The organism is Desulfitispora alkaliphila (assembly GCF_050433185.1).
Classification (GTDB): Bacteria; Bacillota; Desulfitisporia; order Desulfitisporales; family Desulfitisporaceae; genus Desulfitispora; species Desulfitispora alkaliphila.
Window position 1 is genome coordinate 1 of sequence record NZ_JBNPXS010000012.1, and the last position, 57,548, is coordinate 57,548.

Consider the following 57,548-nt stretch of genomic DNA (forward strand, 5'->3'; position numbering starts at 1 on the left):
ATGCAATTAACTTAATGAACCGCCAAGTACCGAACGGTATGCTTGGTGGTGTGAGAGGACGGTAGATAAAATAATTATCTACCTCCTACTCGATAATATATTAACGTGTACATAAAAGAAAGTAGAAGCCACAATACATGACTTCTACTTTCTTTTAAATATTATTTTGGGAGAGGAGAAACCGGAGGAAGAGCTTATGGGGGAGGGTTATTAAAAAAAATAACCTAAGCTCTTCAAACAACTGAATGTTACTTCAGTTGTCATTAGATAGTATTGACTTTTTAAAGGAAACTATACATAGATGGAGTAAAAAACTTTAAAATTATCAGCCATAAATATTCTCTTCATTACCTAAAATGGCAATAATATGTTATAATTCACATATAAGGAGTGGAAAAATGCGAATAATAAGCGGACAAGCCAGGGGCTTTAGGCTGAAGGCCCCTAAAGGGACAAAGACTAGACCTACATCTGATAGAGTAAAAGAAGCTTTATTTAATATAATGATGGATGATATTAAGGGGAGTAATTGGTTGGATTTATATGCTGGATCAGGTGGTATTGGTATTGAGGCTCTGAGTAGAGGTGCTCAATCTGTTCTTTTTATAGAACAGGCCAATGAAGCAATAAAAATAATTAATGAAAATTTAAAGGGTTCTAAATTAATTGGTGGAAAAGTAGTAAAGCAAGATGTTCTAAATTTTCTTGCAAAAGATAATCCAAGTTCAATGTTTGATGTAATCTTTTTAGACCCACCATACAACTCTGTGACTACAGAGAAGACCCTACAGCTTATCCAGCATAACAAATGGTTAAAAAACAATGGGACAACTGTCTTTGAAGCCAGTAAGGGGGAGGCGTTACCTGAAAGGGTAGACAACCTTTTCTTATATAGGATCAAAAATTATGGTGATACAACATTAAATTTTTTTAAGTATAGTGGCTAAACGGAAAGGAGTATCAAGATGGAGCTGATTAAGCTATTAGAAGAATTTGAGCATCAAATAGAAAGTGGAACTAAGATACCTATAACCGGAAAAGTTTTAATAGATGAGGAAGTCATTCTAGACTACCTTGATCAACTTAGGGCAATTTTACCCGAAGAAGTAAAACAAGCCCAGTGGATTAGAAAAGAACGAGAAAGAATATTCCAAGATGCACAAGCTGAAGCAGAAAAGATATTAGAAGAAGCTAAGACCTATGTAATGAAAAAGGCTAGTCAGGACGAAATAGTAAAAAAGGCTCAGGAAAAGGCTGAAAATATTTTAAGAGAAGCTGAGTTATCATCAAAAGAAATGGAAGAAAAAGCAAATCAATATGCCTATGATGTATTAAAAAGGTTAGAAACAAATTTAGAGCGAGCTACTCAAGCCATAAAAGAGGGGCAGAAGCAACTCAGTGAACCAAATGATGAAACAGCCTAAGCTCTTTTAAGAGCTCTTATAATCGCCCTGGCAATTACAATGAAAACACTAACTATAATCATCAGGAGAGATATAGCTACAAAAGCCATAGAGCCAAAGATAAAGAAACCAAAAGCAGATTGAGGCAAAGGTAAGAAGAAACTAAACTCACTACCAGTAAATACAGGGTATAGAGGATTCCAGAGCAAGAATGTATAAAATGCAGCAATAAAGCTATGAGCAACTCTTGACAGTACATAGGTTCTCATTTGTATATCGGTACTACTAGCAAAACTGGCGATTTGAGCGTGAATAGATATGCCATTCCATGCTAAGATGAAAGCAGTGATTATTAACTGATGTTGTAATGGTGCATCAGTTTTTACGATTTGTTTTATACCCAGCGTTATTTCAAAAAAACCTATAGTTAAGCCAGAAGCTAACTCAGGGGTTATAGATACCAAAGTAAGAGCAATAGATAGGAACTCATACATATACTTAGAGATGCCCAAGATATTAAAAGCCTCTATTAATACTGAAAATAGTAAAACAAAGCCTCCTATAGCTAGAATGGTTTGTATAGACTTGTTGATAGCGTCTTTTAACATGGTGCCTATCTCAAAGTTTTTACTGTAAACCATCTTCTTGTATGCATATAATACAGTTGAACTAAATGGATGCTCTTTTTTTTGAATTACAGGATCCTTAATCCGTGATAGGTGTCCTAAAATGATACCAATCGTTAAATTAGCCAAATAGTGGCCTATAGCAAAAACGGCCCCTAAGGCGGGTTTGCCAAACATCCCTACAGCTACTGCGCTTACCATAAAAAGAGGACTAGAATTATTAGTAAAAGCCATTAGCCTTTCGGCTTCCCACTTGCTACACAGCTGTTCCTTTCTCAAATCTATAGCCATTAGAGCTCCTAAGGGAGAGCCGGAGGTAAAGCCAATTGCCATGACAAACCCTCCAGCACCAGGTACGTTGAAAAGTGGCCGCATCAATGGCTCAAGTAAAGCACCCATAAACTGCACAAAGCTAATAGAAATTAGCAGGTTAGCAATTATAAAAAATGGTAACAATGAAGGTATTAAGATGGTAAACCAAATTTCAAGACCATTTGATGCCGCTAAAAAAACTGCTTTCGGATTTAAAATCATTGTAATAGCAATAATAATTAATGATAATATTAATAGTAGCTTTATTCGCATAAGCACCCCTCTTGCTGTTTTAGCCTTTAACAATAAATATATTTAGGCAATATAAAAGTAGACCATGTTGGGAAAAAGGAGTTAATTTATGAGCAACAATAGAAAAAAAGTGGGCTTAGCATTAGGGTCTGGGGCAGTAAAAGGATATGCGCACATTGGTGCCATAAAGGCTCTCAAAAAAGCAAATATACCAATAGACGTAGTAACAGGTACTAGTGCAGGCGCAGTTGTGGGCTCGTTTCTTGCAGCAGACTTGGACTGGGAGATATTAGAGGGTCTAGTGTGTCAAATTAATAGAGGGCATGTGGTAGATATTACAGTGCCTAGAGTAGGTTTTGTGGAAGGAAAACGGGTGTACCAACTATTAAAGGTATTAACTAAAAATTATACGTTTGATCAACTGACAGTACCCTTTACAGCAGTAGCAACTGATATTGAAGCAGGTGAATTAGTAGAATTAAACACAGGAGAAGTTGCAAAAGCAGTTAGGGCAAGCATAGCCATTCCAGGTGTATTTAAGCCTATAACCATAGACGGAAAAGTACTAGTAGATGGGGCAGTTATGGAAAGAGTACCAGTTTTGCAAGCGAGAAAATTAGGAGCAGATATAGTAATAGCTATAGACTTAAAACAAAAAACGAGAAAAATAAAGGTAAGATCTATTATTGATATTATGATTCAATCTCTTGAATTAATGGAAGGAAAAGTCGATGATAACTGGAAAAATGCTGCAGACATTTTAATTAAGCCAGAGCTCCCTCATGTAAGTACCTTTGACTTTCGAATAGCGCAGCAATTTATAGATATTGGTGAGGAGGTTATGGAAAAAAATATAGATAAAATAAAATCAATGATTTACTAAAGCTAATTAGTAAAAGCATTTTTTATAATATTACAAAATGTTCAAAGATTAATTAAATTAGGGCATTTTCTTAAAATATAGATTACTTACTAAATTTGTGATAATTTAAATTAAAGTGTCCTGGAAGGAGTCGTGTAGAATGGATTTAATACAAAGTATTAAAGAAAAAGCCAAATCTAAAAAACAAAAGATTGTTCTACCTGAGGGTACAGAACCTCGAACGGTACAAGCTGGGCAAGTTATTGCTGAGGAGAATCTTGCAGATGCTATTTTATTAGGTAATCCAGAGGAGATAAAAAAGGTTGCAGCTGAAACAGAGACAGATTTAACTGGAGTAACAGTTATAGACCCAAACACTTCAGAACTCATAGATGAACTTGCAGAGACACTATATGAGTTGCGTAAACATAAGGGATTGTCAATGCCAGATGCAAAGAAATTTGCTAAAAACCCGCTGTACTTTGCAGCTCTAATGGTTAAGGTAGGAAAAGCAGACGGCTATGTTGCTGGAGCTGAAAATACCACAGGAGATGTTTTGCGCCCTGCTTTACAAGTGATTAAAACAGCAGAAAATATTTCTACTGTGTCAGGAGCCTTTGTAATGGTATTACCTGACCAGGAATATGGATCTAATGGCCTACTAGTGGTTGCTGACTGTGCCGTTAACCCAAACCCTACAGCTCAACAACTAGCTGAAATTGCATACCTTTCAGCTGGCACAGCGAAATCAATTGCGGGAATAGAGCCAAAGGTGGGAATGCTTTCTTTTTCTACTATGGGAAGTGCAAAGCACGAACTAGTTGAAAAGGTTACCACTGCTACTGCCATAGCAAAAGAGAGGTTTTCAGATTTAGAAGTAGAAGGGGAGTTGCAGTTAGATGCAGCAATAGTGCCTAGTGTGGCTAAGAAAAAAGCTCCAGACAGCACTGTAGCTGGCAGCGCCAATGTTCTTGTATTCCCTGATTTGCAAGCAGGAAATATTGGATACAAGCTTATTGAGAGAATTGGGAAGGCTAAAGCTATAGGACCTGTATTACAAGGGATAGCAAAGCCTGTTAATGACCTGTCTAGAGGTTGCAGTGTTGAAGATATCATTAATGTGACAGCTTTGACAGCTGTTCAAGCACAAAATTGCTAAATAAAATAAATACATAGGGGGACAAATTAACTATGAAAATATTTGTTATAAATTGCGGAAGTTCTTCACTTAAGTACCAACTTTTTAATATGGAAAATGAAGATGTAATAGCAAAAGGTCTAGTAGAGAGAATAGGGTTAGGCGAAGGCCTAATAAAACACGAAATTGCCGGTAGAGATGATAAGATAAAAGTTTCTGGTGATTTTTCTAATCATACAGTAGCTATTGATGCTGTTTTTGAACAATTAACTCACGCTGAATACGGAGTTATTGAGAAACTTGATGATATCCAAGCTATTGGTCACAGGGTTGTTCACGGCGGAACTAAGTTTACTGAATCAGCAATAGTAGATGAAGATGTTAAAAAAGCCATTAAAGAATTATTTTCACTAGCACCTCTTCATAACCCACCAAACCTTATGGGTATTGAAGCTTGTGAAAAGATTGCTCCACAGGTTCCACAAGTAGTAGTATTTGATACTGCTTTCCATCAATCAATGCCTGAGTACGCATATAGTTATGCGTTACCTTATGAGGATTGCAAAGAATTGGGAGTAAGAAAATATGGCTTTCATGGAACATCTCATAAATATGTAAGTCAACGAGCGGCAGAAATCTTAGGTGTAAATATTGAAGATACAAAAATGATTACCTGTCACTTAGGAAATGGTGCTAGTGTGGCAGCGGTTAAAGGCGGAAAATCAATTGAGACTAGCATGGGGCTGACTCCCTTAGAAGGATTGATTATGGGAACAAGATGTGGCGACATCGATCCAGCTGTTATACCATTTGTTATGGAGAAAAAAGAACTGGATGTAGATGGCATAAGTAACTACATGAACAAGAAAAGTGGTGTACTAGGGATTTCTGGTGTTAGTAGTGACTTTAGAGATATTGAAGAGGCAGCTGAACAAGGTAATCAAAGAGCTCAATTAGCTCTAGACATGTTTGCTCATAGAGTAAAAAGATATATTGGTAGTTATAGTGCGGCTATGAATGGTGTAGATACAATTATCTTTACAGCAGGTCTAGGAGAAAACTCTGCAGATATGAGGGCTGCAATTTGTGAAGGGTTAGATTACCTAGGAGTAAAGATTGATAAAGAAACGAATAATGTTCGAGGTAAAGAAACAGTCATTTCCACTGATGATAGTAAAGTTAAGGTTTTGGTTGTGCCAACAAATGAAGAGCTAATGATTGCAAGAGATGCTAAAACATTAGTAGGGTAATCTTGACAAAGTTAATTTTTTTGCGTATAATTTACTTTGGCATTTGTCTAGAGGTGGTATTATGATTAAGCTTAATGTAGAGAAAATAAAGAACACTCCTGGCGAAAGTATAAAAGCTGATTATGATGTGCAGATTAATGAACTTATCGACGAAGGGGAGACGATTAACCTTAGTGATAACTTAAAAATTAATCTATTAGCCAAAAATACTGGGAGTGAAATACTGGTTTCAGGAAAAATAGAGACTGCCTTAAAAATGATGTGCGGACGTTGCCTTACTGAAACTGATTGCCCTATAGATATTGATTTTGAAGAGATATTTGTGCACAAATCAAAAGCCGAATATATTGACAACTCTGATGACGATATTATCTTTTTCGAAGGTAATAATATCCATCTGGATCAAATTGTAGCAAAAAATATTATTTTAAATATGCCTATAAGAACTTTTTGTGATGAAGAGTGTAAAGGCATTTGTCCTCAGTGTGGTATTAACTTAAATGAGGAAAAGTGTTCTTGTGTGCAAGATAACATAGATCCCAGAATGGAAGTGCTAAAGAAGTTGTTAAAATAGCTGTAGTGCGTTGAAGGAGGTGGAGAGGCAATGGCTGTACCAAAGCGTCGAACGTCAAAATCTAAGAAAAACATGAGAAGAGCAAACTGGAAGATTTCTGCACCAAAAATAGCAGAATGTCCACAATGTCATGAACCAAAACTACCACATAGAGTTTGCCCTGAGTGTGGTTTTTACAAAGAAAGAAATACACAAAAAGAGCAACAACAAGCAAGTGGTGAAGAGTAAAAACAATAAAAAGCAAGTGATGTTAGTAAAAATACTTCCATCTACTTGCTTTTTTTTTATGCATCATATATACTATCAGTAGTTAATACTAGGTACTAAAAGCAAGTGCTATTTTAGTATGTATGGGGGTGTGGTAATGGGTGAAAAAAGATTAAGTAAAAACGAACGGCACAACAAGATACAAAATCAACTACGGGAAAACCCCTTTTATACTGACGAGGACTTGTCTCAGATGAATAATGTTAGTGTGCAGACTATTAGATTAGATAGAATGGAAATGCAAATACCTGAATTGAGAGAGCGAATTAAGAATGTAGCTGAACAAAATTACAATCAAGTGAAAAGTCTGCATCATAAGGAGCTTATAGGAGAGCTATTGGAGTTAGAGCTTGATGAGAGTGGAATGTCCCTCTTAATTGTAACTAAAGAAATGGTATTAAAAAAAGCTGGAATAGTAAGGGGGCACCATCTATTTGCTCAAGCCAACTCTTTAGCTGTTGCGATCCTAGATAGTGATATAGCGTTAACTGGTGGAGCGGAAGTAAAATATATAAATCCAGTAAACTTAAATGATAAAGTAATATGCTATGGTAAAGTTATAGAAAAAGTAGGCGAAAAGTACAAAGTGTCAATTACCTCTAAAGTTAACGGTAAAGAGGTTTTTACCGGCAACTTTACTATTTTTGCTAGAAGAGAGGAGGATGTAAAGTGATAATTGCTGTTGATGCAATGGGTGGTGACAACGCACCAGATGAAATAATAAAGGGATCTATTGAGGCTGCCAAAGAGAATGGGGTTAAAATAGTATTAGTTGGAGATCCTCAAGTAATAAAGGAACATTTACATAGACACAAAACTGATGATGTAGAAATTAGCATTGAGCCTTCCAGCGAGGTTGTGGGGATGGATGAACATCCAGCTACTGCAGTCCGAAAAAAAAAGGATTCATCAATTGTGGTTGCTACAAAATTAGTGCGAGAGGGAAAGGCTGATGCGATAGTTTCTGCAGGGAGCACAGGTGCGCAAATGGCTGCAGCACTTTTCGGTTTGAAGCGAATTAAAGGAATTGAGAGACCGGCTATTGTTACTGTTTTACCAACACTAAAAGGTGGAAAAATACTACTAGATGTAGGTGCAAATGTAGATAGCAAGTCCAAAAACCTGTTACAGTTTGCTCAAATGGGTTCTGTTTACGCAGAAAAGATACTAAAAATACCAAGTCCTAAAGTAGCTCTTGTGAATATCGGCGAAGAAGAAACTAAGGGAAATGAGTTGGCACAAGAGAGCTACAAGCTAATGGCACAAGAGAGCACTATCAATTTTACAGGGAATATTGAGGGAAGAGAGCTATTAAGCGGAGATACTGATGTAATGGTCTGTGACGGATTTTTGGGCAATGTAGTATTGAAGTTTGCAGAAGGAATGGCCGCTACAATTTTTGGCATACTTAAAGAAGAGTTACAACAAAGCATGCGGACTAAAGCAGGTGCAGCATTAGCTTATCCAGCGTTTAAAGCCATAAAAAAGAAAATGGATTATTCTGAGTATGGGGGTGCTCCTCTTCTCGGTGTCAACGGTGTGAGTATAATATGCCATGGGAGTTCTAATGCTAAAGCAATAAAAAATGCTATTGGAGTAGCTGAAGAGTGTGTTAAAGCAAATTTCATTGAAGTTATAAGTGAAACTATTTAGTAACTTGAGAGTAGGTGCAGCAATGTTAAGCTCGATTAAATCAGTAGGTATTACTGGACTAGGCTCTAGTTTACCTGAAAATATAGTAACTAATCGTGATATAGCAAATTATCTGGATACTAATGATGAGTGGATAGTAAACCGTACTGGTATAAGTGAAAGAAGAAAGGCTGAAGAACATATATTAACTTCGGACATTTGTGCAGAAGCAGCCCAGAAAGCACTGGATGATGCCGGCTTAAAACCTGAAGAAATTGACTTGATTATCCTTGCTACCATGACACCGGATTTGGTTTTTCCGGCTACAGCTTGCATGGTTCAAGAAAAAATTGGTGCTGTAAATGCTGCTGCAATGGATTTGGAGGCAGCATGTACTGGATTTATATACGGAATTGCTACAGGACAACAATTTGTTGCCACTGGGATGTATAGGAATGTATTAGTAATTGGTGGCGAATTAATGAGTAGGATAGTTGACTGGGAAGATAGGAATACCTGTATTTTATTTGGAGATGGGGCTGGAGCTGCTGTTTTAAGCCCTGTAGAAGATGGTTGCGGGATAATGACAAATTATCTGGGTTCCGATGGCTCAGGTTTGGAAAGTCTTTATGTTCCGGCAGGAGGAGCTAAAAGACCGACTTGCGAGGAGACTGTTAAACAAAGAGAGCATTTTGTCAGGATGAATGGGAGTGAAGTATTTAAGTTTGCCGTTCGAGTTATGGGAGATGCTTCAATTAAAGCCCTTGAGAAAGCGGGACTTGGAAAAGAGGATATAGATTTCCTAGTACCCCATCAAGCAAATATCAGAATTATTGAAGCTGCCACTAAGAGATTAGGCCTAAGCAAAGACAAGGTTATAGCTAATATTGACAAATACGGAAACATGTCTGCAGCTTCAATACCAGTTGCATTAGAAGAGGCAGTTACTAATAACCGGATAAAAAAAGGAGATATAGTACTGATGGTTGGCTTTGGCGGTGGATTAACATGGGGAGCTACAGTGATGAAGTGGAATAAAGATTAATGGGCAGGAGGGTTTAGATGAGAACTGAGATTTGTGAGTTACTAAATATAGAATATCCAATAATACAAGGGGGCATGGCTTGGGTCTCCACAGGGGAACTGGCAGCGGCAGTATCAGAAGCTGGAGGATTGGGAGTTATAGCAGCAGGCAATGCGCCGGCGGAATGGGTAGCAACAGAGATAAAAAAAGTTAAAGAAAAGACTAATAAACCTTTTGGAATAAATGTCATGCTACTATCCCCACATGTACAGGAAGTGATGGATATTGTACTGAAGGAAAAAGTACCAGTTGTAACTACAGGTGCAGGTAACCCAGGCAAGTATATTGAGGACCTAAAAGCAATTGGATCTAAGGTAATACCAGTAGTTGCATCGGTTGCACTGGCTAAGAGGTTAGAGAAGCAGGGCGTAGATGCTTTAATTGCTGAGGGGCTAGAGGGCGGAGGTCACGTAGGTGACATAACTACTATGGCTCTGGTGCCACAAATAGTAGACGCTGTAAAAATCCCTGTAATCGCTGCCGGTGGAGTTTTTGATGGTAGAGGTGCTGTGGCTGCCATGGTATTAGGTGCTAAAGGTGTGCAAATGGGAACTAGATTTATGTGTGCAGAAGAATGTACGGTTCACCCGGCAGTAAAACAATTAGTTATTAAATCAAAGGATCGGGACACTGTAGTAACTGGGCGCCCCACAGGCCATCCTGTGCGGATATTAAAGAATAAATTGGCTAGAGAGCTTGACGCCCTAGAGCGATCCGGGGCTGAACCAGCTGAATTTGAAAAGCTAGGAACAGGAAAATTAAGAAATGCAATGGTTGACGGCGATGTGAAGTATGGCTCTGTTATGGCAGGTCAGGTTGCAGCAATGGTAAAAGGAGAAGAAACAGCAGAACAGATTATCACCAGCGTTGTAGAGGAAGTAAATAGGATTATTGATAATTTTCCAAAGCAAATAAACAAATAATCACTAGTAAAGAAGGTGAAATGTGTGGGCAAGATAGCTTTTGTGTTTCCCGGCCAAGGATCTCAGTACGTGGGCATGGGGAAAGAACTAGCTGCTCAAGACGAAGCAGTTAAAGCAGTATATCAACTAGCAGATGAACATCTAGACTTTTCAGTAAGTGAGCTGTGTTTTTCTGGTCCAGAAGATCGGTTGAAGCAGACAGAATTTACACAACCAGCATTACTGACAACAAATATAGCTTGCTTAACATACTTTAAGCAATTTGGGATAGAGCCGGACTATGTGGCTGGACATAGTTTAGGAGAATACGCTGCTCATGTAGCTGCTAACAGTATAACTTTTGAGGATGCGGTTAAGTTAGTTAGGCTAAGGGGACAATATATGGGCAGTTGCTACCCAGAGGGAAAAGGCACTATGGCTGCAATACTGGGGTTTGAGGATAAGGCGATAGTGGAAATCTGTAAGGAGATAGCCACTGAGAAAAAAGTAGTAGTTCCAGCAAACTATAACTGTCCAGGCCAGGTTGTTATAGCAGGAGATCGTGAGGCTGTAGAAATAGCTGTTGAAAAATCGAAAGAGCAAGGTGCAAAAAGAGCTGTTATGCTTCCTGTAAGTGGTCCATTTCATTCAAGCTTGATGAAGCCTGCTGGTGAAAAAATAGCAGAAAGACTACAAGAGGTAACTATCAATGACCTGGCAATTCCACTGGTGACAAACGCAGATGCAGCAATTATAGAAACCAAGGATCAGGTCTCAAATAGCTTAGTGCGTCAAATAAGTGAACCGGTTAGGTGGACTGAAAGTATCGAGAAGCTGATGGAATTGGGTGTTGATACCTTTGTGGAATTAGGCCCTGGGAAAGTATTATCTGGTCTAATCAGAAAAATAAATAAAAAAGCTTTAGTAGTTAATGTGGAAGATGTGAAAAGCGGTGACAAGAGTATCGCAAAGTTAAGGGAGTGTATTTAAGATGACATTTAATTCTAAGGTTGCTATTGTTACTGGAGGTTCAAGAGGAATAGGAAGAGCCATCTGTTTAGAGCTAGCACGAAGTGGAGCAACCGTTATTGTCAATTATGCCGGTAACGAAGCTGCTGCCACTGAGGTAATACAAAAGATTGAAGCAGGTGGTGGAACGGCAGCTGCAATAAAAGCAGATGTGAAAAACTCGGATGAAGTAAAAAACATGATTAAGGAAGTAACAGATCAGTTTGGTGGAGTGCACATTTTGGTAAACAATGCAGGGGTTACCCGCGACAATCTTATGATGAGAATGAAGGACAGTGAATGGCAAGATGTTATAGACATTAACCTATCTGGAGTCTATAACTGTACAAAATCAGTAATTAAATTAATGCTTAAGCAAAAGTATGGAAGAATAATCAATGTGACATCGGTTGTGGGCCAAATTGGAAATGCTGGCCAAGCAAATTACTCTGCTGCAAAAGCTGGTGTGATAGGCTTGACTAAATCTATGGCAAGGGAATTGGCATCTCGACAAATACGAGTTAATGCTGTAGCTCCAGGTTATATTGATACTGATATGACTGCTCAACTGAGTCAGGATTTAAAAGAAACAATTGAAGGCACAGTGCCACTAGGACGATTAGGAGCACCAGAAGATGTAGCGAAAGCAGTTGCTTTTCTAGCTTCTGATAATGCTAATTACATAACTGGTCAAGTCCTAAATGTTGATGGCGGAATGGTAATGCAGTAAACCTGTGAGAGGAGGTGAAGTAATTGTCAGTATTTGATAAAGTGAAAGATATTGTTGTTGAGCAATTAGGTGTTGAAGAAGATCAAGTAGCTATGGAGACTACATTTCAAGATTTAGAAGCAGATTCTTTAGATATTGTTGAACTAGTGATGGCTCTTGAAGAGGAATTCAATATTGAAATTTCTGATGAAGATGCAGAAAAAATTACTACTGTCAGTGCGGCAGTAGCGTACATTGAGGAAAAAACAAACAACTAAAATAAAGTCCCGTCTTCGAAACGGGACTTTATTTTGACACTACGACGAATGCCTTTTGGGAGGAAAGTATTTATGCAATTACCAGAATTGAAAATCGGGAAGTTAACTGCCAAGTTACCTATTATCCAAGGAGGTATGGCTGTGAGAATATCTACAGCACCATTAGCAGCTGCTGTAGCAAATAATGGTGGAGTAGGGATAATAGGAGCTACAGGTATGGACTTGGATGAATTGAGAAGGGAAATAAAAAAAGCTCGAGAATTGACTGACGGTATTATCGGGGTAAATGTCCTATTTGCAGCCCGTGAATTTGCTGACTTAGTTAAGACTGCTATGGACGAGGGAATTGATTTAGTTGTATCTGGAGCAGGATTTTCTAGAGATATGTTTCAGTGGGGTAAGGAAACTAATACTGAAATAGTATCCATTGTGTCATCTTATAAGTTTGCTAAGCTAGCTGAAAGACTTGGGGCAGCTGCGGTAGTTGTAGAGGGGAAAGAAGCCGGGGGGCATTTGGGAACCGATAGGCCTATGAAAGATATTTTACCAGAAGTTGTTCAAGAGGTAAAAATACCCGTAATCGCTGCCGGAGGCATAATGGATGGCAAGGATATAGTAGAAGCACTAGATTTAGGTGCTAGTGGTGTTCAGATGGGGACTAGGTTTGCTGCAAGTGTAGAATCAAGTGCTGCGCAGGAGTTTAAGGACCTATATATTAAGTCTCAGCAGGGTGATGTGGTTTTAGTAAACAGTCCAGTGGGGCTTCCAGGTAGAGGACTTAGAAGTGATTTATATAATAGAGTTGAAGACCAAGGTGGAGTAACTCCAGAAGTATGTGAAAAATGCCTAAAAAAATGCTCAAAAAGCTTTTGTTTATTAAAGGCCCTAGATAAGGCACAGCAAGGTGATTTAAAAGAAGGTCTGTTCTTTTCAGGTGAAAGAGTTGCAGAAGTGAACCAAATTCTCACGGTAGATGAGATATTTGAGCAAATAAAGAGTGAAATAGAAAAGATAAGCTAGTGGTGAGGTGAGAAAATGAAAAATCGAGTTGTTATAACGGGAATGGCTACAATTTCCCCAGTAGGCATAGGTTTAAAAGATTTTTGGTCCAATTTGGTTGCAGGGAAGTCAGGTATAGGTCCTGTTACGCGTTTTGATGCACAGGATTTTCCTACTAGAATTGCAGGGGAAGTAAAGGACTTTGACCCAAAAGAATATATTGATAAAAAAGAAGCTAGAAGAATGGACCGATTTACCCAGTTTGCCATAGCTGCATCAAGGATGGCTGTGGAAGATGCAAAATTGGACTTAGAGAAAATTGACTTAGATAGGGCAGGAACTATCTTAGGATCGGGCATAGGTGGCATGGATACCCTGGAAAAGCAAGCGAATACTCTCTATGATAAGGGTCCAGGAAGGGTCAGTCCATTTTTTGTGCCTATGATGATATGCAATATGGCTGCTGGACAGGTTTCAATAAACCTAGGTTTTAAAGGACCTAACACTACAGTAGTTACTGCTTGTGCATCGGGGACAAATGCTATTGGAGATGCTTTTAAGGTTATCCAGCGAGGCGATGCAGATGTTATGGTTACCGGTGGAACGGAAGCTTCAATATCGCCTTTAGCATTCTCAGGTTTTTGCTCAATGAAAGCTATGTCTACAAGAAATGATGATCCGCAAAAGGCTAGTAGACCCTTTGATAGTGATAGAGACGGTTTTGTAATGGGAGAAGGAGCAGGAATTTTGATTCTTGAAACCCTGGAACACGCATTAAATAGAGGGGCGAAAATTTACGCAGAAATTGTAGGTTATGGTTATACGGCTGATGCCCATCATATAACTGCTCCGGCACCAGGAGGAATAGGTGCTGCAGCATCTATGCAAAAAGCGCTGCAAGATGGAGGAATTAATCTAGAAGAGGTTGACTATATCAATGCCCACGGGACTTCAACGGACTTAAATGACAAGTACGAAACAATGGCTATTAAGCAGGTTTTTGGTGAGCATGCTTATAAATTAGATGTTAGCTCTACAAAATCTATGACGGGGCATTTGTTAGGAGCAGCTGGTGCCATAGAGTTGGTTGCTTGTGCCATGGCCATAGAAAATGGGTTAATACCCCCTACCATTAACTATGAAAATAAGGATGAAGATTGTAACCTTAATTATGTGCCTAATAAAGCTAAAGAAAAATCAGTAAACGTTGCAATTTCTAATTCTCTAGGATTTGGTGGACACAACGCTACTTTAGCTGTGAAAAAATACGAATAATTAGGGGTGTAAGTATAGTGGGGATTAATTTTAAAAGGGAGAAAAAACTTAAGGATTTTGTGGTTAAGCTTAAGTTAAGCGCAGATAACTTAGAGTTAATCAACAATGCGTTTATACACCCCACTTTTGTTTTTGAAAACCAAGGTATTGCCAGTGATAGCAATCAGCGACTAGAATTTTTAGGTGATGCTATTTTAGGAGCAATTGTGGCTAGACACTTATATTCAGTATATCCTGAAAAGGCTGAAGGTGAATTGACGAAAATGCGAGCTGCCTTGGTGTGTGAACAAACACTGGCAAAAAAGGCTAGAGAGCTTAAATTAGGAGTGTTGCTATTACTAGGTAAAGGTGAAGAGCAAAGTGGAGGTAGAAATAGGGATTCGAACTTAGCAGACGCATTTGAGGCCTTTATTGGTGCCCTATATTTACAACTAGATAATCAAGAGCTAATGGAATTTATTATAGAACTATTTAAAGAAGACCTTAATAATATTGAAGAAGGAGTATACGGTGATTATAAAACACTGATACAAGAGCTGTCACAAGAGAAGCTGGATTTAAATGTTCGTTATGCTATTGTACATGAAATTGGTCCAGATCACAGCAAAGAATTTGAAGCTGGTGTTTTTCTAGGGGAAAGGCTTTTAGCAAAGGGAAGAGGAAGAAGCAAAAAAGAAGCAGAGCAACATGCTGCAAAAAGTGCGTTAAAGGATAAGTGGTGGTTGAAAAATGAAAAAGGGTAAAAACTTCATTATACCTATCTTTGTGCCCTTTTTGGGATGTCCTCACAAGTGTAGTTTTTGCAATCAAGAAAAAATTTCAGGCGAAACTAATCCAGACTTAAATAAAGTAAGGAACAAAATAAGCAAATATTTATCATATATAACGGGAGCTAAGAAGTATGACAGAGTGGAAGTAGCTTACTATGGAGGTAGTTTCTCGGGCCTCCCCTTCTACGTTCAAGAACAATGGCTACAACCTGCATATGAGTTGAAGCAGCAAGGGAAAATAGATGGCATTAGAATTTCCACGAGGCCCGATTATATTAACGATAAAGTTTTGAATTTTCTCAAAGAGTTTGGTGTGGATACTATAGAGATTGGAGCCCAGTCTTTAAACGATCAGGTATTAGCCTTTGCAGATAGGGGGCATACCAGTGAGGATGTGCTCCAAGCTGCCAAGAAAATCAAGCGACAAAAGATAAACCTGGGAATACAGTTGATGGTCGGTTTGCCTGGAGATAGCAAGAAAAGGGCGGTAGCTTCAGCTATAGAGGCAGCAGCGCTTCAGCCTGACTTAGTCCGCATTTATCCCACATTGGTAATAAGAAACACGAAACTAGAACAAATGTATAATCAGGGTGAATTTATGCCATGGAATTTAGATGAAGCTATAGCAGTGACTAAAGATATGGCTATAATCTTTTATAAAAATAAAATTTCAATAGCTAGAATAGGTTTACAAGATACAGAGGAATTAAAAGATGGTGCAGTAATAGCGGGACCGTATCACCCTTCCTTTGGAGAGTTAGTGGAGACTGCTATTTATAGAGATATGATTGAAGTTATTCTAAACCAAGTAAGTGGTGGTAACCTTGACATCAAATGCGCCAGGGCAGAGCTTTCAAAAGTTATTGGAAATAAAGGTAAGAACAAAAATGAACTAATGAATCTTTATAATATGGATCTTTCTTTTTCAGGAGATGCATCCATCCCCAAAGGTACAATTATTATAACTAATGCTGGTAGATTCAGAAAAAAAATTACTAGAGAGGAATTTTTTAGAAAATGCCGAATAAATATATAAATGCATTAGTTAAATATAATAATTGATGAAAGGTGGGCAATGGGATGAAGAAAGATTTATTAAAAGTATCTGCAAAATCTAACCCTAAGTCTGTAGCAGGAGCACTTGCCGCTGTATTTAGAGAACATGGAAAGGTAGAGATTCAAGCTATAGGAGCTGGCTCAGTAAATCAGGCAGTAAAAGCCATAGCAATCGCCAGAGGATTTATAGCACCTAGCGGAGTAGATTTAGTCATGATACCGGCTTTTGCTGAAATTAATATTGACCAAGAAGAGAGAACAGCAATAAAATTTTTAGTTGAGTCCCGCTAAAACTGCCCAAGAGGCAGTTTTTTTTATGCAGCTGTTTTCAAGTATTGAGCATAATGATACAATATAGATATTTAAAAACAGAAAAAGGAAAGGATGTATCCTGTGTATATCAAGAGAATTGATATTCAAGGTTTTAAATCATTTGCAGATAAGGTAAAGCTTTCATTGGCACCAGGAATTAGCATTGTAGTTGGACCTAATGGCAGTGGTAAAAGCAATATTTCTGATGCCATCAGATGGGTTTTAGGTGAGCAAAGTGCTAAAAGTTTAAGAGGAGCTAAAATGGAGGATATTATATTTTCAGGCAGCTCTAAAAGACGCCCTGTAGGTATGGCAGAGGTAGCGCTAACCTTTGATAATAGCGATGGTCTTTTGAATATAGATTATAACGAGGTAACAGTTACACGCCGCCTATACCGATCTGGTGAGAGTACATTTTTTATAAACAAGAGAGCTTGTAGGTTGAAGGATCTACATGAGTTGTTTATGGATATAGGTGTAGGGAAGGAAGCCATATCAATTATTGGCCAAGGCAAGGTCGAAGAAATACTGAACTCAAAGCCTGAAGAACGCAGGAGCATTATAGAAGAAACTGCAGGTATTATAAAATATCGCAATAGAAAAAGGGAAACATTAAAAAAGCTCGAGGTTACTAAACAACACCTGCAGCGGGTTAGAGATTTGATATCAGAAATTGAGGAACAAAAAGATCCTCTGAAAAATGAAGCGATACGTGCGGAACAATATATTTTATATAAAAGTGAGCTGGATTGCTTAGAAATCGGATTAGCTGTGGAATTGGTAGAGAAATTAGAGAAAAAAATTGAGCAAGTTGAATTAATGCTGGATAAACAGAAGAGTGAAGGGATAAGATTAAATACTGAAATAGCAACTCTAGAATCTAGAATAGAAGATATACAAGCTAGCTATAACAGAAAGAGTGAAGAATACAATGGGCGACAGAAAAATGTCTATGAAGTTATAAATAAAATTGAGAGACTTGAGACAACTGCAAGTAATAGTCGTAGCAGAGTCTTTGAGTACCACCAATACATAGAAAACTTAAATAATGAAATTAGCCTATTGACTGCAAAAATCAATGAGATATTTGAAGCAGAAGAAGCTCTATCAGTTGAGCAGAAGCAAATTAAAGAAAAATTAAATAGTAAAGAGTTGGGAGCGGAAAAGCTTAATCAAAGATACAAAGAAATCAACCAAGAATACCGTCAGTGCGAGGAACTCTTAGAGGAAAGTAATAGCAAGATATTCGAGTTAAAGAGTAAAACAATTGAGAGCCAAAACAAACAAGAAGCTCTAAAGGAGCAAATAGACCGCTCTGTGCTCCAATTAGATGAGTACCAGCTAAAATCTGAGAGATTGTTGACTAAACAACAGGACTTGAAAAATCAAAGGGAAGACAAACAACAAACAATTAATCAGATAACTGTTCAAATCCAGGATACAGAAGGAAAAGTTGAAGAGGATAAAGTTAAAGCACAGCAATTAAAGACTACAAATGAGAGTTTTCTCCACAAGCTAGGAACTATTGAAAAAAATATTAATGAAAAAGAATCTAGGATTAAGTTTTTAGAAGAACTAAAGGAAAACATGGAAGGATACGCAAATAGTATCAAAAGATTAATTCAGGCAAAGCGTCAAGGAAATCAAGAATTAAAAGAGGTAGAGGGAGTTATTGGCGAATTAATAAAGGTCAAGCCTCAGCACCAAAAGGCCATTGAAGTTGCATTAGGTGGAGCAGTACAACACGTGGTAACCACAACAGATACAGGAGCTAAGAGGGCAATTTCTTACTTGAAGCGGGAACGGGCAGGAAGGAGCACTTTTCTTCCGCTAAATACTATAAGACCAAATAAGATTACTTTGCCTGACCAAGTGAGGAGTGATCAAGGTTTAGTAGCAATTGCGTCTCAGTTAGTAGAATGCGATTCACGGTTTCAAAAGGCCATAGAATATATCCTAGGTAGAGTAGTAGTAGCTCAGGATTTAGATGCGGCTAATAAGCTAGCAAAACTACTTGATTATAAAACAAGAATAGTAACCCTGGAAGGAGAAGTAATTAATCCTGGTGGTTCTATGACTGGGGGAAGCTTTAAAAGTAAAACTAATAGTATTTTGAATAGGGATGAAGATATTAAATCGTTGCAGCTAGAAGTGAAAGACCTTCTAGAAGTTTTTTCTAATTATAAAAAAGAATTAAGGGAAGTAAATACAAAAAGTGAAAAGTTAAATGAGTATATAGAGGAGATTGAGAATAAAAAGCAGGACTTGAGGATAAAGTTACATGAATACAATAAGGATATGGATCAAATTGTACTAGAAGCAAAGAATTGTGATGAAGAAATTAGAATTATAAATGCTAACAAAGTGAATCTTGAGCAGGAAATAAAGCGGCAAAGAGAAGAAATAGATTATTTGAATAAAAAAAGAAACAAGCTCCTTGAGGAAGAACAATCTAAGAATAAACAAGTGGAAGAGATAAAGAGTAAGTTAATAGGTTTAAAGCAACAAGAAGAACTTATCAATAAACAGTTAACTGAAGCTAAAGTGGGGGATGCAACATTAAAGCAAACTGAGATAGGCATCAGTCAAAAATTAAATGAAATTAAAGATAAAAGAGATGAGGTTAATAAAAGTTTAGAGGATAAAAAAGCAGAACTAGAAGCCATGTTGGCTAAAATGAATAAAACAGCTGATGAATTGGAAGAAGCTATAATAGAATTGGAAAAAGCTTTAAATAAAAAGAGCACTATCTCTCAGTTTATGGATAACCTTAGAGATAGTCTTGAAACTGAAAAAGAAAAGCTTGAACAGAACAGTAATAGGGTTAAGCTACTAACTAAAGAGTTAAAGTTGGTTCAAGAAAGTGAACATAAGTTAGATATACAAGTGACAAAACTAAGATCTGACAAGGAAAATCAAATTAGTCGCCTAAAAGAGTACTTTGACTTCACATATTTTGAGAGTAAGGATAGTGCCCAGTGTATTTTAAATAAAAGAGAAGCGGCTAAAAGGGTGAAAGAGCTAAAACAAAAAATTGATCAGCTGGGGCAGGTTAATCTAGGTGCAATCGAGGAGTATAATCGATTAAATACCAGGTATGACTTTTTGTCAAAGCAAGTAGCTGATTTGGATGAAGCAAAAAGTGTTTTAGAAGATGTGATTAAGGAAATGGATATCATAATGACAAAGCGCTTTGGCAAAGCTTTTGCAGAGATTAATAAAGAATTAAGTAAGGTTTTTTCCGATTTATTTGGCGGCGGACAAGCTGAATTAGTCTTAACAGAAGAGGACAACCTGTTGGAGACAGGTATCGAAATTAATGCTCAACCGCCGGGCAAAAAGCTGCAAAACTTGTCTCTGTTATCCGGAGGGGAGCGCGCATTAACTGCTATTGCATTACTTTTTGCGATTTTGAAAGTAAAACCTAGTCCCTTTTGCATTCTCGATGAGATTGAGGCATCATTAGATGAGGTCAATGTGAGCAGATTTGCTGATTTTCTGCAAAGGTTTTCAAGTAAAACTCAGTTTATTGTAATTTCACATCGCAGGGGTACCATGGAAGTGGCTGATGTTCTGTACGGTGTGACCATGAAAGAATCTGGTGTTTCAAGTTTAGTTTCAGTTAAAGTTACTGACGAAGCTATCTAATATAAAAATGGAGGTAGAAATAACTATGAGTTTCTTTAAAAAGTTAAAAGAAGGTTTGACTAAGACAAGAAAAGGACTTTCGGACAAAGTAACTGAATTAATTACAGGGTATAAAAAAATAGATGAAGAATTCTTTGAGGAACTAGAAGAAATCTTTATTCAAGCTGACGTTGGTGTAAATACATCTGTGGCTTTGGTAGACAGGTTGCGAGAGCGGGCAAAAGAAGAAAAAATTGAAGATACAAGCAAGGTAAAAGGGCTGTTACAAGAGGAAGTAGCAAAAATGCTAAGGGCAGATGAGGCTAGCTTAAACATAGAAAATGAAGGTTTAACAGTAATAGTAGTGGTAGGAGTAAATGGTGTAGGAAAAACTACCACTATAGGAAAGCTGTGCAATCACTTGAAATCTGAGGGGAAAAGGGTCATCATGGCAGCAGGAGATACATTTAGAGCTGGAGCAATAGATCAACTAGAGGTATGGGGAAACCGAATCGGGGTTGATGTAATTAAACACTCTGAGGGTTCAGATCCAGGTGCAGTTACGTACGATGCTATTCAGGCTGCCAAATCTAGAAAATCTGATGTATTAGTAGTAGATACAGCAGGTAGATTGCAGAATAAGACAAACTTAATGGAAGAACTTAAAAAAGTAAGAAGAGTTGTGGAACGAGAGGTTGAAGGAGCGCCTCATGAGGTCTTACTGGTACTAGATGCTACTACTGGACAGAATGCAATTTCACAGGCAAAGATCTTTTCTGAGGCTGTAAACGTAACAGGGATTGTTTTGACTAAGTTAGATGGAACAGCTAAAGGTGGGGTAGTACTTGCTATTAACTCAGAGTTAGAAATACCAGTTAAGTATATTGGGATAGGCGAAAAGGTAGAGGACTTGAGACCTTTTAATGCCCAAGATTTTGGAGCGGCGCTTTTTGATGATGCACTAACTAAAGAAGAGGGAGAGGAATAATTAAGATGGAAGCTACTGTCGGTATAATTGGGGGAACTGGGGTTTATGATGCTAGTGTTTTGGAAGATGTGAAGCAAGAGCCCATTTTAACCGATTACGGTGAAGTGGTTATTCAGTTTGGTACATATCAGGGCAAGCGGGTGGCTTTTTTAGCCCGTCATGGGGTAGGCCACACACTCCCTCCCCACTTGATAAACTACAGGGCTAATATCCAGGCACTAAAGCAAGTTGGAGTTCAAAAGATTATAGCTACAGCAGCTGTGGGTTCTCTTAATGAGGAATTAAGGCCTGGTCAGTTCATTTTAATAGACCAGTTTATAGATTTCACAAAGAGCAGGGCAAGCACCTTTTATGAAGGGGGAGAGCAGGGAGTGGTTCATGTGGATATGACAACCCCTTATTGTACTGCTTTGACTGCTGAACTCAAAGGGGTAGCTAGTAAAGCTAAAGTAGATATTGGGGTAGGAGGTACCTACGTTTGCACGGAAGGTCCTAGGTTCGAAACCCCGGCAGAAATTAAAATGTATGCCCAGCTGGGCGGAAACTTAGTTGGAATGACCAGTGTGCCAGAAGTAGTATTGGCTAGAGAAGCTCAAATGTGCTATGCAACTGTGGCTATGGTTACAAATTATGCCGCTGGTATATCTCAAAGCCCGTTAACCCATAAAGAGGTAGTAGAAACAATGGATAGTAATCGGGAAAAATTTAAGAAGTTTATTATGGAGGCTATTTCGAGCATTACAGAAGAGCGACCTTGCTCTTGCAGTAAAGCCATTGATGAATTAGGTAAGTTTTAGTGAAAGGGGAAATAAAATGGATACAATGCGCTGGAATGGAGAAAGTTTGGAACTAATAGATCAAACTAAACTACCTGTAGAGGTTAAATTTGAACAATGTAAAAATTACATTCAAGTTGCCGAAGCAATAAAGGGAATGGTTGTGCGCGGTGCACCTGCAATTGGTATTACAGCTGCTTACGGAATTGTATTAGCTGCTAAAGAGGCTATCCAGATGGATAGCCGATCCTTTTATGCCCATATGGAAAAGGCAATTCAGGAACTAGGGTCAACTAGGCCAACAGCTGTAAATCTATTTTGGGCAATAAAAAAGATGCAGGCGAAGCTTGATCAGTGTAAAGGTCAAGCCAATAGTGAAATTGTTAAGGAATTAGAAAGAGAGGCCCAAGCTATTCATAAAGATGATCTGAGAATGAATGAGAACATTGGCAGTTATGGCAATGAATTAGTTCCCCATCAGGCTAGAATTCTCACTCATTGTAATGCTGGAGGGTTAGCAACAGCAGGCTATGGAACTGCTTTGGGGGTAATAAGAGCTGCTCATGAAGCTAGCAAAGAGATTAAGGTATGGGTAGATGAAACTCGCCCTTTGCTACAAGGTTCCAGGCTAACGGCCTTTGAGCTACATCAAGATAAAATAGACGCTACGTTGATTGCAGATAATATGGCTGGATATATTATGCAGCAGGGGTTAGTAGATTTAATTGTGGTAGGTGCCGATAGGATTGCTGCCAATGGAGATGTGGCAAATAAAATTGGCACATACAGCTTAGCTGTTCTAGCAAAAGAGCATGATATACCCTTCTATGTGGCAGCGCCTACCTCAACTATTGACATGGAGCTAGAAAGTGGTAAATACATTCCAATTGAAGAAAGAGATAAAGATGAGGTTCGCTTCGTGTACGAACAACAGATTGCACCTAAAGAAATTAAAGTTTACAATCCGGCGTTTGATGTTACCCCTAATAATTTAATTACAGCAATAATTACTGAAAAGGGAGTATGTAGAGCTCCATACACAGATACTCTTGGAAAACTATTCGAGGAGTGAGCATAGTGGCTGTAGACGAATCTATTATTCGCAGTGAAATAGTGGGTACGGGTAGAAAGTTGGTAGATTTAGGACTAGTTGTAGCTACTTGGGGTAATATAAGTGCCCGATGCCAAAACAATATAATTATTACCCCAAGTGGGACGGACTACTTTACTATAGAGGAACAAGAGCTAGTTACTCTAGCTAATAATGGCCAACAAATAGCAGGTCAATTAAAACCATCTTCTGAGTGGAAAGTACACTGGAATATATATATAAGTCGCAGTGATGTGAATGCAATTGTACATACTCACAGTATATTCGCAACAACCTGTTCCACTCTGGGGGAAGAAATACCCCCGTTAGTTGAGGATATAGCGATGCTTATTGGGGGCGGGATAAGAGTAGCAGAGTATCGCCTTGCTGGAACTGACCAGTTAGCTGAGGTAACTGCAGCGGCGCTAGGGGATCGAAATGGGGTGTTGCTGGCAAATCATGGAGCAGTAGGTGTAGGGGCTAATCTGCGTGAAGCACTGTATGCCTGTATGCTTATAGAAAAGGCAGCTCAGATATACTTGACAGCTAAGCAAGTAGGAGAGCCCAATATAATACCCGAAGAGCATGTTCGAAAGCTAAGAGAGACATATCTCAAATCTTATAGGCAAAAGTGATAAACTATTTGGAGGGATGGCGCAATGAAACTGTTAATAAAAAACTGTACAGTTCTAACTATGGCTAAAAAAGGAGAAATGTTAGAAAATGCCTATGTGGCAATTGAAGATGGAAACATTGTTCAAGTGGGACAGGGTGAATCTGATACAGGATGGGTAGCAGATAGGGTGATTGACGGCGCTGGTGTGGTGTGTATGCCTGGTCTAGTTAATACCCATACACATGCAGCTATGTCTCTTCTCAGAAGCTATGCAGACGATCTTCCCTTAATGGAATGGCTGCAAGAAAAAATATGGCCATTAGAAGCTAAACTGACAACTGATCACGTTTATAATGGGACAAAGCTTGCCGCATTGGAGATGATTAAGTCGGGGACAACATGCTTTGCCGACCAGTACTTTTTTATGAGTGATGTGGGAAAAGCAGTAGAAGAGGCTGGAATGAGAGCAGTATTGGCAAGGGGAATGATTGGCTTGAATCAGAATGCTGATTTGGCTCTGGCGGAAAGTGAGGAATTTATCACAGAGTGGAACGGAGCGGCAAAAGGGAGAATAACAGCTGTGATGGGGCCCCATGCACCATATACTTGTCCGCCTCCATATATGGAAAAAGTATTGAAATTAGCGGAAAAACTAAATGTGGGTATCCATATCCATTTAGCTGAAACAAAATCTGAGGTTAATCAAATTAGAGATGAGTACCAAAAAACGCCTATTGAGCTAGTTAGTGATCAAGGAGTGCTGGATTTCCCTACTATCGCTGCCCATTGCGTTCATCTAACTGATAGTGATATAGACATACTTAAAGCGAAAAATGTAGGAGTTGCCCACAACCCTGAAAGCAATATGAAGCTAGCAAGTGGAATTGCCCCTATAAATAAGCTATTGCAAGCTGGGATAAATGTAGGCATTGGTACTGATGGAGCAGCTAGTAACAACAACTTGGATATGATTGAAGAAATGAGAAGTGCAGCCCTATTGCAGAAAGTAGCAACGGAGGATCCTACTGTTATGGATGCTTATCAAGTCTTACAAATGGCTACAGTGGGAGGAGCTAAGGTACTCAACCTTGATGACAAGATTGGGACTGTTGAAGTGGGAAAAAGAGCTGACCTGATTTTAATCGATTTAAACAAGCCTCATTTACAACCTAAACATAAAGTATATGCTAATATTGTTTATGCGGCTATTGCCAGTGACGTAGACACAGTTATAGTAGACGGGGAAGTAGTGATGGAGAGCAGGGAGGTTAAAACTCTCGATGAAGCAGAGGTTATAGAAGGTGCCAATAGTGCTGTGAAAGAACTTGTAGATTAAAACTTGACAATAACTAAAAAATAGAGTAAAATTCACATCTGTAAAGTATTTTTACTTAACGGCGAATGCGGTGATATTGATGCAGGATATACAAAAAGTCAATCGGCTAAACGTCCTTTTCGATTTTTATGGAGAATTATTAACAGAAAAGCAAAAGGATATTTTTGCACTGTATTATCACCAGGACTGGTCAATGGGTGAGATTGCTGAGTACTACAAAATAAGCAGACCAGCGGTTCATGATTTGTTGAAGCGAGTGGAAAGACAATTACAACAATATGAAGAAAAACTAAAGTTAGTTGACAAATATATTACACTAGACAAGAAACTGATTGAAATAGAAGAACTACTAGGTGAGTACTCAAAGGGTGCTAGTGCTGAAGAGATTACAGTACTTAAAAAGCTGATTAAGGAGATATCCCTTCTGGAAAGGGAGTAGTGGGGTCCAGACATTCTGTCTTATAGGAGGTTTTAATATTGTCTGTTTTTTCGGGACTGGCGGAAAAGCTCCAGGGAACCTTTAAAAAACTAAAGGGTAAAGGAAAGCTTTCAGAAAATGATGTATCTGAAGCTATGCGAGAAGTGAGATTGGCCCTGTTAGAAGCCGACGTAAACTATAAAGTCGTAAAAGACTTTGTAAAGAGAGTAAAAGAAAGGGCTGTTGGTCAGGAAGTTTTGCAGAGTTTGACGCCTGGGCAACAAGTTATCAAAATTGTAAACGAAGAGTTAACTGAAACTATGGGTGGAACCCAGAGTAAAATAAATATGGCGTCGAAGCCACCTACCATTGTCATGCTAGTTGGGCTACAAGGTGCGGGTAAAACAACTACAGCGGGTAAGCTGGCTAACAACTTTAAAAAACAGGGTAAAAGTCCTCTGTTGGTTGCTGGCGATATATACAGACCAGCGGCTATCAAACAATTACAGGTGGTTGGTAAACAAATAGATGTGCCAGTTTTTTCAATGGGTGACAAGAATAGCCCTGTGGATATAGCTAAAGGGGCGATTGAATACGGTGAAAGCTATAATCGGGATGTAATCATTATCGACACAGCTGGCCGACTACACATTAATGAGGAACTCATGAATGAACTGCAAGATATAAAGACAACCGTAGAGCCACATGAAATTTTGCTAGTAGTTGACTCTATGACTGGTCAAGATGCAGTCAATGTAGCAGAGACATTCAACAGTCAGCTGGGTATTGACGGAGTTATTCTAACTAAACTAGATGGAGACACTCGAGGTGGAGCAGCAATATCTGTAAAAGCAGTTACCGGGAAGCCAATTAAGTTTGCAGGGATGGGAGAAAAACTAGATGCATTAGAGCCTTTTCATCCTGAAAGAATGGCATCTAGGGTTCTTGGAATGGGAGATGTCCTTAGCTTAATTGAAAAAGCCCAAGCCAATTACGATGCTGAAAAGGCTAAGGAGCTAGAGCAGAAGCTTCGCAAACAAGAGTTTACACTAGATGACTTCTTAGAACAGTTAGAGCAAATGAAAAATATGGGTCCATTAGATGATATTTTGGGTATGATCCCTGGTATGGGCAATGCTAAGCAGTTAAAGAACTTAAAGGTAGATGATAATCAACTGGTTAAAACAGAAGCTATTATTCAATCAATGACACCAGGAGAGAGAAAAGATCCAGCGATTATTAACGGTAGCAGGAGAAAGCGTATTGCTAGAGGAAGCGGGACTAGGATTCAAGATGTAAACCAGCTTTTAAAGCAATTTAGTCAGACCAAGAAACTGATGAAGCAATTTTCTGATGTAGAAAAAGGTGGCAAAAAGAAGAAAGGCATGTTTTCTCAAATGCCCTTCTTTAAATAAATAGTATTATAAACAGCAGTAATGGAGAAATATAAGGAGGTGAAATTATTATGGCTACAAAAATTCGTCTAAAGAGAATGGGTGCTAAAAAAGCTCCATTTTATAGAATAGTGGTTGCTGATGCTAGAGCTCCTCGAGATGGAAAGTTTATTGAGGAGATTGGATATTACAATCCAGCTGAACAACCTGAATTAATTAAAGTAGATGAAGAAAGAGCACTTAACTGGTTGAGCACAGGTGCGCAACCATCAGATACAGTTAAGACATTGCTTAGAAGATCAGGTGTATGGAAAAAATTCAATGAAGCTAAGAACTAGTTTCATTTAGGAGGGTTTCCATGAAAGATTTAGTGGAACATCTAGCAAAAGCCCTTGTTGATAGGCCTGAAGAAGTAGTTGTTAATAAAGTTGATGGAGAACAGTCTATAGTTTTGGAACTAAAGGTTGCTGCTGATGATATGGGCAAGGTTATTGGAAAGCAGGGGAGGATAGCTAAAGCTATCAGAACTTTAGTCAAAGCTGCGGCTGTAAAAGAAGGTAAAAAAGTTGTAGTAGAGATTATCCAATAGTTTTAGAATAAATACAGGGGCAGAAGCCCCTGTTATTTAGTATTATAGCTATATTGTATTAAGGGGCTGGTTAAATGGTTATGATATCAGTGGGAAAAGTCACCAAACCCCATGGTGTAAAGGGCGAATTAAAAGTAATTCCTCTTACAGACGATACGAATAGATTTAAAGAGTTAAAAGAGGTATTTATGACTCAGGATAAAGTAAACGGTAAAAAGGTTACTATTGAGTCTTATAAGCACTTAAAACAATTTGTTATCTTAAAGTTTAAAGAGTTTGATAATATAAATCAGGTAGAGGAGTTCAGAAATCACTTTATCTGCATACCCGAATCGGAACTGCCCCAGTTGCCTGAGGATACCTTCTATAGGTTTCACTTGATAGGCCTTAAGGTTATAGATGTAAAAGGTAATTACTTAGGGGTAGTTAATGAAATAATTGAAACAGGGGCAAATGATGTCCTATGGTTAAAAGATACCCCTCAAGGTAAGAATATTTTAATACCCGCTATAAAGAGCGTAGTAGTAAAAGTGGACATGGAAGAAAAGGTAATTGTAGTAGATCCACCATTGGGCTTAATAGAAGAATAAGAGGTGAAAACTGGTGAAGGTTGATATTTTGACACTTTTCCCAGAAATGTTTGACAGTCCTTTTTCGGCTAGTATCGTTAAAAGAGCTAGAGAAAAGGGATTAATCACAATTAACTGTACAAATATAAGGGACTATTCGGAGAATAAGCATAAGACAGTGGACGATTACCCCTATGGGGGCGGTGCTGGCATGGTGATGAAGCCAGAGCCTGTTTTTAATGCACTAGAAAAGATGGAGATTCAAAGAGATTCTAGGGTAATAGTATTGTGCCCTGGTGGAGAAACTTTTTCACAACAAAAAGCAGATGAGCTAGCAAAATCACAACACTTAGTTTTTCTCTGTGGACATTATGAGGGGTTTGATGAAAGGATTAAACAGAAATACGTAACAGATGAAATTTCAGTGGGAGATTACATTCTGACTGGTGGAGAGCTCCCGGCTATGGTCATAATCGATGCTGTAACTAGGCTGTTACCAGGTGTGTTGGGAAGTAATGAATCTGCTCAAGATGAATCCTTTGTCACCGGGTTATTAGAGTACCCTCATTACACTAGGCCGGCTAGCTATAAGGGGATGGAAGTACCACAGGTATTGCTTTCTGGAAATCATGAAGAAATTCGCAAGTGGCGGAAGAGAGAAGCTATCCAAAAGACTCTGTTGCGAAGACCTGACCTCTTAGAGAAAGTAGAATTAGACAAAGAGGGCGTAAAAATGTTGAAGGAAGTTAGAGGGGAATTAACACCATGAGTGACAAAACACCTTTTTATATAGCGTTGGTGCACTACCCTGTTTACAATAAAAATATGGAAGTAATAGCTACTTCTATAACCAATTTAGATATTCACGACATATCAAGATCTGCATGTACATATGGTGTGGAAAAATATTATCTAGTTCATCCCAATGAAAATCAACAAAAGGTAACTAGAAATATAATTGAGTACTGGCAGCAAGGTTTTGGGTCTAAATATAACACCGATAGGAAAAGAGCATTCAGTGCTATCAGCTTAAAGAATTCACTGGAAGAAGTGAAAAAAGAAATAAAAGATGTTCACGGGCTAGAGCCAAAGGTAATTGCAACCGACGCTAGAATTTACCCAAACTCTTTAGCTTATCAGGAAATGAAAGCAATGATTAAAGCAGATGAGCACCCATATTTGCTTCTCTTTGGAACAGGATGGGGTTTAGAGGCTAAGGAGCTTGAGGCTGCAGACTACTTTTTAGAGCCTATTTATGGGACAGGAGATTACAATCACTTATCTGTAAGAGCAGCAGCAGCTATAATTCTAGATAGGCTGTTTGGAAGATAATATACTTGTATAAAGACAAAAAACCTGGTATAATATACTTGTTTGCAATATGGGCGGTCCGCTGCTGGGAAATGGCATGAACGTCTTAGGAGAAAGGAGGTAATATACATGGATATCCTTAAGACAATTGAACAAGAGCAAATTAAGAAGGCCCTTCCTGAATTTCAACCTGGAGACACAGTAAAAGTACACGTAAAAGTTGTAGAGGGGACTAGAGAGAGAATTCAGATTTTTGAAGGGGTTGTCATTAAGCGAAAAGGTGGAGGGTTAAGAGAGACCTTTACTGTACGCAGGATTTCATATGGCGTAGCGGTGGAAAGAACTTTCCCTGTACACTCACCTAGAATCGACAAGATTGAGGTTGCTAGAAGAGGTGCAGTAAGAAGAGCTAAGCTATACTATCTAAGAGGTAGAGTAGGTAAAGCTGCTAGAATTAAAGATAGGTAGGACTATAAAGGGACTGATACCGCTCAGTCCTTTTTCCATATTCAGATAAGGAGGAAAAAGATGAGTTCAGCGCGCAGTGTGTTCTTTGAATATGTACAATCCATATTAATAGCAGTAGTACTTGCCTTATTAATTAGAACATTTATCTTTCAGCCATTCTACATTCCATCGGGATCAATGGAGCCTACTCTGCAAGTTAGAGATAGAATTATAGTTAGTAAATTTTATTATAGATTTACTGAGCCAGAGATAGGAGATGTACTAGTTTTTAAATACCCTGTAAATGAAAGTCAAGATTTTATTAAAAGGGTTGTAGGAAGACCTGGTGATGTGGTGGAGTTAAGGGATAGTCAATTGTATGTTAACGACATTATGATTCCAGAGAGTTATATAAAGGAGCCTCATTACGGAGACTTTGGCCCTTTAGAGATAAATGCGGGTGAATATTTTGTCTTAGGGGATAATAGAAATAACAGCAAAGATAGTAGGGATTGGGGGATTGTACCAGAGGATAACCTGGTAGGTAAAGCCCATATTATCTTTTGGCCTTTAAATAGGATTGGTGTAATCGAATAGAGGTGATTTTTTTGGAAACAATTAATTGGTATCCAGGACATATGGTCAAAACCAAAAGATTAATTAAAGAAAATATAAAAGTAATAGATGTGGTTGTAGAAATTATTGATGCTAGAGTTCCTGAGAGCTCCCGCAATCCAGTCTTAAAAGAGTTGATAGGCGATAGACCTTTGTTATTAGTGATAAACAAAGAGGATCTAGCTGATGAAGAAATAACAATGCGCTGGCTTAATTATTATAAAAATAGTGGTCAAGCCGCTGTTGTTGTAAATGCAATAACCGGCAAGGGCTTGAAGCAAATGAAAGCGGAAATACGATCTTTAGCAGAACAAAGGATGAAAGGGAAGTCTTACAAAGCCAATGCTCTACCCCGTGTAATGATAGTGGGCATACCTAATTCTGGAAAATCTAGCTTAATTAATAAGTTAAGTGGTAAAAATGTAGCCAAGACAGGAAACAAACCTGGTGTTACTAGAGGACAGCAGTGGATAAACTTAAAGGAATTTCAACTTATGGATGTTCCAGGCATCTTATGGCCTAAGTTCGAATGCCAGGAAATAGGTTTTAAACTAGCTATTACTGGAGCTATTGGAGACCATGTCTTTGATGTAACGGAAGTTACCATTGGCTTAATGGAACTACTGGCTGCAGAATATAGCCAAACATTAGATGAGAAGTATGGGATTAACTCTTATGGAAAAACAGGATTAGAGTTAGTGGAGATGGTAGGGCGGAAAAGAGGTTGCTTACAGAAGGGTGGGGTAGTAAACCTCCTGAAGGCGTCAGAAATAATATTAAAAGAATTCCGTGCAGGAAAAATTGGAAAAATTACACTAGATCGACCTAAAAATTAATTTTTTTGAAGGTAATATTGGGGAAAAAGAGAATAATTAGTACAAGTAGTATGAATTATTACGGATTAAATATGTTCTATTCGAAAGGTTTGATATGGTGAGCTTTGAGAGAATGACAGTAAAAGAAATTAACGAATTAGTAAGAGTTAATCAGGATGATCTGGATGATTTTCAGTTAAAGCAGTTGAGAGATGATAGCAGATTATCTGTTCAGAAAATATATCATAGTATTCAATTGAGAAAAGAAAAAATGGAAGAAGAGCGGAAGCGAGTTCAAATTTTATATAAAACAGAGGAAGACTTGTGGAAACAGGGAGTAAGCCCTGTGGCTGGAATAGATGAGGCAGGACGTGGGCCACTAGCAGGGCCTGTGGTAGCAGCCGCCGTAATTTTTGACAGACCAATACATATACCTGCTCTGAATGACTCTAAAAAGTTATCTGAAAAAAAGCGATATCAAGTAGAAGAACTTATTAAAGAAGCTGCCACTGCATGGGCCACTGGCGTAGTGGATGCAGCAACGATCGACACCCTCAATATAGCTCAAGCGTCTTTTCTAGCTATGAAACTGGCTATCAAAAACTTAAACATTGTACCTAAACACATTCTAGTAGATGGTTTTAATATACCAGGTGCTTTGCAAAAGCAGACCCCTTTAATAAAAGGTGATCAGATTAGCGCTTCAATAGCTGCAGCGTCAATTATAGCAAAGTGCACAAGAGATAGAATTATGTCTCAGTACAGTGACAAGTATCCCTTCTATAATTTTGAAGTCAATAAAGGTTACGGTACAAAAGATCACTACCAGAATCTAAGAGATTTTGGCCTCACTCCTATTCACAGAAAAACATTCATAAAACTATAAAGTCGTAAAAACTTTATCTGGGTAGTTATTGCCCAGGTTTTTTTATATAGAATATTTTCTATTAAGAACAGAAAATATATTAATGGGAGTTGTATATATGGATAAGGAAAATAAAAAGCTAAAAACAGCAGTTGCGTTAAAATATTGTGAAGGCGATATAGCACCTAAGATTGTTGCCAGGGGAAATAACCAGGTGGCAGAGAGTATTATAAGACTAGCTAAAGATAATGAAGTGCCTTTACATATGGAGCCAGAATTAGTTAACGTTTTGCAGGATTTAAATATAGGGGAGGAAATACCCGAAGATTTATACTATGCGGTAGCAGAAATTTTAGTATTTATTAAATATTTAGAAAAGTAATTCTACTAGAAAGATGTAGTACAAATCGACTATAAATTCTTGACAAGGAAGTATTGCTTGTGGCACAATTAACTTGATTTTGTACAAATGTGCCAAATGGCATAATACAATTATACTAGAAATTAAAAAATAAATAAAAATATTAAGAGGATGCGAAAGGAGGGGAGAAAGTGAGTGAATACGGGACTATAGGTATTTTTGTACTAATTGCACTATCATTCCCTATAATTACTATGCTTGTAAACCGTATCTTACGGCCCCACAATCCAACTGAAGAAAAGCTAACTACTTATGAGTGTGGTTTAGATACTCAAGGGCAAACGTGGGTACAGTTCAGGACAAGTTATTTTCTCTATGCTTTAGCGTACTTGCTTTTTGGGGTGGAGGCTATTTTCTTATACCCTTGGGCACTTAAGTTTCTAGAACTTGGCTTGGTAGCTCATAGTATGATGGCAATTTTCATCCTAGTACTAGTTATCGGCCTGATCTATGACTGGAAGGAGGGAGCATTGGAATGGGACAAATAAAAGAGAGTGAAGCACAAGAATTGCTGCAGAATAACGTAATAGTTACGTCTGTTGAGAGAGTCCTCAACTGGGCTAGGGGAAATTCATTCTGGCCTGTTACTTTTGGTTTGGCCTGCTGTGCTATAGAAATGATGGCTGCAGGTGGAGCTAGGTTTGACCTTTCACGGTTTGGATATGAAGTTTTTAGACCTTCACCTAGGCAAGCCGACTTGATGATAGTTGCGGGTACTGTTAACCGAAAAATGGAGCCATTAGTTCACAGAATCTATGAGCAAATGCCAGAACCTAAATATGTGATAGCAATGGGAAGTTGTGCAATCAGCGGAGGGCCATTTGTGGATTCTTATAACGTTACTCCAGGAGTTGATACATTTTTACCAGTGGACGTTTATGTTCCAGGTTGTCCCCCTAGACCAGAAGCGCTTATTTATGGGATGTTGGAGTTGAAGAAAAAGGTGAATGATCCTAAGATGGCGAGGTTGGTACGGCATGGAAAATAAAATAATTATGAATCAGTTGCAAAGTGAATTTGGATCCAAGGTGGAAGTGGTGGAGGAGTTAAATGAGGTGGTTGCACGAGTAGGTAGCGATGATTTGGTGAAAATAGGTCAAGCTCTAAAATCTGAGTCCTTTAACTTTTTAACTAATCTAACTGCAGTGGATTATCCAGAGGAATTTACATTAGTATACAATTTTCGTTCTACTGAGCACGATGGCAAGCTTACAATTAAAACTTCTATAGAGAAAGAAAACCCAGAAATAGAAACTTTGGTAACACTTTGGAAGTCTGCTGATTGGCAGGAGAGAGAAGTGTTTGACCTTTTCGGCATAAAGTTCAAGGGACATCCAAACTTAAAGAGGATTTTACTGCCAGATAACTTTGAGGGATATCCTTTACGTAAGGACTTTGAAGTCAAGCCTCAAAGGTAAAAGGTAGGTAAGTTTAGTATCAATTTTGATGTAAGGGTGTGGAATTTATGACAAATGAACATACGTTTAAAACGGAAGAGTTTACTATTAATATGGGACCACAGCACCCTAGTACTCATGGTGTTTTTCGCCTTGTGTTAACCTTAGATGGAGAAACGGTAACTAATGCTGAATCTGTGGTCGGATATTTGCACCGAGGTGTTGAAAAATTGGCGGAAGCTCGCACATACACTCAAGTAATTCCCTACACTGAGCGGATGGACTATCTTTCTGGGATGACAACCAACCTGGGATATGTGCAAGCAGTTGAGAAACTAATGGGTCTTGAAGTACCCGAACGGGCAGAGTATATAAGGGTGATTATGGCGGAGCTCCAACGAATAGCTAGTCATATGGTGGCCATTGGTACCTTTGTACAGGACTTAGGAGTTACGGGAGCATCAGCGTTTATGTATCCCTTTAGAGATCGGGAGAGAATTTTAGATTTATTTGAAATGGTAACAGGCTCTAGATTGACCTATAGTTACATGCGTATTGGAGGAGTTGCTGCTGACTTGACTCCTGAGTTCATACCAAATCTTGAAAAACTTCTAGATGATTTACCAGCATGCCTTGAAGAATATTGGGCGCTGAGTTCTGAAAACGAGATTTTTCAAGCGAGAATAAAGGGGATAGGAATTATATCAGCTCAAGATGCCATTAGCTGGGGCTTTAGTGGGTCGAACTTGCGTGGCTCTGGGGTTAACTATGACCTTCGTAAGGCGGAGCCTTACGGAATATATGATAGGTTTGACTTTGATGTACCTGTAGCTGAAAATGGTGATACTTGGGATCGCTTTATGTGTCGTGGAGCAGAAGTTTATGAAAGTATAAAAATTCTAAGGCAGGCTATTAAAGATATACCTGAAGGACCCATAATGGCCAAAGTACCAAAAGTTATTAAGCCTCCTAAAGGTGAGGTATACCATCAGATTGAGTCTTCTAGAGGTATTTTAGGGTACTATGTGGTTAGTGATGGATCTACCAAACCATATCGTTGGCATGTGAGGAGACCTTCGTTTATTAACTTAATGCCCTTAGATGAGACGTTGATTGGTTTGAAGATAGCAGATGCTGTAGCGGTTTTAGGCAGCATAGATATTGTCTTAGGAGAAGTGGATTGTTAACGTGAAAAAAGGTCATAATCAGAGAGAAGGTGCGTGGAGAATATGAGTAATGTATTTCTCGATATAGCAGAGGCTATGCGTACGTGGCTACTTGGGATGGGATTACAGCAAACTACTGTTGAGTTTGCCATGGTACTTGTTAAGGCAGGTGCTGTGCTAGGGATTATATCCCTTGCTGCCATGATTTTAGTTTTACACGAACGAAAATTTGCCGGCTATATTCAACAGCGTCCTGGTCCGAACAGACTGGGGCCAGGAGGAATTTTTCAAACCTTTGCCGACACATTGAAGCTGTTAGGCAAAGAAGATATAGTTCCAAAAGCTGCAGATAAATGGATGTTTGTTATGGCACCAGTACTAATATTTGTGCCTGCTATGCTTTTATATGTAGTAATCCCCTTTGGTGAAGGGCTGACAGTAGTAGACTTAGAGCTAGGTGTGTTTTACTTTATAGCAATATCTTCGCTTACTACTATTCCCCTAATAATGGCAGGTTGGGCTCAGAATAATAAGTATTCTCTTCTTGGTGGGATGCGTGCTGTAGCACAAATGGTGAGCTACGAGCTTCCCCTGGTATTTTCTGTTTTGGGAGTAGTTATGATAGCTGGGTCGATGCGGATGAGTGATATAGTTCTTGCTCAATCAGGACTATGGTTTGTAGTACTTCAACCAGTAGCCTTTATAATCTTTATTATTGCCGCGGCTGCTGAATTGAACAGAGCTCCCTTCGATTTACCAGAGGGGGAGACAGAGCTGACAGCGGGAATTTTTACTGAGTACACGGGGATGAAATTTGCCCTGTTTTTCATGGCTGAATATGCAAATTTATTTATTTTGTCTGCATTTGCAGTAACCATGTTTTTAGGAGGCTGGCATGCGCCCTTTGGTCTAACCTTCATTCCTTCCTATGTATGGTTTTTCATAAAAGTATTCTTGTTCATCTCTATGTTTATGTGGTTCAGATGGACTTTCCCGAGAATTAGAGTGGATCAATTAATGCACTTTGGATGGAAAATACTATTACCTGCATCAATTGTTAATCTTTTTGTAACTGCAATAGGTTTATATGTTTTCCAAATCTTATAGTCCTCGATTGGATGGTGAATATTAATGTATGGAAAAGGACTGCTTAAGGGTCTCTCAACTACTTTCAAGCGTTTAGTGGATAAAAACATTACTGAGTTTTATCCTGAAGAAAGGCCTAAGCTTCCCGAGAGGGTGCACGCATCTTTTACCTTGGAAATAGATAAGTGCATAGCTTGTGGTCTATGCAAAAACGCTTGCCCAAATGCGGTAATAAAATTGGGAACAAGGAGAAATGAAAATAAGAAGCGCGAGCTTACAAGTTATGAAATGGAACTTCAGTATTGTTTATTTTGTGGTCTATGTGTTGAAAGCTGTCCCACCAATGCGATTTACTTTAATGATGATTTTGAGCTTTCTTGTTATTCGCGAGGTGGAACTGTACTGAAGTTAATGGAGCAAGCTGATGCTGACGAAGGTGGAGCAGACAGCAATCCTCAGTAGCGGATAAAGGGGTGATATTGAATGGATGTATTGATTTTTTGGGTACTGAGTGCCATAATTATTTGCTCTGCATTGGGAGTTGTACTCCTAAATAATATAGTACACAGTGCTATTTTGATGATGTTGACCTTTATAGGTATTGCGGGAATATTTTTTACCCTACATGCGGACTTCCTAGGTCTTGTGCAGATACTGATTTATGTAGGTGCAGTATCTATTTTGGTTGTCTTTGGGATAATGTTGACTAGAAGAGGGGATATCAAAAATAGTAATCCCTTTAACAGCTACAAATATCTGGCAATGTTTGCTTCGGCTGGACTGTTCTTTTTAATCAGTGTTATTGTCTGGTCAACTAATTGGGCACTTAGCAGCGTGGAAACAGAGGGAAGTTATGTTGGGCCCATTATTGAAACTACGCTAATTGATTTTCTAGTGCCTTTTCAATTGGCAGGTATCCTATTGTTAGTAGCTATGGTGGGAGCTATAGTGCTAGCCAAAGGGGTGAAGAATACAAAATGATCGGTTTAGAACATTATTTAACTCTCAGTGCGATGCTTTTTTGCATCGGGCTTTATGGTGTCTTAGCTAAGAAGAATGCAGTAGCAGTTTTAATCGGGATAGAGCTGATGCTCAATTCGGTTAACATCAATCTCATAGCTTTTACTAGATATATTGCACCTCAGGACCCTATAGGCCACGTATTTGCTTTATTTGTAATATTAGTTGCAGCAGCGGAAATTGCCGTGGGTTTGGCACTAGTAATTGCAATATACAGAAACCGAATGACTTCAAATGTGTTAAATTTAGATTGGTTGAAATGGTAGAGTTTCTACAAAAAGGTGGTGTAAAGATAGATGATACAATATGCATGGTTAATACCTGCGCTTCCCTTGATTGCGTTCGTTTTAATTGCATTCGCATTTAGACCCTATAAGATGCTGAGTGCAATAACTGCCATCTTGTCCATGCTAGCAGCTACAGCTATTTCCGTTGGTATTTTAGCTCAAACCCTAACGGACCCAGCGATAACTATGGATAACCCGGTGGAAGTGGCGGTTACATGGTTGGCAGTTCAAGGAATTACCCTAGAAATGGGAGTGCTGATAGATCCCCTTTCAGCAGTAATGCTATTTGTAGTAACTTTTGTTGCCACACTAGTGATGTTTTATTCTGTAGGATATATGCACGGGGATGAAGGCTATTCGAGATTTTTCGCATATTTATCCTTGTTTACGTTCTCTATGCTAGGTTTAGTAATAGCAAATAACTACTTTCAAATGTTTGTATTTTGGGAGTTAGTTGGACTTTGCTCCTATTTATTAATTGGTTTTTGGTTTCACAAGCACTCTGCTGTTGAAGCTAACAAGAAGGCATTTATCACTAACAGGGTTGCAGACTTTGGCTTTTTAGTGGGGATTTTAATACTGTTTTTCGCTTTCGGAACATTTAACTTTGGCGAAATAGCAGCAGCGGCACCAGGTTTTGAAAATGTTGGTTTGCTCACTATTATAGCTTTATTGATCTTTGTGGGACCAGTAGGTAAGTCGGGACAGTTTCCTCTACATGTTTGGCTTCCAGATGCCATGGAGGGGCCTACTCCGGTATCTTCCCTAGTTCACTCGGCTACTATGGTTGCGGCAGGTGTGTACTTACTGGCTAGAGCATTTCCTTTATTTGCAGCTACCCCAGATGCCCTATTGGTTATTGCATATATAGGAGCGTTTACTGCGTTTTTCGCAGCATCTATTGCTCTAGTTCAAAATGACTTTAAGCGAATCCTGGCTTTTTCAACGCTGAGCCAGCTAGGTTTTATGGTGATGGCTATTGGAGTTGGCAGTATAACAGCTGCTATGTTTCACTTGACTACGCACGCATTCTTTAAAGCGCTACTATTTATGGGTGCGGGAAGTGTTATTCACGCTCTTCATGAGAAGCAAGATATATGGGAAATGGGCGGACTTTACAAAAAAATGCCCATTACAACTTGGACCTTTATCATTGGTGCATTAGCTTTAGCGGGGGTATTTCCCTTGGCAGGCTTTTGGAGTAAAGATGCCATCTTAGTGGCAACTAGCCATGGTGGTTTCAATATGCTTTATTGGGTGGGGACAATAACAGCGTTTATGACAACTTTCTACATGTTTAGATTAATTTTTGTGGCATTCTTCGAACCTGAAAAGCCAGAAAACCATCCTCATGAATCCCCTGTTAGCATGGCAGCACCACTTGTTATTTTAGCTGCACTTGCAGTATTTGCTGGATTTATGGGCTCCCCTATGCTGCAAAATAACTTCTACCAGTGGATTTACTTTGGCGAGCCAACTGAGGTTGTGTTGAAAGTTTCTAACGCCATAAAGTCTACAGGAGTTGCCTTGCTGGGAATTGCCTTGGCATGGCTAATATATAGTAAAAAAGCAATTTCAGCAGAGCAGCTGAAGCAGAGATTTAAACCTGTATACACATTACTATACAATAAGTACTACATTGATGAACTATATCAGTGGTTCTTCGATAAAATAGTTCTTCCACTTGGAGCTGCCTTTAATTGGAACGATCGCAAAGTGGTGGATGGTTTGGCTGATGGGTTTGCAGACCTAACCAGAGCGGTTGGAGGTAAGCTCAGATATCTACAGACTGGTAATCTACAGAGCTATGCCATGGTTATCTTTATTGCAGTTGCGTTAATAGTTCTGGTAATGGCAGTACCAGTGCTAGGAGGTGTACAATGAGCTTTCCATTTCTAACAGCGATAATATTGGCACCGCTTATTGGAGCCTTAATAATGGTCTTTATACCTGAAAGTGAAGACAAAATGCTGAAAGTGGTAGCAGCAATTTCAACCTTTGTAACACTAGTTCTGTCAGTAATTATCTACATTGCTTACGATACTGGTGTGGGAGGATTTCAGTTTAACGAGGATATTGTTTGGGTTGAGCGTTTTGGTATTAATTACTCTTTAGGGGTTGACGGGATAAGTTTACCCATGATTTTATTGACAGCTATAGTAATATTTACAGGTGTGCTAGCCTCTTGGAGTATGACCAAAAGAGTTAAAGAGTTTTTTATCTTTTTGTTAATATTAGTGGCGGGGGTATTTGGAGTATTTGCCACTAGAGACCTGTTTTGGTTTTACTTGTTCTTTGAAGTAGCGGTAATACCTATGTACGTCCTTATTGCAATTTGGGGAAGTACAAGAAAAGAGTATTCCGCTATGAAATTAACTCTTTACCTGTTAGTAGGTAGTGCATTTGCCTTGATTGGGGTTATAGCTACTTATGTCTATGCAGGAAATGAGTTAGGGTATTTAACTTTTGATATTCCAACCTTAGCAAGTGTGACCTATGATTTAGGATTTCAAAAGTTTGTGTTCTTTTTAATGTTAGTTGGTTTTGGATTTTTGGTTCCTATGTGGCCATTGCATACTTGGTCTCCTGATGGACACGTAGCGGCACCTACTGCTGTGAGTATGCTTCACGCCGGTGTTTTGATGAAGCTAGGTGGCTACGGATTAATTCGAGCTGGTGTGTTCTTCTTTCCAGAAGGAGCTGTATTCTGGGCACCATTAATTGCACTACTGTGTATTGTGAACGTGGCCTATGGTGCTATGGTGGCTATGGTTCAAAAAGACCTTAAGTTTGTGGTTGGTTACTCTAGTGTAAGTCACATGGGATATGTGTTATTGGGAATTGCAGCGTTAAACACTATTAGTATTAGTGGAGCTGTAATGCAAATGTTTGCCCATGGAATTATGACGGCGCTGTTCTTTGCCCTGATTGGAAATGTATACAACCAGGCTCATACTAGGGAGATAGCCAGATTTGGTGGTTTAGCCCACCAGATGCCGAGGATTGCTACTGGATTTGTGATAGCTGGATTAGCTTCCTTGGGTCTACCTGGACTAAGTAACTTTGTAGCAGAATTTCTGATTTTTGTGGGAACCTATACGGCTAACCCTGAGTTGTTCCAAGTAGGAGTATTTGCAGTACCAATTAAGGCACTGGCAATAATAGCTGTCTTAGGGGTAGTTATTACAGCTATTTACGTACTGAGGGTTGTTCAATTTACCTTTTTCGGACCGAGGAAAGCTGAGTGGGATCACTTAGAAGATGCAAAAGGGATAGAAATGGTACCAATAGTCATCCTTTGTGGTGTGTTAATACTATTTGGTGTATTACCTTCGCTGATGACTGATATTATCAATAGCGGGGTTGTACCACTAATGGATCACGTCACTCCTGCCTTAGAAGGAAGTATAGATAAGTTAGGAGGGGTGGAGTAATGAATATGGACTGGTCTTTAATCTCGGTAGAGATAATTACTGCAGGCTTTGGAATTCTACTTTTGCTGATCGGCATGGTTACTCCTCGCAGTCAGCGAAAGAGTATTGGTAATTTGACTGGACTTGTTTTCATTGGTTTGCTTGCTTTAACTATTAGCATGGCAAATGTGAATGATACTTTTATGGGGATGTATACAATTGACCCCTATGCTACGTTCTTTAAGGCTATCTTCTTGTTGTCTGGGATATTAGTTATCTTTGCCTCTAATGAGTGGATTCAGAAAAGAGGAGAGTACCAAATCGAATTCTACACGTTGATTACTTTTGCTACTTTGGGAATGATGGTACTGGCTTCTGCTTCTGACTTAATAACCACTTATGTTGGTGTGGAATTGATGACTATCTCATTCATAATCTTGACAGCTTTTAGTAAGGAAAATGCCAAGTCGGCTGAGGCAGGGCTAAAATATTTGATTTTAGGAGCTGTATCCTCTGCCATCTTACTTTATGGATTGACACTAGTCTACGGGATTGTAGGTAGCGTTTACTTTACGGATATTACAGCGGCTGTTGCTCAAGGAATTGAACCTGCAATGTTGCTGGCGATTATCTTTGTAATTGTAGGGTTCGCATTTAAGTTGGCAATTGTTCCTTTCCACATGTGGTCCCCTGATGTTTATGAAGGAGCACCGTCACTAATAACTGCTCTTTTATCTGTTGCATCAAAAGCTGCTGCTTTCGCCATCTTTGTAAGATTGATGGTAGTTGGCTTCGAGGGAACTTTAGATGCGTGGGTTGTACTGTTAATTGTATTAGCGGTATTGACACTAATTCTAGGTAACTTAGTGGCTATTCCCCAGACGAATATAAAGAGGCTAATGGCCTATTCTGGTATTGGTCATGCGGGGTATATTATATTAGGGCTAATTGCATACAGTGAACTGGGAATTACAGCTGTGTTGTTCTACTCATTCATCTATGTGTTTACAAATTTAGGCGCCTTTATTGTGATAGTTGCCTATGAAAATGCTACAGGTAGTACGGAGATTAAGGATTATGCGGGTTTAAGTACGAGGGCTCCTTTGTTATCCACAGTAATGCTAGTGTGCTTGTTATCATTGGCTGGATTGCCACCGCTATCAGGGTTTATCGGTAAGTTTTTCTTGTTTACTGCTGTAATAGAACAAGGGTATATCTGGCTTGCCATGTTAGCATTAGGTATGAGCTTAGTATCAGTTTACTACTATCTAATGATAGTAAAAGTGATGTATTTAGGTGAGCCTAAGAGTGATGAGCCGATTGCTATATCTAGTGGAATGAAATTTGGGTTAATGGTATGTCTGGTGGTAACGGTAGTACTTGGAGTATATCCAACGCCCATACTTGAGTTGGCTGCACTTGCAGCACAGGCATTTATGCCATTTTAAGCAAAAGAGCTAGGTTCGCCTAGCTCTTTTTGTACATATAACTTAATTAGCAGGTGATTAATGTTGAAAGCAAAAGAATTGGGTGTTCTAGGTGAGAGAGTGGCGGTTGAAAACTTAATTAGTAAAGGTTACACTATACTAGAAAAGAATTACAGGTGTAATTTAGGCGAAATAGATATAATTTGTAGAGGAAATAATTTACTACTCTTTGTTGAGGTGAAAACGAGAAAGAGTCTTAACTGTGGCTATGGGCAGGAGGCTGTTACTGCAAAAAAGCAGGGGAAGATTAGACGAGTTGCAAGCTACTACCTTTATAAAGATAAAAAACTATCTACTGAGGTAAACATTCGTTTTGATGTAATTTCTATAATAATTAAAGAAAAAAACAGGGTGGATATTCAGCATATAGAAGGGGCTTTTTAACTATGGACACACTAAAATCAGATGTGCTAGCGTTAGTAGCAAATCAAAATGAAATGACACTGGCCACTATATCTGAAAAAAACTTACCTCAGGCAGCAACAGTATTTTATGTTAATAGAAATTTTGAGTTTTTCTTTTTCTCCAGTTCAAGGAGCAGACATGCAAAAAATATTGATAGGAGCCCATGGGCTGCTGCAACAATAAGCAATGGATGCAATTGTTGGACTGATATTAAAGGTGTGCAAATGGAAGGAAAGGTGACTCAAATTCATAGCAGTATAGAGAAGGGCAAGGTAGTGAATATGTTTTCCAGTAAGTTCCCGTTTATTAAGGGCTTTATAAAAGAAAAGGGGAAGATGCTATCTATTATTAAAGAGAGCAATATTTATTTGTTTAAGGTTGATGTTCTGTATTATACCGATAACAAATATGGCTTTGGTCAGAGGAGGGAACTGGTCCTAGAATAAAAAAACAGCTCTTAGTAAGACTAGGTCTTAGTAAGAGCCACATATGCAATGATACATATGAAGCCTTCATTCTTTTTTATAATTACTTTGAAGTCTTCATGGCAAAAGCTATCATTGCAGCCAAGCCAACAACGCATACTACTAAAATAGTTATAATGCCACCATCCATGTGGATCACCTCCCTTCAAGGAATGTGTAATGTTTCACAAGAAAATCAAAACTTTTCACTATCATTATATTCAAGTGGTGCAAAAACTTGACGGTTAAATAGTATGTTTCCACATGGTATCCAAAGATCTGTATTGAATTGCTTCGGCGACATGAGTAGAATTAATTTCCTCATTACTGTCGATATCAGCTATAGTTCTAGCTATTCGCAAAATTTTATCATGAGAGCGAGCGCTTAATTTTAATTTATTAAAAGCAAGCTCTAAGGTTCTTTTTGCATCTGAAGTGATAAATGAATTCTCTTTTAAATGCTTTATAGGGACTCTGCCTGAACTTCGTTTTTGCCAATCTAGGTAGTTCCATCTAGTTTGTTGAATTTGTCTTACTGTATTAACAGTCTCAAGCATTTTTTTTGAACTGTTATTACTTCTTTCTCTGTGGTCATGGAGCTGAGAAAACTTAACTGGCTGAAGTTGGATCTGAATATCTATTCGGTCTAATAAGGGTCCGGATATTTTTTTTATATACCTGCTCTTTTGTATAGGAGTACACTTACATATCTTTTCAGGTACAGTTAAGTAACCACAAGGACAAGGATTGATTGCAGCAACTAGCTGAAAATTTGCTGGATAGAAAACTGTGCTTGCTGCTTTTGAAACAGTAACCTTGAATTCTTCCAAGGGTTGACGTAGAGTTTCTAATACATTTCTTGAGAACTCAGTCATTTCATCCAAAAACAGAACCCCGTTATTTGCTAAGCTTAGCAAGCCAGGTCTTAATTTTGAACTTCCACCAATCATGCTAGTGGCAGTACAGCTATGGTGGGGTGCCACAAAGGGTCTCTCTGTTATGAGAGGCGCGTCTTTTGGTAACATATCGGCAACACTGTAAATCTTAGTTGTATTAATTTGTTCTTGCAAAGACATAGGAGGCATTATTGAAGGTACACGTTTTGCAAGCATTGTTTTGCCACTTCCAGGAGGACCGCACATAATAATGTTGTGTTCTCCTGCTACAGCAATAGTTAAAGCTCTTTTAGCTTCTTGCTGATCGCTTACATCTGCAAAGTCAAGTGAGTGGCAAATACTGTTACCTTTGCTTGGAGATGCTGTAGGTAGTTTGTCTTTACCAACTAAATGGTTGACTACTTCAGTAATTTTAGTGGCATACCTACAGCGGTTTCCTTCAATAATACTAGCTTCAATAGCATTGTTTTTAGAAGTAATGATTTCAAATTGTTTATCAAATAAATCGGTTAAGGCTAGAGCGCCTGATACATCTTGAATTGAGCCATCCAATGATAATTCGCCAATAAAAATATATTTTTTAAGGTCAGAAGAAGGAATCTGTCCTGTAGCAGCTAGTACGCCTATAGCAATTGACAAATCAAAATGTGTACCCGCTTTTTTAATATAAGCAGGCGCTAAGTTTACAGTAATGCGTTTTAAAGGAAAGTCATAACCAGAGTTTCTCAGTGCAGTTCGCACACGCTCTTTGGACTCTTTAAGGGAAGCGTTTGGAAGGCCAACTATATCAAAGCTGGGTAGTCCATTAGCGATGTCAACTTCTACAGTGACTAAGGAACTGTTTAGACCACTGAGACTACAACAATTTACTTTGGCAAGCATGTTTTCACCACCTACCGCTTTACTTGAAATATTCTTCACATGATATAGGAAATCCTGCTAGTTGCAAAAAAATTTTGTTTATTTTGTCAACAGATGGATATATATTATACTACTAATAAATTATTAGAGAGGTGACCTATGAGTAACTATGCTTCAGTTAAAGAAAATTTAAAGATAAAAATACATATGGAAAAAGCCCGTGAGTATCTAGATACAAGGGGAACTATAGCTCACGGGATAAACCATGCAGAAAATGTAGCAGAAAATAGCAGACATATTTTAATAAAATTAGGGTATGGGGAAAAAGAGGCGGAATTAGCCCAAGTGGCAGGCTATCTACATGATATTGGAAACTTATTCAATAGGTATGATCATGGTCGCAGTGGATCATTGTTGAGTTATCAAATTCTAAAAGAGTTAGAGTTTGATATAGATAGTATTGCTATTGTATTGGGAGCCATTGGAAATCACGAGGAAACTACAGGCCATTCGGTTAATGCGGTAGCTGCAGCTGTAATTATTGCTGATAAATGTGATGTGCATCGGGACAGAGTGCGAAAGAAAGACCAATCTCAGTTCACGCCCAGGGATAGAGTAAATTATGCGGTAGATAATGTTCAGTTATTGGTAAATGGAGAGAAGCGCGTAATCACATTGCACATAGAGATTGACACAGAGAAAGCTTCAGTTATGGAATATTTTGAAATATTTCTGACAAAAATGCTTATGTGCAAGCGTGCAGCAGATTTTTTAGACGCTGAGTTCAGGTTAATTGTCAATAATACCAGTCTGCTCTAAAGGGGCAATGATGTCTAAAAAGATTTTATAATGGGACAGAGGTAAATTTGACTCCATTAATAAGGTAGCCAACTTGTCTAATTGATCTTGAGATAAATTGTAATGGGAGAGCTCACTTTTGAGCTGTTTTACTAGTAGCTTCTTTTTCCAGGAGGCCTCTTCTACTTGGGATATTTGCTGTAACAAGTCGTTTAATTCGGCAATTACAAAGCTCCAGCCTGACATGGCGCTAACATTATTGACCTTATTGGCAATCATATATTTTTTTTGAGCGGTATCAATTCTAGCCTGGAGCATGGATTTGATTAATTTAAAATTCACCGCTATCAACTCCCTTGCTCGTTGATATATAAGTATGCTTAAAAGCTGGAGCGTATTCTATGCCTTAGAAGAAAGTTATGTTTCTGTTGGTTAAATGAATATCCAAAGGAAGGATAATTGGTATTTTTAACGAATGGTTACAAAATAAATCTCTATGGGGGCTTGTGTGATGGATATTCAAGGCTTGTGGGTAGCGATAAACTCTGCACCTGGGATTGGCACTAAGCGTTTCAAAAACTTATTGGATCATTTCGGAAGTGTCCAGGACATCTGGATGGCCAGCAGAGAGCAACTCCAGCAGGTAAATCAAATACCTACTAAAGTTGTTGATGAATTTGTATACTATAGAAGCAAGGCGAAACCTTCCGAGTTATTAAAGAAAATTGATGAGGCGGGGATATGGTTTGTTACGTTACAGGATGCATTATACCCAGAGATATTAAAGCATACCTACAATCCCCCAGTTGTTATTTATGGGAAAGGAAATATTCAATGTCTTCAAAAGAAAATGATTGCTGTGGTAGGATCAAGAAACTGCAGCTATTATGCTAGAGAAATGGCAGCGAAAATATCAACTGACTTAGCTGAGTATGGATATATAGTTGTAAGTGGACTTGCAAGGGGAATAGACACTTATGCTCATAAAGGTGCACTAAAAACAGGAGAAACAGTAGCTGTTTTAGGTTGTGGTGTTGATGTGGTCTACCCGCCAGAGAACAATAATATTTATCAGAAGATAATAGAAAAGGGAGCTGTTATTTCTGAGTATCTTCCTGGACAAGGACCATTACCTAATAATTTTCCTGCCAGAAACAGGATTATAAGTGGGTTAGCCCAAGGGGTTTTAGTTGTGGAGGCAGGAGAAAAAAGTGGCGCATTAATTACTGCTGACTTTGCTCTAGAAGAAGGTAGAGATGTTTATGCTTTGCCGGGGATGGTTACTAATCCAGCTGCTAGAGGTACTAATAATTTGTTAAAACAAGGAGCTAAGTTGGTTGAAGGTGCTCAGGATATAATAGAAGAGTATACTGAAAGTAGAAATAATGGACAAAATCTTAAACCTGACAGCTTTCCCCAAAACATAAGTAGTACTGAAAATAAGATATTAGATTTTATATCCAGGGAGCCAATACATATAAACAATGTGGCCAATATATTAAAAGAAGATATTAATGTATTAAGTCCGATCTTATTAAATTTAGAATTAAAAGGGTTAATAATACAACTTCCTGGTAAATATTATATACTAGCATGATTTAGATAGACTGAGGTGATAGTAATTGTCAAAAACATTGGTAATTGTAGAATCGCCTGCTAAGGCGAAGAGTATAAGCAAATTTCTTGGTCGTAAATATACGGTTAAAGCTTCTATGGGACATGTTAGAGATCTTCCTAAAAGTCAATTTGGGGTGGATGTGGAAAACGACTTTGAACCTAAATACATAACTATTAGGGGTAAGGGAGAGGTTTTAAAAGAGTTGAGAGGAGAAGCTAAAAAGGCAAAAGAAATATTACTGGCTACTGACCCTGACCGCGAAGGGGAGGCCATTGCATGGCATCTTCAAACGGCACTAAAAATAGATGAGGAAAAAGAATGCAGAATAGAGTTTAACGAGATTACAAAAAATGCAGTAAAACAATCAGTTCAAGCTCCTAGATGCGTTGATAAGGACCGTGTAGATGCGCAGCAAGCTAGAAGAATTGTAGATCGTCTCGTTGGCTACAACTTAAGTCCATTATTATGGAGAAAAGTAAAGAAAGGACTTAGTGCAGGAAGAGTTCAATCAGTAGCAGTGAAGTTGATTTGTGACCGTGAAGAAGAGATCCAAGAATTTGTACCTGAAGAATATTGGAGTTTAGAGGCGACTTTAAAAGTAAAAGGTACTGAACTACTGACAAAACTGGCAAAGCACAAAGGTAAAAAGGTAGAAATCAAGAACGAGCAAGAAATGAAACAAATAATTGAAGATATAAAGGCAGAAAAATACATAGTCAATGAGCTCACTAAACGGGAGAGAAAAAAGAATCCTCAGCCACCTTTTACTACAAGTACACTACAGCAGGATGCTTATAGAAAGCTAAACTTTACTCCTAAAAAAACCATGCGCATAGCGCAGCAGCTATACGAGGGAATCGAGTTAGATAAAAAAGAAGGTACGGTTGGTTTGATTACATATATTAGAACTGACTCTAAGCGAATTTCTTCCACTGCACAGGAAGAAGCAACGAGCTATATAAAAGAAAAATATGGACAAGATTACGTTCAAGAAAAAGAACGGGCATACAAAGATAAAGGTAAAAAAGTGCAAGATGCCCATGAGGCAATTAGGCCCACATACACAGAGAAGACACCAGATTTGATGAAACAATATCTGAGTAGAGATCAGAATAGATTGTATCGTTTAATATGGGAGCGATTTATTGCCAGTCAAATGAGTTCAGCTGTTTTGATAAATACAGCATTGGATATTGCTGCTGGAGAGTACACCTTTAGAGCAACAGGATCTACAGTTAAATTCCAAGGATTTATGAAAGTGTACACTGATGAAGACACTAAGAAAAAAGATGTATTGCTTCCAGAAATAGATAAGGGTACTGAAATGGACCTAGTAAAGCTAGACCCAAAGCAGCATTTCACACAACCTCCTGCTAGATTTACAGAAGCTACATTAGTAAAGCTTCTAGAAGAGTTAGGGATTGGAAGACCCAGTACATATGCACCTATTATTGATACTATCCAGAGTAGAGGCTATGTTGTTAAGGAGGAGAAACAGCTTCACCCAACTGAGTTGGGGGGGATTGTAAATGAATTACTAAAAGAGTATTTTATAAATTTTTTAGATGTGGATTTTACAGCTAGTTTAGAAGAAGGTTTAGACAAAGTAGAGGAAGGGGAACTCTACTGGAAAGAAGTTGTAAAAGACTATTATAAACCATTTGCACAATTATTAGATAAAGCTGAAGAAGAAATAGGGAAAATAGAAATTGAAGATGAGGTTTCCGATGAAATATGCGAAAAGTGCGGAAAAAACTTAGTAATCAAAATGGGTAGATACGGTAAATTTTTGGCTTGTCCCGGTTTTCCCGACTGTAGCAATACTAAACCTTTGCTTGAAGAGGTGGGGGTTAGTTGCCCAGAATGTGATGGACAGGTGGTAATTAGAAGAAGTAAGAAAGGTAGAGTGTTTTATGGTTGCAAAAACTACCCTGACTGTGAATACATATCCTGGTATCAACCTATCGAAAAAAGTTGTCCCAAGTGTAGTAAGAGACTTGTAACAAAGACTACTAAGAAAAAGGGAACTAGAATATTCTGTCCAGACAGTGAATGTCACTACGAAGAAGAAGTTACGGAAGGAGATTTTAATGAAAAATAAAGTAACAGTGATTGGTGCGGGGCTAGCTGGCTCTGAGGCAGCTTGGCAGCTAGCTAATAGAGGGGTGCATGTAGACTTATACGAAATGCGTCCTAATAAGCAAACGCCTGCTCATAAAACCGGCTATTTTGCAGAATTAGTGTGTAGTAACTCTCTGAGAGCCGCAAATATAGAAAATGCTGTAGGATTACTGAAAGAGGAGTTGCGCAGATTTGACTCTATAATAATAAAATGTGCAGATGAGCATCAAGTGCCTGCAGGGGGAGCCTTAGCTGTAGATAGAAACGAATTTGCAAAGGCAATTACTGAAGCAATTGAAGGCCATGAAAATATTAATATCATTAGAGAGGAAGTATCATCTCTAGAGTTTGAGCACCCTGTAATTGTAGCCACAGGTCCGCTCACTTCTGAGTCTATGTCTCAGTCTATAGCAAAGTTAACAGGAGAGAACTACCTGTACTTTTACGATGCGGCTGCACCTATAGTAACAAAAGAATCAATAAACATGGATGTGGCTTATTATGCTTCCAGGTATGATAAAGGTGAGCCAGCATACATAAACTGTCCTCTAAGTGAAACAGACTATAAGGATTTTTATAGTGCGTTAATAACAGGGGAGCAATTTGAAACTAAGGAATTTGAAAAACAGGTATTCTTTGAAGGGTGTATGCCTATAGAAGAGATGGCGTGGCGAGGAGAAGAAACGCTGAAGTTTGGGCCGATGAAGCCAGTGGGTTTGAAAGACCCCAGAACTGGTGAAATACCTCACGCTGTGGTCCAATTGCGTCAGGAAAATAAAGAGGGAACCCTATATAATATGGTAGGTTTTCAAACAAAGCTAAAGTGGCCTGAGCAAAAAAGAGTATTTTCCATGATACCAGGACTAGAAAATGCTGAGTTTGTAAGAATGGGTGTAATTCACAGAAATACCTTTTTAAATGCACCAGAATTATTAACTAATTCCATGCGCCTGAAAAAAAGTGAACAAATATTTTTTGCAGGCCAGATAACTGGTGTAGAAGGTTATGTTGAGTCTACAGCTAGTGGCCTTGTAGCAGCAATAAATTCTTACCTGAAGCTTTTGGGTAAAGAAGAAGTTGAATTCCCAAAAGAGACTGCAATAGGTGCATTAGGGAACTACTTAGTATCCTCAAAGGCCAAAAAATTTCAGCCTATGAACATAAATTATGGCTTGTTTCCTCCATTAGGAAAGAAAATTAAAGATAAAAAAGAGAAAAACCGTCGTATATCTGAGAGAGCATTAGGGAATTTAAGTATTTTTCAAAATAATTTGACAATTCGCTAAAAGCTTGCTGTCTTTAACTTGTAATGTTTTTATTATTGTGATAACCTTATTATGTGAAAAAAATACTAATTACGTGGTGAAGCTCTATGAGAAAAAACTGGGGCGAAATTGATATTGATCTTTTGTTTGATTTTTTAGTCGAACAAAAAGGATTCTCAGAAGAAATTGCTCTTGGTCAATGTTCTGATGTGATTCAATTTGCCAAGTACATGAGAGATAGTACTAACTTGTGTAATAGCGATGAAGGTCGTGCAATTGTTAATATGTACCAGATGCGGCACTATTTAGCTCATTTACACGAACTGGAATTGGATCGGATTACAATAAATAATAGGATGCTAGCTGTTAAAGAATTCTTCGAATACTTAATCAAACAGGATAAGTCTACATATAACTTTGTGGGTAGAGGTTATTTCGAAGACACGCTGCTCTTACTTAATGCTCCAGATTTGACTAAACCTCAGGGATTGAGAGATAAAGCCGTAATAGAACTTTTATATGGCTCAGGACTAAACCTAAGCCAGCTTGTAAGGTTAAACATATCAGATTGCGATGTGCAGTTGGGACTTTTTACTGTCTCAAAGGCGGATGGGGACTCTAAGTATGCTCCTATAGGGCAGTGGGCACAAATAGCACTAGAGGAGTATTTTGATAGAGGCAGACCATATTTAGATAAAGGTAGAACTAAGGATGCGCTGTTTATAGATAAAAAAGGACAGAGAATTACTGAGCGCTGGGTACGCTTTTTGATTTCTAAGTACATAAAAAAGGTTTCGCTGGAAACAAACATTTGTTCGCAGGCACTAAGAGATTCTTTTGCTACTCATCTGGTTGAAGGGGGAACAGATGCAAGTGTAGTTGAGGACCTCTTAGGGTATATTAATACGCCTACAACACAAGAGATTAGATTTAAACTTTGAATTTTAGAATAGTTGGTGATAAATTTGATAAAAGGGACAACTATAGTAGCTGTTCACATAGGGGCGAAAGTAGCTCTTGGCGGAGATGGGCAGGTTACTTTTGGAAATAGTACCGTGATGAAGCACAAAGCAGTTAAGGTGAGAAAGCTAAGCCAAGGGAAAGTTCTTGCTGGTTTTGCTGGTTCTGTTGCCGATGCAATAACTCTCTTTGAAAAGTTTGAGACAAAGCTAGAAGAGTACAACGGTAATCTTCAGAGGGCGGCAGTAGAATTGACCAAAGAGTGGCGATTAGACAAGGTGTTGAGAAAATTAGAAGCACTTTTAGTTATAGCCGATAAAGAGCAAGTACTGATAGTATCAGGTAATGGTGAAATAATTGAACCAGACGATGGTATTGCCGCAATCGGGTCTGGAGGTTCTTATGCTCAAGCAGCAGCTAAGGCACTATTGGAAAATACTGACTTGGAACCAGCGGAAATATGCAAAAGATCCTTGGCAATCGCGGCAGAAATTTGTGTTTATACTAACGATAACATAACCACAATTGAATTGGATTAGTGGGGGTAATGTAAATGGATGAAATAACACCAAAACAGACAGTGGAGTATTTGAATAAGTACATAGTAGGACAGGAACAGGCTAAAAAAGCAGTGGCTATCGCCTTAAGAAATAGATATCGTAGAAAAAAATTACCTGTTGAGGTTCAAGAGGATATTATACCCAAGAATATAATTTTAATTGGGCCAACTGGCGTAGGCAAGACTGAGATTGCACGTAGACTGGCGAAGCTTGTTAATGCCCCATTTGTTAAGGTGGAAGCGACCAAATTTACAGAAGTGGGCTATGTGGGTAAAGATGTTGAATCTATGATTAGGGAACTAGTAGAGACTGCTATTAGGATTGTAAAAAGTGAAAAAATAAAAAAAGTAGAAGAGAAAGCTGAAAAGTTAGCACAGGATAGATTGATAAGAATATTAGTTCCAAATCCCAGGGGTGATAAAAAAGAAACAAACCCTTTCAACATGTTTTTTGGTGACCAGGGTGTGGAAACTAAAAGCGAAAAGGACCTGGAACGAGAAGAGAGACAAAAGCGCCTTGAGGCTAGAAGAACCAATCTTCTGGAAAAACTATCATCTGGAGCAATGGATGATCAATATATTGAGATTGAAGTGGAAGAAAACAGCTCACCTATGCTAGATGTTTTTTCTGGTTCAGGGATGGAAGAAATGGGAGTCAACCTTCAAGATATGTTTGGTAATATGCTTCCCAAAAAGAAGAAGAAGAGGCAAGTGACAATTGCAGAGGCAGTTAAAATATTTGCCCAAGAAGAAGCACAAAAGCTTATTGATATGGACGAAGTAACAGCAAGTGCTGTAGAAAGAGTTGAAAATTCGGGGATAATTTTCTTGGATGAAATAGATAAGATAGCTGTTAGAGAAAGTAATGCCAATGCTGATGTATCAAGAGGGGGAGTGCAGCGAGATATACTCCCTATAGTAGAAGGATCAACGGTCATGACTAAATATGGGCCAGTAAAAACTGATTACATTTTGTTTATAGCGGCAGGGGCCTTTCATGTTTCTAAGCCATCTGACTTAATACCAGAGTTACAGGGTCGCTTTCCTATCAGGGTGGAATTGCAGAGCTTATCTAAAGAAGATTTCAAACAGATACTAACAGAGCCAACAAACTCTATTATAAATCAATATATTGAGCTACTGGGAACAGAAGGACTAAATCTGAAATTTACCTTAGATGCATTAGATGAAATTGCTGAGATTGCCCACGTGGTGAATAAGCAGACCGAAAATATTGGAGCAAGAAGACTGCACACCATAATTGAAAAGATTCTTGAAGATATTTCCTTTGAAGCTTCAGAGATGATAGGTACGGAAGTGTCTATTGATAAAGATTTTGTCAAGAAAAAACTAGAAAGTGTAGTAAAAGACGAAGATCTCAGTAAGTACATCTTGTAAAACGAGGAGGTTGTAATGTGTGGAGAGTTTACTAGATAAGACGAGGCACATAATAAAGCTACTACAAAAGTCTGCTGGTCACCCGGTAAATTTTGAGGAAATGGCCCATGTTTTAGGGGGTATGATTGGTGCCAACTGTTATATAGTGGGGCGTAGAGGCAAAATATTAGGCTATTATTTTATAGAAAGCTTTAATTGCGACACTATGGAGGATATAGTTTACCACTCGGCGCGTTTTCCGGAAAAATATAATGAAGGCCTCTTGCGAGTTATAGAGACGAAACCAAACTACAATCAAATTGAAAACGGTTGTATCTTTAATAATGAGCAATCATGCATTTTTACAGGAAAACTTGTGACGATTGTCCCTATAAATGGGGGCGGAGAACGACTGGGCACCTTGGTGCTGGCGAAGTTCAATGTGGAATTTAATAACGAAGATTTAGTAATAGCTGAATACGGAGCAACAGTCGTGGGGATGGAGATATTGCGTGCAAAGGCTGAGCGCATTGAAATAGAGGCCAGGAAAAAAGCTGCCGTACACATTGCTATTGGAACCTTATCTTACTCAGAACTTGAAGCTGTAGAGCATATATTTGAAGAATTAGATGGGGATGAAGGCGTGTTGGTAGCCAGTAAAGTAGCAGATAGAGCAGGCATTACAAGATCAGTGATTGTAAATGCATTGCGTAAATTTGAGAGTGCAGGTGTAATTGAATCAAAATCCTTGGGAATGAAGGGGACGTATATTAGAGTATTAAATGAGAATTTAATGGGTGAGTTGGAGAAATTAAAACACTAGTCTAAGTATTTCTGGAGAAGCGAAATAGGACCATAGTCTTGGGGCGACCAGGGACCATGGTCTTTTTTTTGTTTTGATTATTATTTTTAGTAAATTATAGCAGGATAAAATTTTGATAGACAGAAAGTAAATAGATGAGCTTTTTGTCACTTTTTTGTGCTTTTATAAATTAATACGATTTTTTAGCAAGATTGAGGGTATTAAAGTCGAAAAACTTTTTGGTTGAGTAAAAAATAGAAAAAAAGCAGAATGGACTGGAGGTCTGGTGATGGGTATTTTCTCAAGAGTGGAAAGTCTTTCACTACTGGAAAAAGGACTTGAGGCGTCATCTTTAAGACACCAAGTTATTTCAAATAACATAGCGAATGTGGAGACTCCTGGGTTTAAAAGGGGAGCTGTCAGCTTTGAAGATGAGTTGAAAAAACAGCTTAAAAACAAGAGAAAGCTGCAACCTGCAATAACTAACCCTAAACACATAAGTTTAAGTCAAAGTCAGTCAGTACAGCCACAGGTCATAAGGGTTGGCAATACTTTTATGCGCAACGATAGAAACAATGTAGATATAGATAGAGAAATGGCTGATCTGACAAAAAATACTTTGACTTATCAAAGTATGATTGAACAACTTACGAGACAGATTGGCATGTTGAGAACTGCTGTAAATGAAGGGAGAAGATAGTCGTGCGATTATTTAATTCTATTGATGTAAGTGCATCGGGTTTGACAGCTGAAAGGATAAGAATGGATGCAATTTCCAGCAACTTAGCCAATGCAAATACAACTAGAACTGAAAATGGTGGACCTTACAGGAGAAAGCAGGTTGTTTTAAGTGAAAAAGGACAAGACAGCTTTCAAGCAAACCTAAATAAGGCTATGAATAAAAATGTTTTAAATAATGGGGTAAAGGTTGAGAAGATAACTGAAGATCAAAAGCCATTTAGGTTAGTATACGACCCCAGCCATCCAGATGCAATTCAGGAGGGTGAAATGGCTGGATATGTACAAAAACCTAATGTTAATGTAGTGTCGGAAATGGTAGATATGATAAGTGCAACTAGAGCCTATGAGGCAAATGTAACAGCTGTAAATTCAGCTAAAAACATGGCTATGAAAGCACTGGAAATTGGAAGAGGGTAAAGGAGGATATAAATGAAAGTAAATCATATTAGCGATGCGCTTACTTTACCAGAGTCCATAAGTAGGAAACAAACCCCAGATGGATCCTTTGGTGATGTCTTAAAAGAAGCATTAAACCCAGTAAACGACTTACATCACAAAGCTGAACAAATGAACACCAAAATGGTTTTAGGAGAAGACATAGATCTACATCAGGCTATGATTGCTACAAGTAAAGCAGACCTGGCCTTACAATTCACAGTTCAAATTAGAAATAAATTAGTAGAAGCATATCAAGAGGTTATGAGAATGCAAATGTAAATGAGGTGACTTAATGGTTTATTGGAGGCAAATCCAAGAACAGGTACTGACAAAATGGCGGCAAATGAATACAGCTCAGAAGGTGGCAGTCTCCAGCTCTGTAGTTATCGTCATAATAACCATGATTTTTTTAGGGAGAATGGCAACCAAGCCAGATTATTCACCTCTTTTTACTAACCTGAATCACAATGATGCAGGGGCAATTGCTGCACGATTGGATGATATGAGAGTACCATATGAACTAGCAGATGGGGGTAGGACAATTTTAGTGCCCCAAAGGGAAAAGCATCAATTGCGAATTCAGTTGGCTAATGAGGACTTGCCAAGAGGAGGGGTAGTTGGCTTTGAATCCTTTAATGAAAGCAGGTTTGGTGAAACGGAGACGGACAAGCGAATTAGAATGCTTGTTGCTCTTCAAGGAGAATTAACTCGAACAATTGAGAGTATGGCGGAAATAGAAAGCGCCCGTGTGCATATAGTTATACCAGAGGAGCGCCTATTTAATGTTGAGGATAAAACGGCTACAGCATCAATAATGATAAACTTAAAACCCTATAGCAATTTGAGGGAAAATCAGGTTTTGGGGATTATGAGATTAGTAGCCAATAGTGTAGAACATTTATCTTCGGATCAAGTTACTGTTATTGATACCTCCGGGAATATACTCTCTGAGGGACTAGGGTCTGGAGAGAGCGATTCCAGTACTTATCGCTTAACAAGTAATCAAATTGAAATCAAAGAAAAGTTAGAAGAAAACATGTCTCGTTCTATTCAAACTATGTTAGAGCGAGCTTTAGGCAGTGGTAGAGCTGTAGTGCGCGTAAGTGCAGATTTGAATTTTGATGAGGTTGAGCGAAGAAGTGAACGCTTTGGAGACAATGTTATTAGAAGTGAACAACTTATTGAGGAAACGTCCAGTAGTGAAAATATGCCTGGAGCAGGGGGACCTGCTGGAATTGACCCTAATGACGGTACAATTGCGGGGGTAGATGAGACTGCAACATCTGAGTATGATAGAAGAGAACAGATTAGAAACTTTGAGATTGACAGGGAGGAAGAATACATTCGTGTAAGTCCTGGGACAGTGAACAATATGTCCGTATCTGTAATAGTTGATACATCAGGGTGGGATGACTTCGGTGCTATGGATGAAGAACGGATTCGTAATATAGTTGCCAGTGCTGCTGGAATTCAGGTTGCCGGTGTGGAAACTGGAAATCCAGGCTGGGTTGAAGTGATTGGAATGGACTTTGATACGACGGCTATGGATAGCATGTTAGCCCAAATGGAGGAATATGAAAGACAGCAGTTTATTAGGCAGATGATTACATATGGAGTGTTAGCGCTTGCAGCACTAATTTTTGCGTTTTTTGGGTACCGAGCCATTAAGAAAAAGATGGCAGAAAATGAAGTTTCAAGAGAAATTGAGGAAGTTGTTCCAAAGGAGCAGATTAGTCCAGAAGACAAAGAAAAGGATTTATTAAAGCGACAAGTTGAAGATTTAGCAAAAGATAAGCCGGAA

General features: G+C 38.5%; 65 protein-coding genes (1 of these 65 running past the window's edge). 62 read left to right on the forward strand and 3 right to left on the reverse strand.

Going from position 1 to position 57,548, the window contains the following annotated elements; all coding sequences use genetic code 11:
* Positions 1-398: 398 nt before the first annotated feature.
* Together rsmD and GGQ84_RS05970 are read left to right on the forward strand one after the other, a co-directional pair.
* Positions 399-947 (forward strand): 16S rRNA (guanine(966)-N(2))-methyltransferase RsmD, encoded by a 549-nt coding sequence (rsmD, locus tag GGQ84_RS05965; RefSeq protein ID WP_429160481.1) that lies wholly within the window; start codon positions 399-401, stop codon positions 945-947.
* An 18-nt stretch (positions 948-965) separates the two neighbouring features.
* Positions 966-1,424 (forward strand): ATPase, encoded by a 459-nt coding sequence (locus tag GGQ84_RS05970; RefSeq protein ID WP_429160483.1) that lies wholly within the window; start codon positions 966-968, stop codon positions 1,422-1,424.
* On the opposite strand, the gene ylbJ is transcribed toward GGQ84_RS05970, so the two are convergent.
* Complete coding sequence (gene ylbJ / locus GGQ84_RS05975) at positions 1,421-2,614, reverse strand: sporulation integral membrane protein YlbJ (protein WP_429160485.1); 1,194 nt, start codon at positions 2,612-2,614, stop codon at positions 1,421-1,423. The genes GGQ84_RS05970 and ylbJ overlap by 4 nt on opposite strands.
* A gap of 88 nt (positions 2,615-2,702) precedes the next feature.
* Between ylbJ and GGQ84_RS05980 the strand changes: the two genes are divergently transcribed.
* The 48 genes from GGQ84_RS05980 to GGQ84_RS06215 all read left to right on the forward strand — a co-directional run bounded on the left by GGQ84_RS05980 (position 2,703) and on the right by GGQ84_RS06215 (position 43,293).
* On the forward strand, positions 2,703-3,476 hold the full coding sequence (locus tag GGQ84_RS05980; RefSeq protein ID WP_429160488.1) for a patatin-like phospholipase family protein: 774 nt from the start codon (positions 2,703-2,705) through the stop codon (positions 3,474-3,476).
* Positions 3,477-3,615: 139 nt separating this feature from the next.
* Complete coding sequence (pta, locus tag GGQ84_RS05985) at positions 3,616-4,614, forward strand: phosphate acetyltransferase (RefSeq protein ID WP_429160490.1); 999 nt, start codon at positions 3,616-3,618, stop codon at positions 4,612-4,614.
* 32 nt (positions 4,615-4,646) lie between these two features.
* The gene (locus GGQ84_RS05990) at positions 4,647-5,843 is read left to right on the forward strand and encodes an acetate/propionate family kinase (protein WP_429160493.1); all 1,197 of its coding nucleotides are present in this window, start codon (positions 4,647-4,649) and stop codon (positions 5,841-5,843) included.
* A 61-nt stretch (positions 5,844-5,904) separates the two neighbouring features.
* Complete coding sequence (locus tag GGQ84_RS05995; protein WP_429160496.1) at positions 5,905-6,417, forward strand: YceD family protein; 513 nt, start codon at positions 5,905-5,907, stop codon at positions 6,415-6,417.
* A gap of 30 nt (positions 6,418-6,447) precedes the next feature.
* On the forward strand, positions 6,448-6,645 hold the full coding sequence (gene rpmF / locus GGQ84_RS06000; protein WP_429160498.1) for a 50S ribosomal protein L32: 198 nt from the start codon (positions 6,448-6,450) through the stop codon (positions 6,643-6,645).
* A 136-nt stretch (positions 6,646-6,781) separates the two neighbouring features.
* Entirely contained in the window at positions 6,782-7,357 is a 576-nt protein-coding gene (gene fapR, locus GGQ84_RS06005) for a transcription factor FapR (RefSeq protein ID WP_429160501.1), read from the forward strand.
* Positions 7,354-8,337, forward strand: a complete 984-nt coding sequence (gene plsX, locus GGQ84_RS06010) for a phosphate acyltransferase PlsX (protein ID WP_429160504.1) — start codon at positions 7,354-7,356, stop codon at positions 8,335-8,337. Before fapR ends, plsX begins: the two co-directional genes overlap by 4 nt.
* 34 nt (positions 8,338-8,371) lie before the next feature.
* Positions 8,372-9,361 carry a beta-ketoacyl-ACP synthase III gene (locus tag GGQ84_RS06015; protein WP_429160693.1) on the forward strand — a complete coding sequence of 330 codons (990 nt, stop codon included), beginning with the start codon at positions 8,372-8,374 and terminating at the stop codon, positions 9,359-9,361.
* A gap of 17 nt (positions 9,362-9,378) precedes the next feature.
* Positions 9,379-10,323, forward strand: a complete 945-nt coding sequence (gene fabK / locus GGQ84_RS06020; protein ID WP_429160507.1) for an enoyl-[acyl-carrier-protein] reductase FabK — start codon at positions 9,379-9,381, stop codon at positions 10,321-10,323.
* 24 nt (positions 10,324-10,347) lie between these two features.
* Positions 10,348-11,292 carry an ACP S-malonyltransferase gene (gene fabD, locus GGQ84_RS06025; protein ID WP_429160510.1) on the forward strand — a complete coding sequence of 315 codons (945 nt, stop codon included), beginning with the start codon at positions 10,348-10,350 and terminating at the stop codon, positions 11,290-11,292.
* A gap of 1 nt (position 11,293) precedes the next feature.
* Complete coding sequence (fabG, locus tag GGQ84_RS06030) at positions 11,294-12,040, forward strand: 3-oxoacyl-[acyl-carrier-protein] reductase (RefSeq protein ID WP_429160512.1); 747 nt, start codon at positions 11,294-11,296, stop codon at positions 12,038-12,040.
* Between the two features lie 23 nt (positions 12,041-12,063).
* Positions 12,064-12,297, forward strand: coding sequence for an acyl carrier protein (gene acpP, locus GGQ84_RS06035; RefSeq protein WP_429160514.1), 234 nt, complete (start codon positions 12,064-12,066; stop codon positions 12,295-12,297).
* 72 nt (positions 12,298-12,369) lie between these two features.
* Positions 12,370-13,317: an NAD(P)H-dependent flavin oxidoreductase gene (locus GGQ84_RS06040; protein ID WP_429160516.1), complete on the forward strand. Its 948-nt coding sequence runs from the start codon at positions 12,370-12,372 to the stop codon at positions 13,315-13,317.
* A 15-nt stretch (positions 13,318-13,332) separates the two neighbouring features.
* Entirely contained in the window at positions 13,333-14,571 is a 1,239-nt protein-coding gene (gene fabF, locus GGQ84_RS06045) for a beta-ketoacyl-ACP synthase II (protein ID WP_429160519.1), read from the forward strand.
* Positions 14,572-14,588: 17 nt separating this feature from the next.
* Positions 14,589-15,314, forward strand: coding sequence for a ribonuclease III (rnc, locus tag GGQ84_RS06050; protein WP_429160522.1), 726 nt, complete (start codon positions 14,589-14,591; stop codon positions 15,312-15,314).
* Positions 15,301-16,377 carry an elongator complex protein 3 gene (locus tag GGQ84_RS06055; protein ID WP_429160525.1) on the forward strand — a complete coding sequence of 359 codons (1,077 nt, stop codon included), beginning with the start codon at positions 15,301-15,303 and terminating at the stop codon, positions 16,375-16,377. The genes rnc and GGQ84_RS06055 overlap by 14 nt, the downstream gene beginning before the upstream one ends.
* A gap of 44 nt (positions 16,378-16,421) precedes the next feature.
* Complete coding sequence (locus GGQ84_RS06060; protein ID WP_429160528.1) at positions 16,422-16,688, forward strand: stage V sporulation protein S; 267 nt, start codon at positions 16,422-16,424, stop codon at positions 16,686-16,688.
* Between the two features lie 102 nt (positions 16,689-16,790).
* The gene (gene smc, locus GGQ84_RS06065) at positions 16,791-20,357 is read left to right on the forward strand and encodes a chromosome segregation protein SMC (RefSeq protein WP_429160531.1); all 3,567 of its coding nucleotides are present in this window, start codon (positions 16,791-16,793) and stop codon (positions 20,355-20,357) included.
* Between the two features lie 25 nt (positions 20,358-20,382).
* Complete coding sequence (gene ftsY / locus GGQ84_RS06070) at positions 20,383-21,324, forward strand: signal recognition particle-docking protein FtsY (RefSeq protein WP_429160534.1); 942 nt, start codon at positions 20,383-20,385, stop codon at positions 21,322-21,324.
* Between the two features lie 5 nt (positions 21,325-21,329).
* Complete coding sequence (gene mtnP, locus GGQ84_RS06075) at positions 21,330-22,121, forward strand: S-methyl-5'-thioadenosine phosphorylase (RefSeq protein WP_429160537.1); 792 nt, start codon at positions 21,330-21,332, stop codon at positions 22,119-22,121.
* A gap of 16 nt (positions 22,122-22,137) precedes the next feature.
* Positions 22,138-23,172: an S-methyl-5-thioribose-1-phosphate isomerase gene (gene mtnA / locus GGQ84_RS06080; RefSeq protein WP_429160540.1), complete on the forward strand. Its 1,035-nt coding sequence runs from the start codon at positions 22,138-22,140 to the stop codon at positions 23,170-23,172.
* A 5-nt stretch (positions 23,173-23,177) separates the two neighbouring features.
* Positions 23,178-23,825, forward strand: a complete 648-nt coding sequence (locus GGQ84_RS06085; protein WP_429160543.1) for a class II aldolase/adducin family protein — start codon at positions 23,178-23,180, stop codon at positions 23,823-23,825.
* A gap of 24 nt (positions 23,826-23,849) precedes the next feature.
* The gene (locus GGQ84_RS06090; protein WP_429160546.1) at positions 23,850-25,142 is read left to right on the forward strand and encodes an amidohydrolase; all 1,293 of its coding nucleotides are present in this window, start codon (positions 23,850-23,852) and stop codon (positions 25,140-25,142) included.
* 79 nt (positions 25,143-25,221) lie between these two features.
* Positions 25,222-25,581: a YlxM family DNA-binding protein gene (ylxM, locus tag GGQ84_RS06095; protein ID WP_429160548.1), complete on the forward strand. Its 360-nt coding sequence runs from the start codon at positions 25,222-25,224 to the stop codon at positions 25,579-25,581.
* Between the two features lie 38 nt (positions 25,582-25,619).
* Entirely contained in the window at positions 25,620-26,975 is a 1,356-nt protein-coding gene (ffh, locus tag GGQ84_RS06100) for a signal recognition particle protein (RefSeq protein WP_429160551.1), read from the forward strand.
* 50 nt (positions 26,976-27,025) lie between these two features.
* On the forward strand, positions 27,026-27,292 hold the full coding sequence (gene rpsP / locus GGQ84_RS06105; RefSeq protein ID WP_429160554.1) for a 30S ribosomal protein S16: 267 nt from the start codon (positions 27,026-27,028) through the stop codon (positions 27,290-27,292).
* Between the two features lie 20 nt (positions 27,293-27,312).
* Complete coding sequence (locus tag GGQ84_RS06110; protein WP_429160557.1) at positions 27,313-27,543, forward strand: KH domain-containing protein; 231 nt, start codon at positions 27,313-27,315, stop codon at positions 27,541-27,543.
* Between the two features lie 74 nt (positions 27,544-27,617).
* Positions 27,618-28,133 carry a ribosome maturation factor RimM gene (rimM, locus tag GGQ84_RS06115; protein ID WP_429160560.1) on the forward strand — a complete coding sequence of 172 codons (516 nt, stop codon included), beginning with the start codon at positions 27,618-27,620 and terminating at the stop codon, positions 28,131-28,133.
* A gap of 13 nt (positions 28,134-28,146) precedes the next feature.
* Complete coding sequence (gene trmD / locus GGQ84_RS06120) at positions 28,147-28,881, forward strand: tRNA (guanosine(37)-N1)-methyltransferase TrmD (protein ID WP_429160562.1); 735 nt, start codon at positions 28,147-28,149, stop codon at positions 28,879-28,881.
* Complete coding sequence (locus tag GGQ84_RS06125; protein ID WP_429160565.1) at positions 28,878-29,444, forward strand: RNA methyltransferase; 567 nt, start codon at positions 28,878-28,880, stop codon at positions 29,442-29,444. The genes trmD and GGQ84_RS06125 overlap by 4 nt, the downstream gene beginning before the upstream one ends.
* Before the next feature lie 108 nt (positions 29,445-29,552).
* On the forward strand, positions 29,553-29,891 hold the full coding sequence (gene rplS / locus GGQ84_RS06130) for a 50S ribosomal protein L19 (RefSeq protein ID WP_429160567.1): 339 nt from the start codon (positions 29,553-29,555) through the stop codon (positions 29,889-29,891).
* 60 nt (positions 29,892-29,951) lie between these two features.
* Positions 29,952-30,467 (forward strand): signal peptidase I, encoded by a 516-nt coding sequence (gene lepB / locus GGQ84_RS06135; RefSeq protein WP_429160570.1) that lies wholly within the window; start codon positions 29,952-29,954, stop codon positions 30,465-30,467.
* Between the two features lie 2 nt (positions 30,468-30,469).
* A complete protein-coding gene (gene ylqF / locus GGQ84_RS06140) occupies positions 30,470-31,321 on the forward strand; it encodes a ribosome biogenesis GTPase YlqF (RefSeq protein ID WP_429160573.1) in 852 nt (283 codons plus the stop codon).
* Between the two features lie 112 nt (positions 31,322-31,433).
* Complete coding sequence (gene rnhB / locus GGQ84_RS06145; RefSeq protein WP_429160575.1) at positions 31,434-32,186, forward strand: ribonuclease HII; 753 nt, start codon at positions 31,434-31,436, stop codon at positions 32,184-32,186.
* Positions 32,187-32,283: 97 nt separating this feature from the next.
* Positions 32,284-32,547, forward strand: coding sequence for an EscU/YscU/HrcU family type III secretion system export apparatus switch protein (locus GGQ84_RS06150; protein WP_429160577.1), 264 nt, complete (start codon positions 32,284-32,286; stop codon positions 32,545-32,547).
* A gap of 170 nt (positions 32,548-32,717) precedes the next feature.
* Positions 32,718-33,074 carry an NADH-quinone oxidoreductase subunit A gene (locus GGQ84_RS06155; RefSeq protein WP_429160580.1) on the forward strand — a complete coding sequence of 119 codons (357 nt, stop codon included), beginning with the start codon at positions 32,718-32,720 and terminating at the stop codon, positions 33,072-33,074.
* A complete protein-coding gene (locus tag GGQ84_RS06160) occupies positions 33,062-33,574 on the forward strand; it encodes an NADH-quinone oxidoreductase subunit B (protein WP_429160582.1) in 513 nt (170 codons plus the stop codon). Before GGQ84_RS06155 ends, GGQ84_RS06160 begins: the two co-directional genes overlap by 13 nt.
* The gene (locus GGQ84_RS06165) at positions 33,564-34,004 is read left to right on the forward strand and encodes an NADH-quinone oxidoreductase subunit C (RefSeq protein ID WP_429160585.1); all 441 of its coding nucleotides are present in this window, start codon (positions 33,564-33,566) and stop codon (positions 34,002-34,004) included. Before GGQ84_RS06160 ends, GGQ84_RS06165 begins: the two co-directional genes overlap by 11 nt.
* 47 nt (positions 34,005-34,051) lie before the next feature.
* Positions 34,052-35,170, forward strand: coding sequence for an NADH-quinone oxidoreductase subunit D (locus tag GGQ84_RS06170; protein WP_429160587.1), 1,119 nt, complete (start codon positions 34,052-34,054; stop codon positions 35,168-35,170).
* A 42-nt stretch (positions 35,171-35,212) separates the two neighbouring features.
* The gene (gene nuoH / locus GGQ84_RS06175; RefSeq protein ID WP_429160590.1) at positions 35,213-36,256 is read left to right on the forward strand and encodes an NADH-quinone oxidoreductase subunit NuoH; all 1,044 of its coding nucleotides are present in this window, start codon (positions 35,213-35,215) and stop codon (positions 36,254-36,256) included.
* 75 nt (positions 36,257-36,331) lie between these two features.
* Positions 36,332-36,697, forward strand: a complete 366-nt coding sequence (locus GGQ84_RS06180; RefSeq protein ID WP_429160592.1) for a 4Fe-4S binding protein — start codon at positions 36,332-36,334, stop codon at positions 36,695-36,697.
* A gap of 21 nt (positions 36,698-36,718) precedes the next feature.
* The gene (locus GGQ84_RS06185; RefSeq protein ID WP_429160594.1) at positions 36,719-37,216 is read left to right on the forward strand and encodes an NADH-quinone oxidoreductase subunit J family protein; all 498 of its coding nucleotides are present in this window, start codon (positions 36,719-36,721) and stop codon (positions 37,214-37,216) included.
* Positions 37,213-37,521 carry an NADH-quinone oxidoreductase subunit NuoK gene (gene nuoK, locus GGQ84_RS06190; protein WP_429160597.1) on the forward strand — a complete coding sequence of 103 codons (309 nt, stop codon included), beginning with the start codon at positions 37,213-37,215 and terminating at the stop codon, positions 37,519-37,521. The genes GGQ84_RS06185 and nuoK overlap by 4 nt, the downstream gene beginning before the upstream one ends.
* Before the next feature lie 30 nt (positions 37,522-37,551).
* Positions 37,552-39,426, forward strand: a complete 1,875-nt coding sequence (nuoL, locus tag GGQ84_RS06195; RefSeq protein ID WP_429160600.1) for an NADH-quinone oxidoreductase subunit L — start codon at positions 37,552-37,554, stop codon at positions 39,424-39,426.
* Positions 39,423-40,976, forward strand: a complete 1,554-nt coding sequence (locus GGQ84_RS06200; RefSeq protein WP_429160603.1) for a complex I subunit 4 family protein — start codon at positions 39,423-39,425, stop codon at positions 40,974-40,976. Before nuoL ends, GGQ84_RS06200 begins: the two co-directional genes overlap by 4 nt.
* Entirely contained in the window at positions 40,976-42,403 is a 1,428-nt protein-coding gene (locus tag GGQ84_RS06205; protein ID WP_429160606.1) for an NADH-quinone oxidoreductase subunit N, read from the forward strand. The genes GGQ84_RS06200 and GGQ84_RS06205 overlap by 1 nt, the downstream gene beginning before the upstream one ends.
* A 60-nt stretch (positions 42,404-42,463) precedes the next feature.
* On the forward strand, positions 42,464-42,826 hold the full coding sequence (locus GGQ84_RS06210; protein WP_429160609.1) for a YraN family protein: 363 nt from the start codon (positions 42,464-42,466) through the stop codon (positions 42,824-42,826).
* A gap of 2 nt (positions 42,827-42,828) precedes the next feature.
* Positions 42,829-43,293 carry a pyridoxamine 5'-phosphate oxidase family protein gene (locus GGQ84_RS06215; protein WP_429160610.1) on the forward strand — a complete coding sequence of 155 codons (465 nt, stop codon included), beginning with the start codon at positions 42,829-42,831 and terminating at the stop codon, positions 43,291-43,293.
* 263 nt (positions 43,294-43,556) lie between these two features.
* Here GGQ84_RS06215 and GGQ84_RS06220 read toward each other — a convergent pair whose 3' ends face one another.
* Positions 43,557-45,128 carry a YifB family Mg chelatase-like AAA ATPase gene (locus tag GGQ84_RS06220; RefSeq protein WP_429160613.1) on the reverse strand — a complete coding sequence of 524 codons (1,572 nt, stop codon included), beginning with the start codon at positions 45,126-45,128 and terminating at the stop codon, positions 43,557-43,559.
* Positions 45,129-45,227: 99 nt separating this feature from the next.
* Between GGQ84_RS06220 and GGQ84_RS06225 the strand changes: the two genes are divergently transcribed.
* Positions 45,228-45,887: an HD domain-containing protein gene (locus GGQ84_RS06225; protein WP_429160616.1), complete on the forward strand. Its 660-nt coding sequence runs from the start codon at positions 45,228-45,230 to the stop codon at positions 45,885-45,887.
* Here the strand turns inward: GGQ84_RS06225 and GGQ84_RS06230 are convergent.
* The gene (locus GGQ84_RS06230; RefSeq protein ID WP_429160618.1) at positions 45,858-46,208 is read right to left on the reverse strand and encodes a hypothetical protein; all 351 of its coding nucleotides are present in this window, start codon (positions 46,206-46,208) and stop codon (positions 45,858-45,860) included. The genes GGQ84_RS06225 and GGQ84_RS06230 overlap by 30 nt on opposite strands.
* 169 nt (positions 46,209-46,377) lie before the next feature.
* On the opposite strand from GGQ84_RS06230, the gene dprA reads away from it, so the two are divergent.
* From dprA to fliF, 11 genes are all read left to right on the forward strand, one after another.
* Positions 46,378-47,463: a DNA-processing protein DprA gene (gene dprA / locus GGQ84_RS06235; RefSeq protein ID WP_429160621.1), complete on the forward strand. Its 1,086-nt coding sequence runs from the start codon at positions 46,378-46,380 to the stop codon at positions 47,461-47,463.
* 25 nt (positions 47,464-47,488) lie between these two features.
* Positions 47,489-49,585, forward strand: a complete 2,097-nt coding sequence (gene topA, locus GGQ84_RS06240; protein ID WP_429160624.1) for a type I DNA topoisomerase — start codon at positions 47,489-47,491, stop codon at positions 49,583-49,585.
* A complete protein-coding gene (gene trmFO / locus GGQ84_RS06245) occupies positions 49,575-50,891 on the forward strand; it encodes a methylenetetrahydrofolate--tRNA-(uracil(54)-C(5))-methyltransferase (FADH(2)-oxidizing) TrmFO (protein ID WP_429160627.1) in 1,317 nt (438 codons plus the stop codon). Before topA ends, trmFO begins: the two co-directional genes overlap by 11 nt.
* Before the next feature lie 86 nt (positions 50,892-50,977).
* Complete coding sequence (locus GGQ84_RS06250; RefSeq protein WP_429160630.1) at positions 50,978-51,811, forward strand: tyrosine-type recombinase/integrase; 834 nt, start codon at positions 50,978-50,980, stop codon at positions 51,809-51,811.
* A gap of 24 nt (positions 51,812-51,835) precedes the next feature.
* The gene (gene hslV / locus GGQ84_RS06255; protein WP_429160696.1) at positions 51,836-52,369 is read left to right on the forward strand and encodes an ATP-dependent protease subunit HslV; all 534 of its coding nucleotides are present in this window, start codon (positions 51,836-51,838) and stop codon (positions 52,367-52,369) included.
* A 14-nt stretch (positions 52,370-52,383) separates the two neighbouring features.
* Positions 52,384-53,787 carry an ATP-dependent protease ATPase subunit HslU gene (gene hslU / locus GGQ84_RS06260; RefSeq protein ID WP_429160632.1) on the forward strand — a complete coding sequence of 468 codons (1,404 nt, stop codon included), beginning with the start codon at positions 52,384-52,386 and terminating at the stop codon, positions 53,785-53,787.
* 19 nt (positions 53,788-53,806) lie between these two features.
* Positions 53,807-54,589 carry a GTP-sensing pleiotropic transcriptional regulator CodY gene (codY, locus tag GGQ84_RS06265; RefSeq protein ID WP_429160634.1) on the forward strand — a complete coding sequence of 261 codons (783 nt, stop codon included), beginning with the start codon at positions 53,807-53,809 and terminating at the stop codon, positions 54,587-54,589.
* A gap of 268 nt (positions 54,590-54,857) precedes the next feature.
* Positions 54,858-55,268, forward strand: a complete 411-nt coding sequence (flgB, locus tag GGQ84_RS06270; protein WP_429160636.1) for a flagellar basal body rod protein FlgB — start codon at positions 54,858-54,860, stop codon at positions 55,266-55,268.
* 2 nt (positions 55,269-55,270) lie between these two features.
* Entirely contained in the window at positions 55,271-55,726 is a 456-nt protein-coding gene (gene flgC, locus GGQ84_RS06275) for a flagellar basal body rod protein FlgC (protein ID WP_429160638.1), read from the forward strand.
* Between the two features lie 12 nt (positions 55,727-55,738).
* Positions 55,739-56,026, forward strand: coding sequence for a flagellar hook-basal body complex protein FliE (gene fliE / locus GGQ84_RS06280; RefSeq protein WP_429160640.1), 288 nt, complete (start codon positions 55,739-55,741; stop codon positions 56,024-56,026).
* Positions 56,027-56,039: 13 nt separating this feature from the next.
* Positions 56,040-57,548, forward strand: the 5' portion of a protein-coding gene (gene fliF / locus GGQ84_RS06285) for a flagellar basal-body MS-ring/collar protein FliF (protein ID WP_429160643.1). Its footprint extends 42 nt past the window's final position; 1,509 of the gene's 1,551 nt are visible here — the first part of the coding sequence; it begins with the start codon at positions 56,040-56,042; its stop codon lies beyond the right edge, outside the window.

Excerpts from the sequence above, each read along its gene's own strand:
- GGQ84_RS06165 (WP_429160585.1), top strand. The coding sequence starts at position 33,564 with ATGGAAAATAAAATAATTATGAATCAGTTGCAAAGTGAATTTGGATCC.
- fliE (WP_429160640.1), top strand. The coding sequence starts at position 55,739 with ATGAAAGTAAATCATATTAGCGATGCGCTTACTTTACCAGAGTCCATA.
- lepB (WP_429160570.1), top strand. The coding sequence starts at position 29,952 with ATGAGTTCAGCGCGCAGTGTGTTCTTTGAATATGTACAATCCATATTA.
- flgB (WP_429160636.1), top strand. The coding sequence starts at position 54,858 with ATGGGTATTTTCTCAAGAGTGGAAAGTCTTTCACTACTGGAAAAAGGA.
- GGQ84_RS06205 (WP_429160606.1), top strand. The coding sequence starts at position 40,976 with ATGAATATGGACTGGTCTTTAATCTCGGTAGAGATAATTACTGCAGGC.
- GGQ84_RS06060 (WP_429160528.1), top strand. The coding sequence starts at position 16,422 with ATGAAGAAAGATTTATTAAAAGTATCTGCAAAATCTAACCCTAAGTCT.
- rnhB (WP_429160575.1), top strand. The coding sequence starts at position 31,434 with ATGACAGTAAAAGAAATTAACGAATTAGTAAGAGTTAATCAGGATGAT.
- GGQ84_RS06055 (WP_429160525.1), top strand. The coding sequence starts at position 15,301 with ATGAAAAAGGGTAAAAACTTCATTATACCTATCTTTGTGCCCTTTTTG.
- GGQ84_RS06250 (WP_429160630.1), top strand. The coding sequence starts at position 50,978 with ATGAGAAAAAACTGGGGCGAAATTGATATTGATCTTTTGTTTGATTTT.
- rsmD (WP_429160481.1), top strand. The coding sequence starts at position 399 with ATGCGAATAATAAGCGGACAAGCCAGGGGCTTTAGGCTGAAGGCCCCT.
- ylxM (WP_429160548.1), top strand. The coding sequence starts at position 25,222 with ATGCAGGATATACAAAAAGTCAATCGGCTAAACGTCCTTTTCGATTTT.
- mtnA (WP_429160540.1), top strand. The coding sequence starts at position 22,138 with ATGGATACAATGCGCTGGAATGGAGAAAGTTTGGAACTAATAGATCAA.
- rimM (WP_429160560.1), top strand. The coding sequence starts at position 27,618 with ATGGTTATGATATCAGTGGGAAAAGTCACCAAACCCCATGGTGTAAAG.
- rpsP (WP_429160554.1), top strand. The coding sequence starts at position 27,026 with ATGGCTACAAAAATTCGTCTAAAGAGAATGGGTGCTAAAAAAGCTCCA.
- fapR (WP_429160501.1), top strand. The coding sequence starts at position 6,782 with ATGGGTGAAAAAAGATTAAGTAAAAACGAACGGCACAACAAGATACAA.
- trmFO (WP_429160627.1), top strand. The coding sequence starts at position 49,575 with ATGAAAAATAAAGTAACAGTGATTGGTGCGGGGCTAGCTGGCTCTGAG.
- GGQ84_RS05990 (WP_429160493.1), top strand. The coding sequence starts at position 4,647 with ATGAAAATATTTGTTATAAATTGCGGAAGTTCTTCACTTAAGTACCAA.
- fabG (WP_429160512.1), top strand. The coding sequence starts at position 11,294 with ATGACATTTAATTCTAAGGTTGCTATTGTTACTGGAGGTTCAAGAGGA.
- GGQ84_RS05995 (WP_429160496.1), top strand. The coding sequence starts at position 5,905 with ATGATTAAGCTTAATGTAGAGAAAATAAAGAACACTCCTGGCGAAAGT.
- nuoK (WP_429160597.1), top strand. The coding sequence starts at position 37,213 with ATGATCGGTTTAGAACATTATTTAACTCTCAGTGCGATGCTTTTTTGC.
- GGQ84_RS06110 (WP_429160557.1), top strand. The coding sequence starts at position 27,313 with ATGAAAGATTTAGTGGAACATCTAGCAAAAGCCCTTGTTGATAGGCCT.
- GGQ84_RS06185 (WP_429160594.1), top strand. The coding sequence starts at position 36,719 with ATGGATGTATTGATTTTTTGGGTACTGAGTGCCATAATTATTTGCTCT.
- rplS (WP_429160567.1), top strand. The coding sequence starts at position 29,553 with ATGGATATCCTTAAGACAATTGAACAAGAGCAAATTAAGAAGGCCCTT.
- GGQ84_RS06160 (WP_429160582.1), top strand. The coding sequence starts at position 33,062 with ATGGGACAAATAAAAGAGAGTGAAGCACAAGAATTGCTGCAGAATAAC.
- GGQ84_RS06090 (WP_429160546.1), top strand. The coding sequence starts at position 23,850 with ATGAAACTGTTAATAAAAAACTGTACAGTTCTAACTATGGCTAAAAAA.
- GGQ84_RS06215 (WP_429160610.1), top strand. The coding sequence starts at position 42,829 with ATGGACACACTAAAATCAGATGTGCTAGCGTTAGTAGCAAATCAAAAT.
- GGQ84_RS06210 (WP_429160609.1), top strand. The coding sequence starts at position 42,464 with ATGTTGAAAGCAAAAGAATTGGGTGTTCTAGGTGAGAGAGTGGCGGTT.
- GGQ84_RS06200 (WP_429160603.1), top strand. The coding sequence starts at position 39,423 with ATGAGCTTTCCATTTCTAACAGCGATAATATTGGCACCGCTTATTGGA.
- fabF (WP_429160519.1), top strand. The coding sequence starts at position 13,333 with ATGAAAAATCGAGTTGTTATAACGGGAATGGCTACAATTTCCCCAGTA.
- dprA (WP_429160621.1), top strand. The coding sequence starts at position 46,378 with ATGGATATTCAAGGCTTGTGGGTAGCGATAAACTCTGCACCTGGGATT.
- GGQ84_RS05980 (WP_429160488.1), top strand. The coding sequence starts at position 2,703 with ATGAGCAACAATAGAAAAAAAGTGGGCTTAGCATTAGGGTCTGGGGCA.
- pta (WP_429160490.1), top strand. The coding sequence starts at position 3,616 with ATGGATTTAATACAAAGTATTAAAGAAAAAGCCAAATCTAAAAAACAA.
- nuoL (WP_429160600.1), top strand. The coding sequence starts at position 37,552 with ATGATACAATATGCATGGTTAATACCTGCGCTTCCCTTGATTGCGTTC.
- GGQ84_RS05970 (WP_429160483.1), top strand. The coding sequence starts at position 966 with ATGGAGCTGATTAAGCTATTAGAAGAATTTGAGCATCAAATAGAAAGT.
- GGQ84_RS06170 (WP_429160587.1), top strand. The coding sequence starts at position 34,052 with ATGACAAATGAACATACGTTTAAAACGGAAGAGTTTACTATTAATATG.
- GGQ84_RS06125 (WP_429160565.1), top strand. The coding sequence starts at position 28,878 with ATGAGTGACAAAACACCTTTTTATATAGCGTTGGTGCACTACCCTGTT.
- GGQ84_RS06040 (WP_429160516.1), top strand. The coding sequence starts at position 12,370 with ATGCAATTACCAGAATTGAAAATCGGGAAGTTAACTGCCAAGTTACCT.
- fabK (WP_429160507.1), top strand. The coding sequence starts at position 9,379 with ATGAGAACTGAGATTTGTGAGTTACTAAATATAGAATATCCAATAATA.
- GGQ84_RS06225 (WP_429160616.1), top strand. The coding sequence starts at position 45,228 with ATGAGTAACTATGCTTCAGTTAAAGAAAATTTAAAGATAAAAATACAT.
- nuoH (WP_429160590.1), top strand. The coding sequence starts at position 35,213 with ATGAGTAATGTATTTCTCGATATAGCAGAGGCTATGCGTACGTGGCTA.
- GGQ84_RS06150 (WP_429160577.1), top strand. The coding sequence starts at position 32,284 with ATGGATAAGGAAAATAAAAAGCTAAAAACAGCAGTTGCGTTAAAATAT.
- rpmF (WP_429160498.1), top strand. The coding sequence starts at position 6,448 with ATGGCTGTACCAAAGCGTCGAACGTCAAAATCTAAGAAAAACATGAGA.
- mtnP (WP_429160537.1), top strand. The coding sequence starts at position 21,330 with ATGGAAGCTACTGTCGGTATAATTGGGGGAACTGGGGTTTATGATGCT.
- ylbJ (WP_429160485.1), bottom strand. The coding sequence starts at position 2,614 with ATGCGAATAAAGCTACTATTAATATTATCATTAATTATTATTGCTATT.
- ftsY (WP_429160534.1), top strand. The coding sequence starts at position 20,383 with ATGAGTTTCTTTAAAAAGTTAAAAGAAGGTTTGACTAAGACAAGAAAA.
- hslU (WP_429160632.1), top strand. The coding sequence starts at position 52,384 with ATGGATGAAATAACACCAAAACAGACAGTGGAGTATTTGAATAAGTAC.